This is a genomic window from Capnocytophaga sp. oral taxon 878, from assembly GCF_002999135.1.
Taxonomy (GTDB): Bacteria; Bacteroidota; Bacteroidia; order Flavobacteriales; family Flavobacteriaceae; genus Capnocytophaga.
This window is the reverse complement of the sequence record NZ_CP027229.1, coordinates 1,548,358-1,605,243: the sequence shown is the minus strand read 5'-3', so window position 1 is coordinate 1,605,243 and position 56,886 is coordinate 1,548,358. Positions and strand designations below refer to the sequence as shown.

Here is a 56,886-nt window from a genome sequence, read left to right as displayed (position 1 = left end):
ATTTTTTTTAATTTGGCGGCAAATTTACGAATAATTAGCAAATTGGCAAATTTGCTAATTATTAAATTTGCTGATGAGCATTTTCTTGGCTCGTAGCAGTGTGATTTTGACGTTGTTCATTGTGCTTTTCATCTCATCGGCTATTTCTTTATAGCTTTTTTCTTGTAAGTAGCGCAACTGTATTGCTGTTCGGTAGGGTTCTTTTAGCTGCTTGATACTTTTTAGCAAGTAATCAAACTGTTGTTCCATAATGAGGCTATCCTCAATGGTAGGGGTATCGTCGGCAATGCGCTTAGATTCCTTTTCTTCTGAGTCTAAATGTAGTATTGGCTCTGCTTGTCGCCTTAGTGAGTCAATATGGATGTTTTTTGAGATAGTGAATAGCCAAGTTCTGAATGAATATTGTTCATCAAAGCTTCCTATTTTATCAAAAGCACGTGCAAATGTTTGTACTGTAATATCTTCAGCTTCGGCCTCGTCATTCACTCTTTTTAGCTGAAAGGCGTACACTTCAGCCCAAAACTCATCTAGCAACCAGCTAAAAGCTCGCTGGTTGCCTTTTTTTGCTTCTGCTATTTTCTCGGAAAGGTTACCAAGCATAGCCTTTTTTTATTTGTTACGGCATTCTTGTTCATCGGGGGTGCGCCCGCAAAAGCTACAAGCCTCACCTTCTGGGTTTAGGTGTGGGTTTTGGCTGGCGCAGGTACCAGAAAATTTGCCGCCTTTTTTGCCCCATATTTTAATTGCCATTCCGGCTACACATAGCAGCAGTATGCCAATGGTTAAAAATGCTAATTTCATTCTTTTTATTTAATTTTGTATGTGATTTTAAATATGCAGTAGGATATTTAGGAGGCTGTGTGGATTAGATGTTTTTTTGCTTATTAAATGCAAATGCGAAACTGCACAGCTGGCCAACTATCCTTCGTTTATAGTTCGTTTATCCTTCGTTATTCGTTCGTTCAACCTATAAGATGGATTTAATGTTATTTGGATATGGATGGGGGTGGATTGTATGTTTGTTATCTTGTGATTTGTTTTTTACTTTAATTGGAAAAGGCTTTCTACGGCAGGGACTCTCTCGGTTGTAAAACCTTCCGCAAAATCTGTACCAATAAGTCTGCCCAAATCTCGAGCGCGGTATGTAACGCTGTCCAAGAAGTTTCTATCAGAGATAGGGGTAGTGGGTTCATTACTGTTGCTATCGTAAAATTGTGAGCTATAGGCTAATACAGCTGCTACCTTTGCTTCCATAAAGCCTTTGATATCTACAACAAAATCAGGCTCTATATTTTTCCATTGAATGTAATGGTATACTACTTTAGGGCGCCAAGCAGTTTGCTTTACGCCATCTAGTTCGGTTTCTATACGTCGTAACCCACTAAGGAAGCAGGCGTCACTTACCAGCTTACTGCCTTTTCCGTGGTCAATATGTCGGTCATCAATTGCATTGCATAGTACAATTTCGGGTTGGTATTTTCGTATTCTTTTAATAATCTCCAGTTGGTGTATTTCATCATTTACAAAAAAGCCATCTCGAAACTTTAGGTTTTCACGTACTTTCACGCCTAGTAGTTCTTGGGCTTTTGTTGCTTCCTGATGGCGTATTTCGGCGCTCCCACGTGTGCCCAACTCCCCTTGAGTGAGGTCAATAATACCTACACTTTTGCCTGTACTAATCTCTTTTGCTATGGTACCAGCAGCACCTAGTTCTACATCGTCAGGATGCGCGCCAAAAGCTAATATATCTAATTTCATTTTGTTAATTGTTAATTACTACTTTAGGTAAAAACTCCTCTTTCTTATTCATATTATTATAAGCCGTAGGGAAATCTTTTATCTCATATATTTCAGGCTTATAAAATGATTTTAAAATGATATCTTTTATTTCTGTGGTTAGTATCAGTCCCTCGTCATAAGCACATTTATCATAATAGAAAAAACCTTCTTTCTCACTTTTTACTGAAATATTAGGGTATAAATATTCAAAACTATTACCTGCTATACGTTTCTTTCCTTCTTCATCAATAGTAAAAAGCGTATTGTCAGTTTCTAAAACAAAAAGGACAAAGTATTTCTTGTTAGAACAACTCTCTCCTTTTGAGTTTTGCACAATACAATCAGACAATGTATAACGGTTTTCACTCCAATATTTTCTAATAAAAGATAGAAACTCTTCTGAGATAACCATTATTCTATTTCTATAGATAACCCAATCAAACTTAACAGTCCCTTTACTTTTATATTTAAGAAGCATTTTAGGAGGGATGTTCTTCATGTATTTCCAGTCAGAATTATTAGGATTTGTGAAATCTAAAAGTTCAGAATTATAGAAAAACTGTGGTACTCCACTTTTCCACCTTGTAGTGGTCATAAACCAAATAAATAACTTTTCTGTCATATTGTTAATTATTACTTATTAGTAATTATTTGGTTGTAAGTTCCTGTCTTCCATCCTTGTTTTTTAATGTACTGCAATAATTGTTCAAATCGCGCTATCATCAGCTCACCACTATTACGCATTACATAACTAGGGAAATTATACTCTTTTTGATGTAAATCTGTAAATTCCCAAGGATGAAAATACAAAGCAGCATATCCTACCGAAGCCACACACCTTTTTAGCAAAAATTTGTACAACCACAGTGGAAAGTTATGAAATGAAAGCCAGAACAGCGGAATCCTAAACCAACTCACAGCTGCGGGTATCTGCCAAAGATCTCCCTCCTTAAAATAACGCTTAGGGCTACTCAATTTGTTATACCTCCCAGGTAAATAGGTAGGGTTGATAGATGAGTTGTATTCAAATCCCGCTCTTTTCACATCCTCAGCATTTACTTCTTTCATTCGTGGCATCCGCAAGCCCGTAATAGGTACTTTAAAAAGCCCTTCTAGCGTTTCGCGTGAGTTTTCCAAATCATCTATTTTAAACTCCGAATGATAATATGAATGTGATGCTAGTTCATGTCCTTCATCTATCAGCCTATGAATAAGATCCGCCACTTGTTCAGCAAAAATAACTGTCGAAAAGAAGGTAGCCCGTATATCGTACTTTTTTAAAAGGTCTAATATTGCTATTAACCCCTCCCTCGAAACACTTATTTGTTGCCCAAACGGGATATCATACCCATATTCCTTAGGCATATCAAATTCCTCAATATCAAAACTTAAATATATCATTTTCTATTTCTTATCTCTTACTTGTTATGTTTGCTCACAATATAGCTCGGTCTTTCTTTTGTCTGCTTAAAAATCTTACCAATATACACCCCTATAATCCCCAAAATAATCAACTGCAATCCTCCAAAGAACACAATAGTCATAATGAGCGAAGCCCAGCCTGATATCTCCGAACCATTTAGAAAAGAGTAAATTACATACGGAATATATAGCAGTGAGAGCAATGAAAACCCAAAACCTAAAAATACCGCAAAGTACAAAGGCTTCACACTAAAAGCAGTAACCCCTGTGATAGCCAGTTGCAGCATCTTCTTTACTGTATACTTACTTTCACCAGCAAAGCGTTGTTCAGCCATATAAGGTATATACACCTGCTTGAACCCTACCCAAGGCACCATACCTCGCAAGAAAGGTTCCTTCTCATCCATCTCCTTAATCACTTCTACCACCTTCTTACTCAGTAATCTAAAGTCTGCACTACCTTCTTTTATCTCCACATCCGATAGCAAATTCAATAGTTTATAAAAATGTTCAGAGCTCTTCCTCTTCTTCTTAGGCGTCTCCTTAGGATAAGTGCGCAGGGTAGCTACCACCTCATAACCTTGTTCCCACTTAGCTACCATATCTGGTATAAGTGCTGGCGGATGTTGCAAATCACAGTCCATTGATATTACCGCATCCCCTTCCGAGTAGTCCAAACCTGCTTTCACAGCCAATTGATGCCCAAAATTACGCGAAAACGACAAATAACTCACCCTATCATCACTCTCCGATAAGTTTTTAAGTAGTTCCAACGTCCCATCACGGCTCCCATCATCTACAAACAACATTTTCAGGGCATATCCCGATAGTTTTTCCTTAAAAACACTACTCACTCCCTCATACAGCGCCCTAATATTACCACTTTCATTGTAACAAGGCACTACAATTTCTATTGTTTTCATATATTTTTCTCTAACTAAATTTAATTATAACTTTCCCCATATAAGTAGTCTTAGTCTCACTATCGTCCCTATAACCTCTGTTCTTGTCGCTTCTACCATAAATTTCCACACAAAAACACACAGCCTTCCCAACCCCTATAGCCATAAAACCTATTACCCCAAACCCAAAAAATGAGAAATTATCATCTTTTTTCCATTTTTATTGCCAATCTTTCAATTTTTTCTCACCTTAGTTTCCCTTTAAGTATAAAAAAGCAATCCCTTAATAATCAATCACCTTACAGCTAAGATAAGCAAAAAAAATATAGAGAATGAATGATGGATAAACGAACGAATAACGAACTATAAACGAACTATAAACGAAGGATAAGCCTTACTTTGCTGATAGTCAGCCGTTTTATACCTAAACCTTCTTTTTGCAAAAATCACAAAAAAAATAACAAAACGCTATATTTTTCTCATTTCCTTAGTATCTCCTACGCCCCAAAAACCTTCCCATATCACAGCCAGCCACACAAGCATCACAGGCACAGCCCGCAGTGAATATCTAATAATATACCCCTCTTTCAAAGGCTTAAAAATATCCGTTGGTGATAATGAGCCCAATATCGCCCCCACCAATAGCACAACTTTCAGCCATTGTGGCAGTCTACTCACCGCAAACCATATACCAATCCCCACATAAGCCACCACATAAGTACTATTTTCAGTTCCAGTACTGAACAAACACAAAAACATACTCACAGCCGATAACATTAGCAGCCTGAAATCCAAATCCTTATATTTTTTGAATTTCAAAAAGCACAAACCCAATAATAACAAGCCAATCAATATCACCACCCCATTATTATTGTAAATCCCCGTGCGCTGCAAAAAACCCAAAACCGATAAGTTCTGCAAGTTGTAAGTAGCTGTCCCTAAGTTCGATACATTCTTTTCCGAAAGTGAGGCATACCAATCGTAATACGCCTGAACCACATACTCCCCCGATGAATATAACATTGGTAAGCAAAACAGCGCCCCCAGCCATAGCAGTCCACTCCATACAAATCGCCACTTATCTTGGGCGAAAAAAAAGAAAGCCAACCCCACTATGCCATATAGCTTAGTAAGCGTACCTATCACAATGAGCAGCGTCGCCCAATGGCTCTGTTTGCGCTCCACAAATACAAAAGCACCCACCAGCAGCCCTATCACACTGATGTTAAACTGCTGCATCGATGCCGCCGTATATAAATCATGAGCAGCAATCAGCAGCACCACAATAATCCCCTTTTTTGATAAAGGTAACTGCCGCACAGCCCAGTATAAAAAGCCCGCATTGGCAATAATCCACAAGCTACAGCCCAACCACTTAGGCAAAATAGCAAACGGAGCAATCACCGCACTAAACAGTACCCCATAATGGTTCGTATCAAAATACTCATCAGGATAAGCCACATACAACGGTAACTGCCTAATAGTATGCCAAAAAACCCCATCAAAAATAAGATAATTATTGAAGCGCCCCGCAATCCAAACATTCAGCAGCACCGGCACAAAAGCCAGCGCAAACCACAAAATAGTAATGTAACGGTAATCCGCCAAAAACCTCTTCATCATTACACTACTCCTCTATCCATTGCACAATCTCTTCTGCAAAAGGAAGCGTTCTCGGGCCAATTACTTTCTCTAATTTGCCATCCCTGCCAATTAGGTACTTCTGAAAATTCCACTGCACCTTGCTATCCTCCAAGCCATTCTTAGCCTTCTGCGTCAAAAACTCATACACAGGGTGCATATTCTTTCCCTTAACCGAAATCTTTGCCATCATAGGGAATGTAACACCGTAATTCAAACTGCAAAACGTAGCAATCTGCTCATTACTACCAGGTTCCTGCCCCAAAAAGTTATTAGCAGGAAAGCCCACAATCACAAAATCCTTATCCTTGTACTTCTCATACAAGGCCTCCAAATCTTTATATTGCGGAGTAAGGCCACATTTCGAAGCCGTATTCACAATCATAATTTTCTTCCCTTTAAGGGCTGAAAAAGCAAAATCTTTACCGTTGATGTCCTCTACAGTAAATTGGTAAATTGTCTGATTATCAGAACTGTTCTGTGCTATAACACTCATATTACAAAAACTAAAAAAGCTAATAAAAAAAACTAAAAATCTCATACTATAACAATAATTTTTGGCAAAGTTACACAAAAACATTGATTTATTAAAGAAAATGATATATATTTGCAAAAAAATTACAACTTATGTTCAGCGAAAAAGCATTTAAAGTATTTGAAGAAAGCATCGCACAATACCACATTGCCGATGATGTATACCAACCCTTCACCAACCCCTATCCCTCTACCGATCTCCTCAATCACTTGCTTTATCGAAAGAATTGGATTGATACCGTACAGTGGCATTATGAGGATATCATTCGCGACCCTCACATCGATCCTGTCGCTGCTCTCGACCTCAAACGCAAAATCGATTCATCCAACCAAGATCGCACCGATATGGTCGAATACATCGATAGCTATTTTCTAGATTTCTATAAAGATGTCAAGCCTCTTCCTACAGCCACCATCAATACCGAGAGTCCCGCGTGGGCAGTCGATAGGCTTTCTATCTTAGCCCTCAAAATATACCACATGCAGGAAGAAGTAAACCGCCCCGATGCCACACCCGAGCATCGCGCCAAATGCCAAGAAAAGCTCAACGTACTCCTCGAACAGAAAAAAGACCTTTCAACGGCTCTCAACCAGCTTTTAGACGATATCGCCGCAGGTCGCAAGTATATGAAAGTCTATAAACAAATGAAGATGTACAATGATGAGGAGTTAAACCCCATCTTAAGAAAAAAATAACCAATTTTTGAAGTAAAAAAAGAGCCTGCTTAAAAAGTTTTAGAACGGTTTTGGTTAAGTTAAAAAAATAATGAGGTTATTTTTTCGAATAGCCTCATTTTTATCCATTATATCACAATTTTTGTATTTCTGTTGCTCCCAAAACACTATGACAAAAGTATCATTTAAAACTGAAATAGGCAAAATTTTCAATACCCCTTCCGAAAATATGTTTGATAGGATAGATAATAACCATTCTACTAAATTAGTAGAAATGGTTCTTGTTAATCAATTAGATATAACTGATATTCTCAAAAAATATAAGGGAGGAGCTGTTCTGCCTACCACCCTTGTACAATGACAAAAATACTCTTCTATGGCTATTTTTCTAATATTTATTCTTTCATTAAAATAGCCCAAGTCTTAAATGAAAACATCTGTTTTTATGTAACTTTTGGGTTATACTACCGTTGATTTCAGAACAATAAATAATTTACTCAAAGAGTTTCTAAAAACTCTTTTGACCCAAATAATTAAACTCTTTATAGACAATTCTAAGTCTTGACATATAATAGATAGGACATATATTTTAGAACTTCTTAAATGCATATAGCCTATGCTATAATATAACTCCGCCTTCTTATTTTTTTGATGACTAAATAAAATGGTGTTTGTGCAGCCAAAATAGAACAATATTAGTTTTCTTGTCAATAAGACTTTTAAGCTTTAAATATTTCTTTTCTATATTTGAAGGCTCATAACATCTAATTTTTTGATGTATAATACCTCTTTCATCCATATAAGCATATCCCCCATTCTGAGTACGATTAGCATACCCCATCTTTTTTGAACGAATCATTCTCTCTGTTAATATAGGCCAAAACATTACCTTCCCATTAGCATTGAGATAATTGAGAAGATAGTCCTTACGAACTAATAATGCACTATGACCACTTGAGAACATATAGTTATCCAATACAACAATCTCATTTTTATCATTCACCCATACTCCAACATCATTAGAAAATTTCAATTGGAGCCCATTGAATAACCACTCATTAGGCAGAAGCAGATTGACAAAATCATCGGATGACACATCATCGTCATATGAGAGGGTGTACTGCAAATAAGCAGGTTCCATGATAATTTCATCGAAAATCTTATGTCCTACAGAGAATGGTATTCTTTTGTGGTTCTCAATACTTACAGCATTCTTATAAGCTGTCGACCAATAAAATTCACGAGTAAATACATTGTAAATCTCGTTATTCTCATGAAAGAAACGTCCTTCAATTCCTATATGGTATAAGTTGTCACACACAGTACTCAAGGCCTCCTTATTGACAACATATGCCTGTATGAAAGTCCATAAATCTCTTATAAGAGCTTTATCGTCATCTGGTTCATGCACAAACTTGCTGTATGAAAATAAATTTACCCATTCAATTCCATCTTCATCAGTAATAAGAACATACTCCCTAATTCTTGGCATATTTTTCCACGTCTTCAACCATTTGAGATCATTTTTCGGTACCGATATATCAAAATCAGGAAGTTTATATTTGCTCTGATGATGTAATGACTTACGCCCAGGATATATTGTAGGGTCAATAGTTCTGGCTCTTCGTACAGGATCAGACCATTCATTACTCCAATCTTTATCAGGGTATTTGTCTAACATCCGAGCCATAATGCGATACATGGCTATCCACTGATATTTCTTTCCTATACGTTCAATTTTGCCATGAGACCGATTATGGCTATCGTTGTTCTTATCGAAGTGAACAAAAACATTAGGATCATATCCATACTCTTCAAATATCATATGTATGGCCCAATTCGACAACATCTCTACATTCTCCCCAAAGCCACCAAGATTAGATTGGAATACATATCTTCCAAAATCTCCATAACTTCTTACTCCATACTCTGGAGCCATAGACGATAATATTGAGTGCTGAACCATATATACATCTCGTTCATTTTCTGGAACTGTTTTCCAATCTCTATCATACTTTGCAGTAATTTCATCGTTTGAAGGAATGGGAGGTAAGGTCCCGTCTGTAAAGGGAACTTTTATGTGTCCCTGTTCTATCCTTATATCCAAACCTCTACTAATACCAAACTCTACAATATTACAAGCATAGTCACGCACCAAAATGTGTTCAGGTACATGTTTCTTGACGAAGACGTTACTATATACCCACTGTGCAACTGTACAGCTATTTTTATCATCTTGCATTAGGAGTAACGCTCCATAGACAGCACACCACAAACGTTCTTGAATGTAAGGATCATTAACAAAATAGTATTTCTCTAGTAATGGTAGAAGAAGTTTTTTATGCTGAACTAAAATATTTACAATGGCATGTGTAGCACAATCTCTCAGTTCTCGCCAAGTAGTGGATAGTGTCCATACCAAAGTCTCAAGACATGCCTTAGCTATCTGATTATCTATCGAATTTAGAGTATTTTCCGAAGCTTCGCACCCCCATCGTGCCAAATCCATAAGTTGACTACTTTGATGTGAAGAAGGAGAGGAAATTAAAATAGTCCATATAGCGTCTCGTTGCACCATACTTAAATTCCATAACATATCATACAAAGCAAATCCGTTTGAAGCTACATCTGTTCTGTAAGGGCAAGATAATATAATTTCAAACATCAAACCATATTCTTTTACCTCTATTATTTTAGATATCAATTCATCTCCTTTCACAGTGAAACTATCTCTCCACATTGCACTATCAATAAATGCTTGAAGCGCTTTTTCCTTATCATTTTTCTCAACTAGTTCTATTAGTTCTTTATCTTTAATTGAGGGAACAAGAATTGCTAAAGCTTCAGAAAGATTTCCCAAATTATATTTGAACCATTCCTTCGCTGGAGCATTTGAAATCAGATGTTCTGCGATAAAATAATCGCCTATCCTTTCAAAACCAAAATTTACATATGTGACACCATTATGGATATCCGTTCTTAATAATCCCTCATCTATCAGCAATTCAAAGAATTCATTAGGAGCCTTAGTGTATTGAGCATCCTGAGCCAACCGTTTCATTATAACTTGATATTCAATATTATAACGACTACGAGCTGTAACCATTAACTCTGCTACCGAACGTAGTGCTTTAGTTACAAGATTTTGAGCTTCGTTATACTTAAAACTTATCGCTATTTCATGATTGGTATCATCACAATATTCTAGAATAGTTGTCCAGAAATTTGTAAACACCAGTGGGCGTTGACTTCTTTCATGATTGCGACAATATTTGATTAAGAAAAGAGGATTTGAGAATTCTTCTCCATATACAGGCCAAGTTGGCTGCTCTATACCAAAAGACGAAAACATGTACTCACATGCTTCTCTCTCATGTCCTTTAAATCCATGATGTTGATATACTGCGTATTCAAAATTATGAGCAATATCATAAAACCAATTTTTGCGATCAGATATACGAAAACTTATAACGAGCCGCAGATACTCATATGACTCTATACTTTGCAGAAGGTTCAACAGAAATTTGCTCCATAAGTCATCACCAGCTCCTTCGTTAATAGCATCAATAAATATGACTACCGGTTTCCCTATTCGTTTACCATAATTGTCAAGCTGTCCAAGTAACCTTTCCTTTCTACATTTTACATCCAACAACTCTCGAATTTGGGAGAGCGGATCAGATGACGATGTAAAATGTTGTCCTAAAAGTAATATAGATGGTTCATTAGCACGTTTACGTTGAGTAACCATGTCACCTATAAGATGAGACTTTCCTGCACCGGCAACACCTGTAATTATAATTGTATGATGCTTCCTGAACCCAATCCAACTATTGGAAAGCACTTTCTGTAAGATATATCCATCTTCACGAATAAAATTCCCTTTTGTTAGAATGTCATTTCTATTGTTATTTTGAGAATCGTAGTAGAAATTGTTAAATATAGAGAGGAATCCATTTACTGATTCTCTTAATTCAATATAAGAAGTTGCTGTTCCACTTAAGCTATCTATCTTTTCAGCAAGGAATTTACACTGAGTAGATAAGTCAGAATAATAAGGTTCTTTATCTATACTTTCAATAAATGTCCGAAGTGTATTTTTGAATTTGCTTATATCTTTTTTAAGCAAGGGCTTGAATCTATCAGCAATATGCAATGAAGCTAACGCAAAATCCATATCCTCAAATGGAAAATTTCTTTCTTCTGAGTAACGCTTATCTAGATTTCTAATCTGTTTGGCATTTTGATCCTCAAACCACTTCTGTGTAGGGATAAAGTTAAATTCTTCATCTATCAAACTACATGCCTCAACTATTCTTTGCCACTCTTCAGGTTTCTTTTTATTAGACAGCCAAAGATAGATAAAATAACCAAAAGCAATTAGCACTGCTACCCCAAAACTCAACCATTCAGAGTTTTGAGATAATTCAAGCCATAAGTTTACTTCTGTATCAGCATGTCTAAACTTAAGTACAATTTTAGGTATTTCCGGTATTACTCCTCCTGCAAGAATAAGTTCTGCTGCCATAAATCTATAAAAAACTTTACGTTCAGTTCTTGTCTTTAGAAATGCTATAATTATATTAATCCATTCTTTCCAATTAGCTTTTCGCACCTTTTTTATAACAAGAATGAGCGAAGCTGTTTGTATGATACTCCATAAGAGTAGTAAGAGTAGTAAAGCTAAAAATATATTAAGTATGATTATCATTTTGTTGTTTTATTTGTATTTAAAGTAGTATTCTTTACTCTATGATAGTATGTTTGTTGCTTATAGATTTAGTATTTTTAAATATTACGTCTTAAAAATGGGTTATGTCAGTCTTACTGATATTTTTTTATTTTTAAAATTAAACTTTATAAAAGCAGTTATCTTTGTGACTTGTTACGTTCTAAAATCCGAGAGAGTTTTATCGGTTGTTTCCATTGGTGTTATAAGTTTAAGGCACAAATATACAACAAAAAAACTACCCCAAATTATTTTAGGGCAGTTTTTTTATTACTACATTGCCAAATCAGCAAATCAGCAAATCGACAAATTATCTAATGCTTGCTTTTAAGTACTCACGGTTGAGGCGTGCGATATTTTCAAGCGAAATACCTTTAGGGCATTCTACTTCGCAGGCACCTGTATTGGTACAGTTACCAAAACCTTCGTGTTCCATTTGGTTTACCATATTCAGTACGCGTTCAGTAGCCTCTACACGACCTTGAGGAAGGAGAGCAAATTGCGACACTTTAGCAGCCACAAACAGCATAGCTGAAGAGTTTTTACAAGTAGCCACACAAGCACCACAACCTATACAAGCTGCAGCATCCATAGAGCGGTCAGCATCGCGTTTAGGAATAGGAATAGCGTTAGCATCTTGTGTATTACCCGAAGTATTTACAGAGATATATCCTCCTGCTTGTTGAATACGTTCAAAAGCAGTTCTATCTACCATCAAGTCTTTAATAACAGGGAAAGCAGTAGCGCGCCAAGGTTCGATAGTGATAGTATCACCATCTTTAAACATACGCATATGCAACTGACAAGTAGTTACCCCACGGTCAGGTCCGTGGGCTTCACCGTTGATGAAGAGAGAGCACATACCACAAATACCTTCGCGGCAATCGTGGTCAAAAGCCACAGGTTCTTCACCTTGTTCGATGAGTTGCTCATTGAGTACATCCAACATTTCCAAAAAAGACATATGGTCTGAAATGTTGGTTACTTTATAATCTACCATACGACCTTTCTCTTGCGAGTTTTTTTGTCGCCACACTTTTAGTGTTAGGTTCATTGTTGCCATATCTTTCTATTTATAACTACGTTGTTTTAGTTCAATATCTTTAAATTCAAGCGCTTCCTTATGCATTATCTCCTCACTTGGGTTGTAAGTATTCACCACCTCTTTAGGGTTACCTGTGTACTGCCAAGCGGCTACATAAGCATAGTTTACGTCATCACGAAGAGCTTCCCCATCAGGCGTTTGATACTCTTCACGGAAGTGACCTCCACAAGACTCGTTACGCTCTAAAGCGTCTTTAGCAAATAGCTCACCAAGTTCAAGGAAGTCAGCCACACGTCCTGCTTTTTCAAGCTCTACGTTCATTCCGGTTAGCTCTCCTGGTACTTTTACGTTCTTCCAGAAGTCTTCACGTATTTCACGTATTTCCTTGATAGCCTCTTTCAAGCCCTCAGCATTACGCGCCATACCTACTTTATCCCACATCACTTTACCGAGTTTTTTGTGGAAGTAATCTACAGAGTGCGTACCTTTATTGTTGATGAAGTAAGCCAAACGCTCTTTTACTATGCGCTCAGCTTCGTCAAACTCAGGAGTATCAGTAGGTATTTTACCAGTACGAATATCAGCAGCCAAGTAGTCACCAATAGTATAAGGCAATACAAAGTAACCATCAGCCAAACCTTGCATCAAAGCAGAAGCCCCTAAACGGTTAGCGCCGTGGTCTGAGAAGTTAGCCTCACCGATAGCATAACAACCAGGGATAGTAGTCATCAAGTTGTAATCTACCCAAATACCCCCCATAGTATAGTGGGTTGCAGGATAAATCATCATTGGCGTTTTATATGGGTTTTCAGCTACGATTTTTTCGTACATTTGGAAAAGGTTACCATACTTAGCTTCTACTATCTTCTCACCGCGTTTGATAATTTCCTCTTTAGTAGGATTTTCAACACCGTGTATCTTACATTGTTCTTTACCATAACGCTCAATAGCTGAAGCAAAGTCAAGGTATACTGCCTCACCAGTCTCGTTTACTCCATAACCTGCATCGCAACGCTCTTTAGCGGCACGCGAAGCCACGTCACGAGGCACAAGGTTACCAAACGCAGGATAACGACGCTCTAAGTAGTAATCGCGGTCTTCTTCAGGTATATCAGTAGGTTTCTTGCGTTTTTCACGAATAGCCACTGCATCCTCCATATGCTTAGGTACCCAAATACGTCCATCATTACGTAATGATTCCGACATCAAGGTCAATTTAGACTGATAGTCACCTGAACGAGGAATACAAGTAGGGTGGATTTGAGTGAAGCAAGGGTTAGCAAAGTAAGCACCTTTTTTATGTATCTTCCATGCAGCAGTAGCGTTAGAGCCCATTGCATTGGTTGAAAGGAAGTATACGTTACCATAACCACCCGAAGCGATAACCACCGCGTGAGCCGAGTGACGCTCAATCTCTCCTGTTACCAAGTTACGAGCAATGATACCACGCGCTTTGCCGTCTACTATTACCACATCAAGCATTTCGTGGCGGTTGTACATATCAATCTTACCACGAGCAATTTGGCGGTTCATAGCCGAGTAACAACCAAGTAAAAGCTGTTGCCCTGTTTGTCCTTTAGCATAAAAAGTACGCGATACCAACACCCCACCAAAAGAACGGTTATCAAGTAGCCCGCCGTAGTCACGAGCAAAAGGTACCCCTTGAGCCACACACTGGTCAATGATGTTGCCTGACACTTCAGCAAGACGATATACGTTAGCCTCACGAGCGCGATAGTCACCACCCTTTACAGTATCGTAAAATAAGCGATAGTTTGAGTCACCATCACCCATATAGTTCTTAGCAGCATTAATACCTCCCTGCGCAGCAATTGAGTGCGCACGGCGTGGCGAATCTTGGTAAGCAAAAGCCTTTACATTATAACCCAATTCTGCCAAAGTAGCAGCTGCCGAGCCACCAGCCAAACCAGTACCCACCACAATCACATCAATATTACGTTTGTTAGCAGGGTTTACAAGGTTAATATGGTCTTTATATTTTGTCCATTTGTCCGCTATAGGACCTTCAGGAATTTTAGAATCTAATGTACTCATAAAATTAAGCTGTTAATAAGTGATTAAAATAATGGAAAAGAGCAATGAAAATAAAGCCCCCACAAATAATAAAGGTATACCAATTACCTATTTGGCTAATAACTTTCTTCCTCGCATCATCTTTCCACCCCATCGATTGAAAAGCCGATTGGAAACCATGTAACAAGTGCAATGCTAAAAACACAAAGCACAATACATAAAATCCAACATGGATAGGGTCATGAAACTTCTCAACCAATTCGTGATAATAACGATCAGGGTTCGGAGCCAATTGCTCAATGTACTTGTAATTCATCTCTCCTACCCAAAAATCATAAAGGTGAAGACCCAAAAACAAAAGAATCATCACCCCCGAAATGATCATATTACGCGACATCCAAGTAGAGTTTGCCCCACCATTGTATCTGTAATACGCCTCACCTCCACGAGCCTTCCTATTTTGAAGCTCCAAAACAAATCCCATAATAAAGTGGAACAAAACCCCAATAAGCAATACAGGTTGCAAAGCAAACTGAATCAAAGGGTTAGTCCCCATAAAATGGGACAACTCATTAAAGATGTTCTCACTAATCACCGAGGTAATATTCACCGCAAAGTGAATAATTAAGAAGAGAACGAGGAAAAGTGCTGAGAGTGCCATCATCACTTTCCGTGCAACAGATGTTTTAAATAATCCTGCCATTCGTTTTATAGTTTTTATATAATGTAATACGTTAAAATTTTCGGTACAAAAGTACATAGTTTTTCAAAACTGTGCAATAAAATATCATAAAAACTTCTTAATTTATATTTGATTTAAAGAAGAAAAAACTCAGATACTTAACAGTCAGTACATTCCCCCCACACCCCTTATCCACATCCCAAAAACTCTTATCTATGTCCAAATAATTAATAAACTTCCACCTATCCATTATTCAAAAAATACCAATATAAAAGCCATCCAATGTGCCAACCAAACAAAGTACAACCACTCCTCACAACCAAACACACCCCAAATACCAGCCCAACCACCTTCCAACTATTCCCTATAATGAACGAACGAATAACGAAGGATAAACGAACTATAAACGAAGGATAGCACCCACCCCAACAATAATTAACCTTATTTTTGGCAGACTAATCTCTTGTTTTTTAGTTTCGGCAAAAAAGAAAAATTTTCTGCTGAAGCCATCTCGCTTCTAAGTCCGATCAATATCGGATAATAAGTATACAATCACCAAATCCCAAATTTCTACCAAAAAATATAAAAAAATAGTACTTTTTTCTATTTTTCGCCCGAAAAACAGAAAAAGCATCTTCCTTCTATCACCACTTTTCATCCTATTTTAACCACCAAACAGCCACCCCCAATCCTACCACCCACACATCCCCCAATTACAATTTTTCAAATTATTATTTGTTAATTGTTAATTGTTTCGTACCTTTGCCCCCTCAAAAAAATATAAAACACAATGGTCTTACCAATAATAGCCTATGGCAACCCAGTACTCAGAGAAGTAGCAAAGGATATCACTCCAGATTATCCACAACTCAAAGCACTGATAGCCAATATGTACGACACTATGAACTACGCCAACGGCGTAGGGCTAGCAGCCCCACAAATAGGGTTGCCTATACGCCTCTTCGTAGTCGATACCGCACCCTTTGCCGATGATGATGACCTTACCGAAGACGAGCGTAACTTCTTGAAAAACTTCAAGAAAACTTTCATCAACGCCAAAATAACCGAAGAAACAGGCAAAAACTGGAACTTTAATGAAGGATGCCTCAGCATACCAGGAATACGCGAAGATGTAAGCCGCCCAGAACAAATCACCATCACCTTTCTCGATGAAGATTTCAATCCACAAACCCTTACCCTCAACGGATTGGCAGCCCGCGTAGTACAACACGAGTATGACCATATCGAAGGAATCCTATTTACCGATAAGCTATCCACATTCAAAAAGCAAATCATCAAAAACAAGCTTATCAGTATCAGCAAAGGAAAAGTAAAAGTAGATTACCGAATGAAATTCTATCAAAAATAACTTAATTAAAAATAAAATGAATTTAACGAAAATACTAGCCATATCAGGCAAGCCAGGTTTATACCATCTCGAAACTCAAACACGTTCAGGATTCTTAGCTACATCTTTAGCCGATGACAAACGCATATCAGTAGGCATACGCAATAACGTAAGCCTATTATCCGAAATCGCTATCTACACCGATACCGAAGAAATACCTTTATCAGTAGTATTTGAAAATATGAAGAAATTAGAAGAAGGTAAGGAAGCACGCATATCACCCAAATCCGACGGAGCTACTCTTGAAGAATATTTTGCACAAGTACTCCCCGCTTATGACCGTGATCGCGTTTACGCAAGTGATATTAAAAAAGTAATACAATGGTATAACCTTCTGCTTAAAAAAGGTTTTTTAGAAGAAGAAACAACAACAACAGAAACAACTCCTGCTGAAGTATAAAATCAGTTTTTGTAGAAGTTAAAAAAAATAAAAGCTGCCTTAATTAGGCAGCTTTTATTATTCACTTTTTTCAGTATTATCAATAAGAACTTGACCGCGGTAGTATAATTTACCTTCATGCCAGTGAGCACGATGATATAAGTGATTCTCACCTGTTACAGGGTCTTTAGCAATTTGAGGAACTACTGCTACGTCGTGAGTTCTTCTCTTATCTCTTCTTGTTTTTGATTGTCTTCGTTTAGGATGTGCCATTACTCAATTCTTTTTATTTATCAGTTATTAAATTCTTTAAATTATCCCATCGTGGGTCTATAGTTTCAGCAGGACTATACACTGTTTCTTTAGGTGTAAGAGCCTCTAATCTGTCCAATACTTCAGAGTGCATAGTACCATTTAATACATCAGGATGTACTCGCTTAGCAGGAATACTTAGTACTATTAGTTCATATATGTACTGAGCCACATTCATCTGGTGTTCCCCATGAGGCAATATTAGCAGTTCATCTTCGTCATCATTATATTCTTCGCCAAAATTCACTACCAAAAAAAGCTCTCCAGTTACTTCCAAGTCAAAAGGCTCAGCTGAAACATCACAAATTACATTTACCGTACCCTTATTACGAAAGTGCAACTCCATAAGGGTGCTCTTTTTGTTAAGTTCTACTGTAACTGTTTGATGTATATCATTTACTTCATCAAAACTGAACAGCTCTAAAAAATGCTTATCAATTTGATAATCAAATTGATGTGTCCCTTGTTTTAATCCTGCAAACGAAATCTCGTAGTCCTTTAATTTTCTCATTTTAGTAAGGTTCGTTACCTAACTTTCAGTTTCAGGGCGCAAAAGTACAAAACTTTTCTCAATTAACAATGAATATTGAATATTTTTTTAAATAAATCCTTCAGCTTCCTTGTCAGCTACCAATCTGAAACCTTCTCCGTGTATGTTTAAGATTTCTACTTTGTCATCTTTTTTAAGTAGTTTTCTTAGTTTAGCAATATACACATCCATACTGCGTGAAGTAAAGTAATTATCATCTTTCCAGATTTTAGAAAGAGCCAACTCGCGTGACATAAAGTCGTCAGTATGCAAGGCTAATAAACGCAATAACTCATTTTCTTTAGGTGAAAGTTTTACAGGTTCTTCATTAGCGTATTTTAAAATGCGCAATTTAGTGTTCAAGAAAAATTTACCTATTTCAAATTCAAACTTATTGCTGTCTACTATTGTCTCAATGTTTTTGCGTTGTAACATCGAGCGTATTTTCATTAATAAGATTTCTGAATCAAAAGGTTTGTTCAAGTAGTCATCACCACCCGATCTATATCCTTTTATTACATCTTCGCGCATAGTGCGCGCAGTTAAGAAAATGATTGGAATTTTTTCATTCTTCTCACGTATTTCCTTTGCCAATGTAAATCCGTCTTTATAAGGCATCATTACATCAAGAATACACATATCGTAAGGCTCTTTTTTGAATCGTTCAAATCCTTCCATACCATTCTTGGCTAAGGTTACATCAAAGCCACTCATAACCAAGTAATCTTTCAGTACAGTCCCAAAGTTAGGATCATCTTCCACAAGCAATATACGCTTGTTTTCTGAGGGTGCTTTACCACCGTAATAGTTTCCGTTCATATTTCATTAATGTTTAAAAGTTAAATGTATAAGCTGTGTTATTAGTTCCTTTTTTAAATTATAGGTAGTTTGATAAAAAAAGTAGTGCCTTTATCTTTATCACTTTGTACTGTTATGGTTCCTTGGTGATACTCCACAATACTTTTTACGTAAGCAAGTCCTAAACCGTGTCCTTTTACATTATGCAAGTCACCAGTATGTTCACGGTAAAACTTGTCAAAAATATGACGTACAGCCTGTTTATTCATACCTTGCCCTCTGTCTTTCACACGTATCAGTATCCTATTTTTTATATTCTCAGTATAAATATCTATTTCAGGCGAATTAGGTGAATATTTAATAGCATTTTCAATTACATTCACAAAAACATTAGTTAAATGTGATTCATTAGCTGATATATCACTATTACTTGCTAAAAAATGCTGCCTAATGATCCCATTACGTTCATTTAGTATAGGTTGCAAATGCATAATAGCAGTAATAATCACTTCATGTACATCTAAAGGATCACGTTCCAACTGTAAATTATCTTTTTCTAAGCGTGAAATTTGTAAAATATTCTCTACTTGCGATAACATTCGCTTATTCTCCTGCTTTAATATTTGTACGTAATGTAACACTTTGTTAGGATCTTCTCTTGCAGCAGGAGATTTTAAGCTGTCTAGCACCAAGTTCATTGTCGCAATAGGTGTTTTGAACTCATGCGTCATATTATTTATGAAATCCGTTTTAATCTCAGAAATCCGCCGTTGCGTAAGTAATTGGTGAATAGTAAAAATGAATACCCCAATAATTGTCAGTACAAAAATAGTTGATAAGGTTGCTATTTCAATGATTGACGATAGTACAAACCGTTCTCTTTGTGGGAAAACTACCGTCAGTTCATAAAGTGAATCACTAGGACTATTACTGCCGAATAGTAATGTACTATACTCCTTAGTTTCATTAGGCTCAAAGTATTTACTATGTACTTTTGAAAGTACGCCCTTATTGTACACGGCAAACTCAAAAGGCAAATTCAGTCCCCTTTCCTTTAGCAATTTTGTTATCAATCCCCGTAATTGTTCATTGCTTACGCGCTCACTAATTGTCTGCTGGCTAATAATACTTTTGAACAACTCCTCAATCATTACCCGCTCTATTTCTGGTAGTTCACTTAGTTTTTTATAAGCTACAGATTCTGATTCTGAAACATCAAGATCATTACCATTCAGCACCTTTTGAACACTTTTTTGCAGAATATAATTCTTTAAAGTAATACTATCTTCAGTATTGCCAATACCGAACTGATCAGTCAACTGTTGGCTAGCAGGAATTATATAATCTTCCTCCAAGATTCCGTGTTTATAGATAAAAGTTTCCTTATTATTTTTGTTTTCTTGCACATAGATAAATTCTCGCAAGTGGTTCTCTTTCAAGCTTATTGCATGATCACTCTCACGTAAGCTGATAAACTTAGCCACATACTTATCCACTTCATCTTGTTCAATTTGTTTAGCTACACTATTGAGTATCTGCTGAATAGAGTAAGTAAAAGCCTCCTCCTTATCATCTATTGCCGACTTGATCCAATAGCCTTGAATAATGATAATACCAATCAGCGAAAGACTCGTAAGAGCAATCACGAGTATGTATAACTTCTTGTTCACACGGCAAAGTTACAACAAAAAAATTAAAAAAACACAATGTTTCTTAAATTTTTTTTTCAACTAAATAATTAACAAAGGGGGAGTAAACACAAAAATAAGGCTAAAAACTCCAAAAATTCAATTCTATTGCAAACAGAAAAATTTTCTGTTGGAGCTATCTTGGAGCTACCTTATAGGAATCTTGGAGCTTAGTTGGAGGATAAACATACTGTTGTCAAACTCCGATTTTCTGTCAAACAATATAAAAAAGTGATTTTTTTCTATTTTTATCTTGAAAAATAGAAAAACCACAAATTTGTAAATTATACTAATCCTAACCAAATTTATTCATTTATACAACGCTTTTAATTACCTGATAGTATTGTTAACTATTTTCTTAAAACCTAAATAAAATAAAAAAAGCTGAAAGAATTATAAAAATCCTTTCAGCATTAATTATTTTGTTGTTTCTTATTTAAATATTTTCAGCAGTCCAATGCGATATAAAAGCAGGTTTTACACCACCTACTTTCTGAGCATAATGATAAGTTTCTACCAAAGTATGAGCTTCGTTTAAATACCTACCTTTACTTTTAAAACCTTGCATTTGGTCACCCATAAAAGTCTCTGATAAAAAGTTAATAGCATACTCCTTAATTACCCACTCTCTATGAGCGCGCTCATTCATCATATCTAATGCCCATTGGCTGTATTTCACATTATTTACATGTGAATTCATATCAAGGTCACTTACCCTTACAGGAAATTCATTTACCTGATACATATCTTCGGGTAGTGTGATACGTTGGGTTTTGAAATTGAGTCCTCCTTCAGTACGCGGGAAGAAAATCTCTTGCTGTTCACTCAGTTCAATAGGTTTTCTACTTTGTATATCTATTGTAATCCAAGTACTAGTACATTCACCTATCTTTTTATCCTTCCAATAAAGTTCAAATTCACGAAAGGCATAGACCCCTTGCACAGGTAACGACCATGTTTTTATTGTGATTTGCTCATTCCATTGAGGCCAGTAATCCATTTTGAGGTGCTGTTGAATTAAAGCCCAAAAAAAGCCTTTTTTCACTAATTGTTTATACCCGAAACCTAAGTAAGAGGCGTGCTCAGCTGCTATATCTTGTAGCATACCTAATACCCCATATAACCCAAGTTGGTTATTAAGATTCACTTGTGTACTGCGTACTTTATAAGTTTCTGTAAAGATTGTTTTATTCATTGTGTTCATCTAAATAAGCTTTTCGTACTTTTTTAAAGAGTTCAGACGAATATACAAAATCAGTAACCGCCTCATTATCGGTGTGGAAAATAGTGTTTTTAGAACCTTCCCACTCTTTATAACCATTTTTTAAGAAGACTATCTTAGCCCCAATCTCCATTACTGAGTTCATATCGTGAGTGTTGATAACAGTAGTAATGTTAAATTCTTCCGTTATCTCCTGAATGAGATTATCAATAACAATAGAAGTTTTAGGGTCAAGTCCCGAGTTGGGTTCATCGCAAAAAAGGTAATTAGGCTGGTTTACAATGGCGCGTGCTATAGCTACTCGTTTTTGCATTCCTCCTGATATTTCTGAAGGCAGCTTATTTTCTGCATTTATGAGGTTTACGCGGCTTAATACAGTATTCGCACGTTCACGGATTTCATCGGCTGATTTTTGCGAGAACATTTTTAAAGGAAACATCACATTTTCCAACACTGTCATAGAATCGAATAAGGCACTTCCTTGGAATACCATTCCCATTTTTTGGCGGAGGGCTACTTGTTCTTTGCGTTTCATATCGGCATATTTTACCCCATCGTAGATGATATCGCCTGAGTCGGGGGTGAAGAGTCCTAAGAGTGATTTGAGAAATACTGTTTTTCCTGAACCACTTTGCCCAATGATAAGATTTGTTTTGCCTTTTTCAAATACGGTAGAAATGCCTTTCAATACCTCAGTACCATTAAAAGATTTATGTAAATTTTCTACTTGTATCATAGTTCAGCCGAGGCTACCACTGCCTCTTTATTTATCTTTTTCACCAAACCTTGCAACACCTTACCAGGGCCTACTTCTACAAATTCGGTAGCACCATCGGCTATCATTTGTTGTACGCTTTGTGTCCATTTCACAGGGGCAGTAAGTTGCTTGATAAGGTTGGTTTTGATAGCGTTTTCATCGTTTACGGCTGTAGTGGTTACATTTTGATATACAGGGCATAATGGTTTGTGGAATGCTGTTTGTTCAATTGCTGCAGCTAATTCTTCTTCAGCAGGTTTCATCAATACAGAATGGAAAGCCCCACTCACAGATAAGATAAGTGCTTTCTTAGCGCCTGCTTCTTTCATTTTTTCGCAAGCCGCTTCTACTGCTTTGAGTTCACCTGAAATCACTAACTGACCTGGACAATTATAGTTGGCAGGAGTTACAATTCCGCTGACAGCTGCACAAAGTTCTTCCACTTTAGCATCCTCCAAACCTAACACGGCAGCCATTGTACCAGGTTGTAATTCGCAAGCCTTTTGCATAGCAGCAGCACGTTTAGCTACTAATTGCAACCCATCGGCAAATGAAAGAACACCATTAGCAACTAAAGCCGAGAATTCACCTAAAGAATGTCCTGCTACCATTTGTGGAGTAAAGTCTTTACCTAATACTTTGCTTAGTATTACAGAGTGTAGGAAGATAGCTGGTTGAGTTACTTTGGTTTGTTTTAGGTCTTCATCAGTACCACTGAACATAATATCAGTAATGCTAAAGCCTAAAATGCCATTAGCTTCTTCAAAAAGAGATTTGGCTTCAGCCGATTTTTCGTATAAGTCAAGACCCATACCTACAAACTGGGCACCTTGGCCAGGGAAGATGTATGCTTTCATTTATTTCTATTTTTTTATTGTTAGAAGTACAAAATTATAAATTTATTCTGAAATAGCAATGATTTGTGCTAAAATATCAAAAGCTACTTCTTGTTTATTCTTTAACGGGAAGGCTATTTGCTTAGCAGGAGTGATAAAAGTTATCTTATTGGTATCAGTGCCAAATCCTGCTCCGGCATCACGTAATGAGTTTAGTACAATAGCATCTAAGTTCTTTCTGTTAAGTTTGTTTTGTGCGTTTTCTATCTCATTTTCGGTTTCTAAAGCAAAACCAATAAGGGTTTGGGTAGTTTTTATTTTGCCTAAAGAAGCTAATATATCAACAGTAGGAACTAAAGTTATATGTAGCTGGTCACCTTTCTTTTTAATTTTTTCAGGGGCTACTACTTCGGGAGTAAAATCGGCTACGGCAGCAGCTAAAATAGCAATGTTACAAGTAGAAAACTGTGCAATGGTAGCTTCATACATCTGCTGTGCACTTACTACTTTGTGAAGGTGGATATGAGGATTGATATTTTTTTCAGAAGAAGGTCCCAATACCAAGTGCACCTCTGCACCTTGAGTTATGGCCTCGTTGGCAAGAGCAATTCCCATTTTTCCTGATGAGAAGTTACCTATAAAGCGTACAGGATCAATAGCCTCATAAGTAGGGCCAGCAGTAATAAGTATTTTTTTACCTTTTAAAGGAAGATTAGGGGTGAGGGTATTCTCTAGAAAAGTTACGATATCTTCAGGTTCAGCCATACGTCCTTGTCCTATGAGTCCGCTTGCCAATTCACCATAGGCTGCAGGGATTATATGATTACCAAAGGATTGTAATTGTTTTAAATTCTCGGTAACAGTAGGATGAGCATACATATCCAAATCCATAGCAGGAGCTACAAATACAGGTGCTTTGGCTGAAAAGTAAGTAGCAAGCAATAAATTATCACAAATGCCGTGTGCCATTTTGGCTATGGTATTAGCAGTAGCGGGTGCTATTAGCATTACATCAGCCCATAAGGCTAGCTCTACGTGACTATGCCAATCATTTTCAACAGAGGTAAAGGCAGAAAACACTGTATTTTTAGATACTGTGCTTAGGGTAAGAGGGGTAACAAACTCTTTAGCATTTTCAGTAAGAATAACCTTTACTGTGTGTCCGTTTTTGGTTAGTAACCGTACTAATTGAGGGGTTTTGTAGGCTGCAATACCTGCCGTAATACCAAGAACAATATTCATAATTAAATAATATATAAAAAGGCTTTAAACGGCAAGCTAGTGCTTACAGCTTAAAGCCAAATAACATTCAAATTTATGTGTTAAATTAAAAACTACTCAGTTTCGCGAAAATATACTTTCCCTTCCAACCATTCTTTTACAGCAATAGCCTGAGGTTTAGGTAAGCGCTCGTAAAAGCGAGACACCTCTATCTGCTCTTTGTTTTCAAATATCTCTTCTAAGGTATCATTATTAGTAGCAAAAGCCTCTAATTTTTCAACAAGTTCCTTCTTAATTTCAGCATTAATTTGGTTAGCTCTTTTAGCAATGATAGAGATAGCCTCATAGATATTGCCTGTAGGAGCTTCTATAGCCGATTTGTTGTAAGTAACAGTGGTTGTGGGAGCGTCGATTCGTTTAAAATCCATAATGAATACTTATTTTTGTGATGTTGTAATACTTTTCAGTGCGTTATTAACTTTGCCAAGCATATAGTCGGCGTTTTTTCTATACTTAGTTTCGGGGAAAGCTATTAGTAAGTTATCATAAGCTTCTTTAGCGGTTTTTAAGCGCTCTTCTTGTTTGCTTTCAATACTATTAATAGCCCACTCATAGGCTGAGTGCAAGCGTGTGTAAAGAGCTTCCTCTCTAAATATACTACCGGGGTTATTAGATAAAAAATTATCGAGAGTTTTCATAGCAGCCTGATAGTCGCGAATAAGGTCGTACTGTTTGGCTATTTCAAACTCTTTTTTCTCTAATTGGGTTACCAGTTCCAATATCATTTCATTAGCCTCTTTGGCATAATCTGAATTGGGATATCTATCTATAAAGTACTGTAATTTTTCCAGTGCTTGGTTTGTATAGGTTTGGTCTACACTGTAAACAGGTACTTGGAGGTAGTAGCACTTAGCCTCCAAAAAAGCCGATTCCATAGCTTTATCACTACGGGGGTAGAGGCGTTGTAGGCGTTCAAACTGGTAAGAAGCCAATCCGTATTGTCCTGTTTGATAATAAGCATCGCCAAAGAGAAAAAACAAGCGTTCACCCTGTGGGCGACCTGCATATTCACTTTGTATATTATCAAAAAGGCGAATGGCTTTTTTGTATTTTTTGTTTTTGTATTGCTTTTCAGCTTCGGCGTATTTGACGCTGCTATCGGTTGATTTTAAAGCCTTTTGGTACTCTCCACACGAAGTGAAAAGCACCGCTAAGCAACCGATAATGATAAGTTTTTTCATTAACATTCGGCAAAAGTAAATAGTTTTTTTGAAATAACAAAATTATGTAAGCATTCCGCCATCGACATTTAGCACTTGGCCAGTGATGTAAGCCGACATATCGGAGGCTAAAAACACACAAGCATTGGCTACATCTTCGGGTTGCCCACCGCGTTTTAAAGGAATAGCATCACGCCAGCCTTGTATTACTTTTTCATCAAGAACAGCGGTCATTTCTGTTTCAATAAAACCAGGAGCAATTGCATTACAACGTATGTTACGAGAGCCTAATTCCAGTGCTATTGATTTGGTAAAACCAATAATACCAGCCTTGGAGGCAGCGTAGTTAGATTGTCCTGCATTTCCTTTAACACCTACTACACTACTCATATTAATAATAGAGCCTTTGCGCTGTTTTAGCATTACACGTTGTACAGCTTTGGTCATATTGAATACTGATTTGAGATTCACTTCGATTACTTTATCAAAGTCTTCTTCGGTGATGCGCATCAGTAGGTTATCTTTTGTGATACCAGCATTGTTTACCAATATATCGATACTGCCAAACTCGGCTGCTACAGCATCAGCAAACTCTTGTGATTGGGTAAAGCTTGAAGCATCACTTTGGTAGCCTTTTACTTTGACCCCTAAAGAGCTTAGTTGCTCTTCTAAACGTTTAGCAGCCTCAACTGATGAGCTATATGAAAAGGCAATATTAGCCCCTTGAGCTGCAAATACTTCGGCTATACCACGCCCTATACCACGACTGGCACCTGTGATAATAGCTGTTTTTCCTTCTAATAATTTCATATATAATTACTAATTATTAATTGTTTAATTATTGTTATCCTCCTACTCTTTTTACCTTAAAACCTTTTTCGGTTAAAAGTTTCATAATGGTATCTCGATAATCACCTTGTATGATAATACTATCATCTTTGACAGTACCACCTACGCCTAAATGAGTTTTTAGCTCTTTAGCTAATACTTTAAAATCATTATCGGCACCATTGTACCCTTCAATAATAGTTATGGGTTTGCCTTTGCGTTTTTCGTATTTGCACAGCAAAGGGTCGTCTTGCAACCATACATTAGAGGTGGGTAGGGTAGGAGTTTCTTCCTCTTGGTGTTCAGGGAAAAGTGCTTTTAGTTGCTCACGCAAATCCATAATTACTATTTAGCTTTAGTGTAGTTAATTATTAATTTCACATCTTTAATAACAGTACCTAAAGGTGTTACAGCAGTTTGTACGGCAACTTTTTTCTTATTGGAACCCTTTTGGTAATTTACACTATTTGTATTTTTCACATTGGAACCTATGCTTATAGCCAAAGGTACATTGGCAGTATTACTGCTTATAAGGTTTAGTATGTGATTGGTAATGCGCAGGCGGTAATAAGTACCTTTGCCATTTTCTTTGTGTAACTTTCCTAAATGTATTAACTCTGCCGATGCTGATGCCTGATTGCTAGTAGGGTCATATTGGTAATCGGCGAGTGATGCACCTGTATTGGCATTGTAGATATACAAGCGTTCAGGTTCTTTTAGGTAAGAGACATCAGTATCAATATATAGTAATAGGCTAGCATCACTTACCATTAGTTTTTCTGATTTCATACGTGCAATATCAGTATCGGCTATAGTAAGGTTAGCTATTTGCCCTAAAGCCCCGCTAAGGTATATTTTGCTGCTATCGGTAAGGGTTTCGCCACTGTTGTTAAACAGATTGATAGCAATACCATTTACAGGCATTTCAAATCGGTTTTTCTGTACTTTTGTTTCTCCTTTTACAGTTGCATTATAAGTGTATACAATTTCAATCTTGGCACTTGCCATATTTAAAAGCATCATTACTTCTGCCGATAAGTTATTGGCTGAAATGGCTATACCGCGAAAATATTTCTGAAAATCGGTTAGGTTTTGTAAAGCGGCACTACCTTCTTTGCTAATAATTTTTGATTGAAAGAAGTTGGCATCTAGAGGAATACGCAAGCCTGGAGCAAGCACATCGTGTTGTTTTTTGCTTTCATCATCAGTGGTTTGAGGATTATCAAACTCATAGCGTACTATCCCTTTATTACTAATGCTAAAAGTAGCTGTGCTGGTAGCTGCTATTGAGTTACCTAACTGAGTTCTAAGAGCGCTATCATTGCTGTAATATTCTTTTGATTTTAGATCGGCACCTATATTACTTAAAAAGTAATTTAACTCTTTGATATCTATACCAAAAGTAGCAGCTTTGTTACCATATATTGAATCCAATTGATATTCGGTATCTTTTGTATAGGTAAAATTATTACTGCTAGTATAGGGGGTATAAAAAGGTATATAGAGATAAGCCTCGGTAACAGTTTCATTTTCTTGCTTGTTATTTTTATCCTCATTGGCTTGTGAGTAGCTACCGAAGGTAGGATTTACACTTGTAAGTCCTACTTGAGCAATAATAGTAGCTGATTTGGTGCCAAAAGGCGCTTGGGTGTATTGACCTAATAAGTAGCCTCCTAAACCATTGGTTTGGATAGCATCTTCTTTAATGTTAGCAACTGAAATGGTAGCAGTGAAGGTACCAGTGTTAAAGTTAGGGTCTTTAAGAAGAGCCCCATCAATTTCATTGAATGAATCATTAGTACAAGCAGAAGCAAGTACTCCAAATACTGTTAAAAATAGGTACAGATGTATTTTTCTCATTTATTTTTTATTTAGAATTTTGGTATAAAAATCACGATAAGAGTTTTGGAAAGTCTCCTTATCGGGATTGTATAGAACCGGTTTGCGCAAATTTTTAAGGTAGGTAACAAAGTCTGCAGGCATATTTTCAGGATTGCTGACTACAATCACACCATCGGAATGCTTGATAGACATTCGCATTAGGTTGTAATATGTGGGGTTTTTGAGTGGTTCAATTGTTTTTTTGCTCATACCATCAAAAGCTACTTTGTTAATAAGTGCACTATTTAGAGTTCCTTCATAATCAGTATCGGTTACTGATGTGATAATTTTACTTTCTGAAAAAATAGGTTCGTCCTTGTAATAAGTGCGTAGGTACAAAGGCAAAAGGGTTGATACCCAACCGTGTATATGAATGATATCGGGTAACCAATTCAGTTTTTTTACTGTTTCGACAATTCCTTTAGCGAAAAATATGCAACGTTCGTCATTATCGGCATACATATTATTTTCCTCATCAAATAGTGTGCCGGTGCGATCAAAATATTCATCATTATCAATAAAATATACCTGAATTCGTTCTTTAGGAATAGAAGCTACCTTGATAATCAGTGGGACATCAATATCGTTAATAACAATATTGATACCTGAAAGCCTAATGACTTCGTGTAGCTGATGCCGACGTTCATTAATGTTGCCAAATTTAGGCATAAAAATTCGTATTTGCCCTCCGTTGGCATTCACCATCCTTGGCGCTTCAAACGACATACTCGCTAACTCGCTATAAGGCGAGTAAGGCAACACTTCTGACGATACATAGAGTACTTTTTTATCCTTCATAAAAAGTATTTTATTTTTAATATAGCTCCTTAGAAGGGACAAAAGTACAAAAAAATATGCACATATCCACAAATTATTTATAAGTTTGCACCCAAAAAGATTTTAAAACAATGATTTATACTGAACAAAATGTGCTCCATAACACACTGCAATCACTTAAAAATCAGGGAAAAACAATAGGTTTAGTACCTACTATGGGCGCCTTGCACAACGGGCATTTATCTCTTGTAAAAAAAGCGAAAGAAGAGAATGATATTACTGTTGTAAGTATTTTTGTGAACCCTACTCAGTTCAATAATCCGACTGACTTGGAGCGATACCCTAGGACCCTTGAAGCTGATGCAGCGCTACTGGCTACTGTAGCTCCTGACCTGCTTATATTTGCTCCTACAGTGGCTGATATTTATGGCTCTGATGTATCTTCGGAATCTTTTGATTTTGGGCAATTGGATAAGGAGATGGAAGGTTCTTCTCGTCCTGGTCATTTTGATGGTGTGGGTACTATAGTGAACAAGCTTTTTGAAATAGTACTTCCTGACCGTGCTTATTTTGGTGAAAAAGACTACCAACAGCTGCTTATAATAAAGAAAATGGTAGAGCAAAAAGGTTTGCCAGTAACTATAGTTCCGTGTGCAATAGTACGCAATGAAGAGGGCTTAGCCCTAAGCTCACGCAATGCCTTGCTTAGTGAGGAAATGAAAAAGCGTGCTACTTTTATCTATCGTACGCTTATGGCTGCTAAAGAGCGCTTTGCGACTCATACTCCTACTGAGGTTGAAGCGTGGGTAAAAGAGGTTTTTGCCAAAGAAAGTGATTTTAGTTTGGAATATTTTACGATTACTGATGCTGATACCTTACAGCATATTACTAAGAAAGAAGGTGGGAAGAACTATCGTGCTTTTATTGTGGTACACGCTGAAGGGGTGAGACTTATAGACAATATGAGTATGTAACGAAGATAAAGCAAAATTTCAACTACTTTTATAAAAAATAGAATTTAAAATGCAAAACTACAAAAAAATAATATAATTAGCTCATACAAAGAGGATTATTTTTTTGATAGGAAGATAAGAGAAGACAGAGTCTTAGATGATTTGGACAGGCTTTTTCAAAATTAGGTTTCTAAATCGTTACCTAATACCTTGAAAAATAATTTTTATTAATAGGTTATATTTCAGTGTTTTACACCTTTTTTCATATTGTACAGTAACTTGATAAAAAGTACTTTCGCAAATTAAAAAATTAGAGTATGAAAAAAGTAAAACGCTCAACCTTTAAGGTATTGTTTTACCTTAAAAAGAATGCCCCAAAGAAGAACGGTAAGGTTGCTATTATGGGGCGTATTACCATTGACAATCAGGTAGCTCAGTTTAGTACCAAACTTGAAATCCTTCCGCAGAAATGGGATTTGAAGTACGGAAGGGTAACAGGTAAAACAGAAGAAGCTACCCAACTTAATCGCAAGCTGGAAGAGATTCGCTCACGTATGGTTACTCATTATGAGGAACTGATGAAGTACGAGGGAGTGGTTACTGCTCAGAAGCTAAAAGCTGCTTTCCTAGGCATAGGAGTAATGGAAGATTCCTTGCTAAAAGTCTATGAGAAGTTCAAAGAGGACTTTGTTTTGATGGTAGAAAAAGGTGTTAGAAGTTATAGTACGCTCAACAAATATGAGAATGTATATACTCATTTGAGCGAATTTATCCAGTACAAATACCGCAGAAGTGATATTTCTTTCAAAGAGCTTACAGAAGTCTTTATCAATGAGTTCGACTTCTATCTTAGAGTTAATAAAAGTCTTACTCACAACACAATATGGGTTTATATGATGCCCCTTTGTAAAATGGTAGAAATAGCGATAGACAAAGGAATTATCTATCGCAATCCTTTTAAGAATTATATAAGTTCTATGGAGGAGAAAGACAGAGGTTATTTGCTTAGAGAGGAAGTAGAAGCTCTTCTGCAATATCACCCTAAGAGTGCTTCTGCTGAATTAGTACGAGACCTATTTGTTTTTAGTTGCTTTACAGGTTTTTCGTATATTGACATCAAGCAGCTCAAAAAAAGTCACTTACAATCGTTCTTTGACGGCAACAAATGGCTTATCAAACGCCGTCAGAAATCTGATGTACCCTGTAATGTACGCCTATTGGATATAGCCGAGAAAATTATTGAAAAATATGAGGGTACGACTCGTACAGAGGCACTGTTTCCTACGCCCTCCAATGCTAATTGCAACCTCCTGATCAAAAAGATGATGAAAGATTGTAACATCATTCGTGAAAAACCCATTTCATTTCACTGGGCACGCCATACCTTTGGTACTCTGTTCTTAACAGAAGGGGTTCCCTTGGAAAGCGTTAGCAAGATGATGGGACATAAGAATATCAAAACCACCCAGATTTATGCTAAAATCACCAATGAGAAAATTAGCAAGGATATGGAAATTGCTGCCGAACGATTAAAAAACTTAAAGATAGGATAACTTCTCAGTGTCTTTTAAAAATTAGAAATCCATTGATAACATTTCAAAAAGAGATGTGTCGATGGATTTTTTTGTTGCCTTACAGAAAGCCATTAGAAGAGAAAAAGACTTCAACAAATAAGGAAAAGGGTATTCGTTTGTCACAAATAGAAATACGTCATTAAGACTTACCTATTTTCCCTGTTTTAAACACTTAAGGCACGTAATGGCGGTTCGTTGTTCGAGTGCAAAGGTATTTCTGTGTTATTAACGCTTCTTGCAAGGTCAAGCCCGATGGGTTTTCAAAAAAATCTCCAGCCCTTGTCCGTTGTCCTGCGGGTAGTATTTTTTTGAAAAACCTTGCAGAAGCTAAACACAGACCTTTTATGGCACTCGAAACGAAACCAGCTCATTCCGACCTTTAAGCGAATAAAAAAAATGTCAAATATGAGAAAAATGCCGCTTCTTACAGATTGTTTTTTGAAACGAATACCGCTTTTCCTCCCATTGTCGAATAAAAAATTTCAAAAAGACAACCTAAAAGCCGAAAATCGTGCGTATCGTGTCCAAACAAGCCGTAAAGCCGTATAAAACTCCTAAAATGCAACAAGATGAAAAAAGAACCCTGTATCGCAACTAAATTCGTGTCTCACGAAATAAGCCCCTTAGAACATCTGAAAGACTGCCAAGTCTATCAGCTCCGTGTAAAACTCAATAGCGGTGAGAAACTCACCCGAACAGAGAAAAATTGGATTACTCAAGCGGTCAATAGTAACTGCTTTTTTAGGAATGCTATCCCCTTATTGGGCTACCGATTTGATTTTTCCGATATACTGAAAAAGTTCATTGTAAAGCAGTATAATACTTGGTATGAATACTATGCTATCGACCGCACCAGCCTCCGTGCCTATCTTTATGGGCGCATAGACCAAATAGTAGAAATTTAGTAACCTAATAACAAATAGAACGTTTATGAATATCGTAGGAAGACTTACCGAAAATGCACAAGTGCAAACCCTATCAAATGGCAAACAAGTAGTTAATTTCTCTGTAGCAGTGAACGACAACTACCGAAACAAAGCAGGTGAAAACGTACAACAGACCTCCTTTTTTGACTGTTCTTATTGGCTCAGTACGGGAGTTGCTCCGTACCTTACCAAAGGCACATTGGTTGAATTGGAAGGACGAGTATCGGCAAGAGCGTGGCTCAATCGTGAGGGAGAGCCTCAAGCAGGCTTGAACTTTCACACCTCCAAAATCAAATTCCACTTTAGCAAGAAAGCAGAAGTAACACCTAATACCTCTGCAAGTGAGACAAATAACACAAATGCCATAAGACCTTTGCCAAAGCCCCAAGTCACAGCAGGGCAAGTCGCAGAGGAAGACGAGGACGATTTGCCTTTCTAAATGTATAACCCTTTAAAATTGAACAGAAAATGAATATCAGCAAAACACCTACAACACACCTATTGGTGCGTGCCTATACCAATAGCGATTGGGATAGTTGCGACTTTGCCCTTATCAGCCTTACCAAGCAATGGCTTGAGAAAGTGAAAAATGTAGCCCAACAAGTATCTACCCTAAAGAGCGACCCCGATTTTGTAAACCTTAGTTTCTATGAGGCAAGAACCGACTTTTATACCCTCAGCGATGAGGAACAGCCCGATTTATCCTTTTTGGAAGAACGTACTTGGGCTTTTGTGGAACTCACTGAGGAGGAATTAGCCTCTTTCAATACGCCTGAAAGCCGTTTGGATATTTACCGAAGCGTATTTACCCGATACGATGATTTCTATATAAAAGCCTATGGAAAATACTCCTCCGATGAGTATTGGACGGACGACATTCGTTTTGATGAACTTTTTAAAACCTTTGAAAAATGATAATAACAGACCTCAATGGCGTACCTATAGAGGTAACCGACCTTGATAAAGCCTTAGCGCAAGCCGATAGCTTTAGAGGGTATAAGCATACTGACAACACCCACAAGGCGTTAGACAAGAGGCTAAAAGCCTATTGGCAGGACTTATATATTAAACTAAAGCAACTCAAAGAAGCCCAAAACTCAACCCTTAATAAAACCTAACAGCCTATGGAAAGCGTTTACTTAGTCTATAAAACCGATAGCTGGCACTATATGAGTAGCCGTGTCCTTATGCAAGTATGCACAAGCAAGTACAAAGCAATCGAAGTGATAAAAGCCTATTGCAAGCGGTACAAGCTACCCTTTACCCAAGACGACCTAACCAACTTGCAATGGTACGACCAAACCCAATGTAGCAAAAGAAGCATTGAGTTTGAGATAGAACCCCAAGAAGTAGTTTAACCTAAAAAAGAGTATCTCAATGAAACCACTCAAACAACCCCTAACAACCGACACCCAAGCCCTGTCCTATATAGGGATAATCATCCGAACTTTTGAGCCACTGCACTTTATGAACCTTAGCGACCAAGACCGAGAGGCAACCCTCAAAGCCCGACAAACCTTAGAAGCTATCGTAAAGGCAAACGGCTACACAGTGAGTTATCGCACTGAAAACACTATTAAAAAAGCCCCTTAAAAGATAAGAATATAAAAACAGAAGTATCAATTTAAAAACGAAGTATCCAATGGAAACCCATTTTTTCAATCAAATTGCTCAGTTAGCCATACAAGGCAAACTGCATTTAGTCATAACCCAAGAAGCAAATAGCCAGCTTGTTGTATCGGTATTGCTTGAGAATGAACAATGTTCAGACCCTGCCAAGCACCTTTTGCCTCCCTTAGTACTTAGAGGCACTGCCGAAGAATTAGATGCAGGCTTTTTTCAAAGCATCACCCAACCCTTAGAAGAAACCTCCTCTCTGTTTGTGAATATGGAGCAGTACATCGAGGCGCAAAAGCAAGCCCAAAGGCAATCAGCTATGGAGAAAGAAAAAGCCGAGAAACAACAAAAGAAATACGATGAGGCTATGAAAAAAGTAGCTGATTTAGAAGCGCAGGGCAAGTACCGAGAAGCGTGGTCAAAACTACCTCCTCCCGATGAGTTCCCTAACTATGCCGATAAAATCCGCAAAAAAAGGTCAGAACTATCCACACACTTTGCCCCTACCTTGTTTGAAGAATAAGTATTAACCCCTAAAAAAAGTATTGTTATGCTCATAGCTACCCAACTGAAAAGAATGTTTGTCTTTGAAGAAAACCGACAAACTATTCACCTTGCCGACCCTAATCCATCGTGGTCAGTAGAGCAAGTCAAGAATTTTTACAGCACCCATTACCCCCTGCTCACCAATGCCAAAGCAGGCACACCTTATGTAGAGGGAGACAGCGTTGTCTATCCCCTACAAATCACAATGGGTACAAAAGGCTAAATCTCTACTAATTCTAAAGCTATGAGCCTTGTAAAACAGCTTAAAACAAGGCTTATAGCTAAAATTACAAACATTATCAAAAACTAAAAACAAACTAAAAATGTATGCAACAGCAATCCCAACAAAACCTCGCACCTATACAAAGCGAAGCACAGAGAGAACTCTACCGCAGGTTAAGAGAGTTTTCCAAAGCAGTCCAACGCCCCAAAGACTGCTCACAGATACGTCAAGAACAGCAACAAGTAGCCCCGAAAACTCTTTTGCCAATGGTTTTCTAAAAACGACCTTTCCTCCTAAAGTGTATCATTCAAGCAAGCACATCATTTTTAGTGGAGAGGAGCAAGCTCAGCTAAAAACCACTCTCAAGTGTTCCCTTACTCAAATGGCAGACTATTACGGCTTTACTCCCTTTCCCATAGAGCAGTACGACCTTTCTTGCGGGATTGCCTTAGCCCTTTCTTACAGCCAAGAGCAAATCAAAAAGAGAGATACCAAAGGTACTTTCTGTGAACTAAAAGTATTGAAAGCCCCCAATAGCGATGCTTTTTTCTCTTGCGAAGAACGTTTTTATTTGCCCAACGAAGTGTTTTTTGTCCCTCTGCAACCACTTTATAGACTTCTGAAAGTACATAAAAACAAACCACTTTATGAACTATTTTTATCGGTATATGCCTACCTAAACCAACGTGCTTTTATAGCAAACTATGTACAAGAAGATTGTTTTGTGGCTTATGCCTATGAAATGTTGCAGGATTGTATTAGCCAAGACTATGAAGAAATAGCGGAAAGAGACCACCTCCTACACCTTTTAAAGCAGGCACAACAAATAGGTACTATTCTTTCCAAAAAGATACGCAACCCTTGCCATTTAGACTTTTTTCAAAGGCGTATAGCCCGATTTATTCCTAAGAATGATTTAGAAGCCGAATGCCTTGCCCTCTTTCAAGCCTTTTATACCTTGTGGCAGGATTTTCCTAACCACTCTATCTATACCCATTTGCACAGAGCAGAGGACTATTATGAGCAAGGTGAAGAAGAACTTTTTGAAGTAGAGAAATACCTATCTTTTGTCTATGAAGACCAAAGCGACCTATTCCATACCTATCTTTTAGATTGGCTCAATGGAGAATATTCCCAATGTAGTGAGATAGAACTCCCTACCATTCACAAGCATTTTAACGGCACAACACCCCTTGCTAACTTTGATTTTGAACAGCGTTTCTTTCCTCTCTTAACTGAACTTATAACCCTTTTAAACCGCATTTAAAATGAAATACACAGACCTCACCCCAGAAGTAGGGGAAGTATATCGCCCTACATCAGCACTTGTTTTTTACGAAGACAGTAACCGCTACAACCCACAGAGTTATGTAGAGTACTTACACCTTGATAACAATGGTAACCCTACAAGCGCACAACCGCTTACCCTCGACCAAGCGCAAGCACTTGCCAAAACGCTCACCTGCCAAAAAGAGCAAGCAAAAGCCTTTCTAATCCCTAAAGGTATTATCCCCCGCAGGGTGCTCCATCTATCCCATAAAGGCGAGGGGCAGGCTGTTTGGTACTCTAAAGCACAAAAAAAGCAGTTATTTTTTGCCTCCTCCCTCGCTATAGAAAGCAAAGAAGTAAATCTACCTCCTCTGTTGTGGAAAGTTACCCCCAAGAGCCTTTGGATATATGCCTTAGCGAAAAACCAAAAGCCACACCTTAATACACCTCTGTGCTATGCGCCTTTTTTTAACGTCTATGAAAATGGCAATGTGTGTATGGGGTCAGTGCAGGTAAATGAGCGTAAAGCCTCTTGCTTAGAAGACTTTATCACCCAATGGGAAGATTATTTTTTCAACAGCTATTTTTCTCATCAATTAGGCTCATATCCTATAACCAAAATACCCTTAATAACCCTTTGGCAGGAACTCACTCAAAGTAATAAGCCTTTCCCTTGCGAACTGCTCAATCCCAATCATCTCACCTTACAACAAATCCTATAACAATGAAACAGACCCTAAACACCTCAAACACCCTCAACCCTTTCAATACCTCTGTCCAAACACACAAAGAGCAGGTACATTTTACTGATACAGCTTTGCTCAACGCTACCAATCCTATTAAAGTACATCTAATAGGAGCAGGAGGCACAGGCTCGCAAGTAGCCACTGCTTTAGCACGTATCAACCACGCTTTGGTTGCTTTAGGACACGCAGGGTTATCGGTAACCCTTTGGGACAACGACCTTGTAAGTCCTGCCAATCTTGGTAGACAGCTTTTTTCGGCTTGTGAGTTAGGAATGTATAAATCTTCTGCCCTGATAAGCCGTATCAATCGCTTTTTTGGTACAGATTGGAGAGCGCAAACACAGCTATTCAGCACTGAGACCTTTCCCTCTGAAGAAGAAACAATGAGAGGAAGCATTTACCTTTCGTGTGTAGATAGCGTAAAGGCACGCTTTGACATTGGGGAAGTACTCACTCATTTAGAGCGAGCCCATCACTACCACAACAACCCTAAGTATTGGTTAGATTTTGGCAACAGCACTCATTCAGGACAAGTGATTTTAGGTACTTTACAAGCCATTGAGCAACCTCATAGCGATACTTTTACTCCCATAGACACCCTGCCTACTATTACCCAAGCCTTTGGAGAACTATTAACGCAAGCCGAGCAGAATGACAATACCCCAAGTTGCTCCCTTGCCAAAGCCTTAACCAAGCAAGATTTGTTCATCAATGCCACCCTTTCACAAATGGGAAGCACTCTACTTTGGAACTTGTTCAGAGAAGGGCTCACTCCTTACAGAGGCTTTTTCCTCAACCTTAAAGACTTTCGTACACAACCCTTAGCTGTATAAACAACAACACTGACAAGCATTTTTTATGACTGCTTGTCAGTGCTATTAATTGCCTATCGTGGCTCACGACCTTCTTTTCTTTGAGAAAGAAAAGAAGCAAAAGAAAAACCTTACAGATAGATTTTTTGTTGGTTTAGGATAGAGAGAAGCCTTATAAGAAAGCCATTAAAGATAAAAAAAGGAGCTATTTCTTATAGTTAGCCTCCAAAATCTTTAGAATATCACTTTGTTTAAAGAGAATTTTACCACCAATTTGGATATAAGGAAAGAGCCCATCATCACGGTATTGCTGTAGGGTTCTTTTGGTGATATGCAGCAGCTCACAGACCTCCTTTCCTGATAGAAATACCTCGCCGTCAAATACAGGGCGGAAGTTTTTAAGGATAAAGTCCATTTGCTGTTTAAGGTTTTCAAGCTGACTAAGGTAAGAGCTTAGTTCCTGGTGTGTTTCTGTGAGTAAGTTCATCGGGTTTGATGGTTAGAGGTTAAAAGCTGTTCTACATCACTACGCTTAAAATAGTTCTTGCGGTGGATGCACGAGAAAGGCAAGAGTTTTTGGTCTTTATAATACTGCAAGGTACGCTTACTAATACCCAGAAGCAGACAAACCTCCTGAGAGTCTAACCACTTTTCTTTTTGCCAAATCCCCCTATAAGTATCCATTATCACTTGCAGAGAATTGTTGAGTTGCTGTACGTCTTTTTGTATCTGTTCAAAAACAGATTTTTCTATAACTACTACTTCCATTTGCATTATTTTGCGCAAAGGTAAAACAAAACAAGCCCACTTTTAAAAGTAGGCTTGTTTTGGAAGAGAAAGGAGAATTTTGGCTTTATATCTTTACTCTTTCTTCACATTAAACTCAAAGTCAAGTTTTTGTTCATTGCCGAAGGAGTCGCTTATCCAAACGGAGAGAGACTGGTTAGCTTCTGAAGCAGAAGTGTAGTAAAGCCTAAACGCTCCTTTGGAGGCAAGTGGATAGACATCATTGGCAAACAGAGCTTCCCCTTGCAGAGAGGTACGCAAACTGCCTTTTCCCTCATACTGAAAGTAACGAATAAAATAGCGGTTCTCATCGTACTGGTAGGGAGAGCGCAACTCACAGCGTATTTCTACCGTATCGGTTTTACCTATACTTTTAGGCACAGGTAGTACCTTTACCTCAAAAGGAAAGTTTTGTTGTACGTCCAACTCTTTTTTACAAGAGGTGAATAGGCTCACACATAGCATTGCAATGAGTCCTATTACAATTTTCTGATTTATTTTCTTCATCGTATTGTCTTTTTAAAGGTTAAAACATATAACGCAGTCCTACAGTAGCACAAGGACGCAGTAGCTCAAAGGAACTTCCCCATAGAGCTGCTACCTTGCCAGAGCAAAGCACTAAAAAATGATCACTTAGGTAAGTCTCTACCTGCAAACCTACTTGTGCACCATAGAGAAAATTATTTTCATTCTTTAGCAAAGCCCCATCAGGAAGGAGGCTTTTGCTGTGATTGACTACCTCATAGCCCAAAAGAGCTTCTGCTCCTAAGTTCAAAGCTACCGTTTTACTGCTGTCACTGACTAAGGCAAAGCTATAACCTCCTGCACCTATATACCTCTCAACGGGTATATTCAGACTCTTGTAAGGGTATAATCGCCTTTGATATTCAAGAGCAAAATGCTTGTAGTTACCCCTTTTAGCATTGATACTATAGCCTAACTGTACCCCAAAATCATCAGAAAAGGAGGAAGTAAAAGCCTCTGCAGGCACAACCCAAGAGAGCGAGATACCTTTTTGCTTGGGTAACAATCGCTGTGCCTGGGCAATGGAGCCTCCTAAAAAGCACAGACAAATACAAGTGATAATTCTTACCATTGGCATTAAAATTTAAGGTTAAACTGTTCGATAGGGCGAGCGGCTATAATCTCCTCGTTGGTGATGAGGAACGATTGGTAACGAGAGCCGTTCTTTTCAAAGATTTCTACCCGCAAAACCTTGTCATCAGAGAGGGTGAGTTGGTCTAACATATACACCGAGCGGGCTTCTTTATGCGCCTTTAGTAGCGATATAGGTTGGTATACGCGCAAGGGCTCAACAGGCACTTCCTGTACAATGCTCTTTTTGGTGGTCTTCTTATCAATGATTTTAAAAGTGATAAAATCTACTTCAAAAGGCAGATTAGAGCGATTGGACAATTGCACATCTACATAGAGTTTGCTATTGTGTACATAGATGCCTTTTAGTAGCCATTGTATACCTGCATTCTCTGAACCTATATGCTTGATATAATTCTTCTTCTGATGGTAGATAGACGACATAATAATCTGTGCCACCGCAGGTGATTCCCAGCCTGTATCAGAGAAGAGAATATCCGATTTCACATTGTTGCCTTGGGGCATTCCTCTGCCAAAATCAATGGTAAGAGGTTGTGGCGTGGTGTGATAACTCACCTCAAAGCTATAAAAGCCTCCGTCTTGAGTGATGACCGATAGGTTGGTGCTATCGGTAAAGTCTGTTTTAGCTGCTTTTACCCTTAGTACATTCTCGGCATCTTTCACCTTGTCGGCTACTAAGTTTTCGCTTCCCAAATCCACATAGCGGATAGAAGCAGGAAAGATAAGATGGGTTGTTTGATCATAAGCCACCTGCAAAGGATAAGGCACTACTTTTCCTGATTGTGCTAAAAGTTCCTTTTTCTCAGTACTGAGGGCTGTGTTTTCCTTTGCCTCATTCTGGGCTTGCACGGTAACGGTAAGCATTGTTACCGATAATAATAAGTGTAATTTACGCATAAATAAAATGATATTAAGTGTGTTTAATAGGTTGAAAAATAAACAATTGTGTTGTTTTGTGCTTTGTTTTGTGTTTATGGGTTTGTCTGAAAGGCTATTTCTTAGAGATGAGTAGGAGCTGATAACCTGCTTTAACCCTTATGGAAGGCTGTGCAATCTTTTTAGAAAGAAAGGAGGTACCTCCTTGCACGACCCCTTTGCTCAGCTCCGAGACAATTTGGTCTTTGGCTGAAGAGCTAAAGGTAAAGCTACTTCCTGAACTTTTGCTCATTCCCGCTGCTATTTCTCTAAAGGCATTGGCATCGGAAGAAGCGGGCAGGTATAACCCTTGTTGCCCATCGATATCGTAGGCAGCTATAGAAACAGGAATTACCTTGCCCTTGTATTCTAAGGATTTTACGGTGAGTAACAATCTATCACCACTCACTTTAGCAGAGGCTGTAAGCAGTTCTCCTTTGGGAATGAGTATGCCTGCTACTCGTATAGGCTCTAAAAGTCTTAGCTGCACCCTTGAGTTTTCTCCTAATAGCTGTTCTATATGTGTACAAGCGCGAATGCTATTCTTTAGAATACTACCTTGTGGCTTAAAGCTCTCGCCATTGAAAAAAGCGGTCTGTTGCTCCTTCACCCATTCTTGCAGAGCCTCCTTCTCGGACTGCTTGCGGGGCAAACGACTGACGACCTTTTCCTCTGGGGTATAGACAGGAGCGATATTTTTGCTCTGTTCTGCATTGTCAGCTTCGCTACTATTGTTTCCCTCGCCCTCTTGTGAGCCTGCGCCCCCCATCATTGAAGGGTTTTGTTGTCCTTTAGGCAAATATCTTGAAGCCATCTCATAAGACTTTTCCATCAATGCCATTTGAGCATCTACAGAGGTAGGATCTTGCTTGTTGGAGAGTTGAGACTTGAGCGAGGCTATCTCTTCTTTGAGTTTTTGTTGCTCCTCGTAAGCACTATTGTCTTGGTAGAAACTGCCTAAAGTCTGGTGAATATCGCGATAAGACTGAGCGGAACGCTCAAAGGCATTAGGGGTAGCCTTGCGATAACGCGGAGTAGGTTCTTCTTCCTCCTCGATAGCTTCGGGATATTCCTCGCCTTCGTCTTCTTGCCAATAGTCTGACAGCGCATTGAGAGAGGCTTTTTTATCAGCTTCTTTTTCTTCTAAGAGGGCTTCTTCGTAGGCTTTTTCTTTATCAGAAGGCAAGAGTGTCTCGGTAGCTTGTGGTATTGCCTCATTGATACCTACTTGTGTTTGCTCTTGCTCACTTCCGCCACCAAAAAGCAGATACATACAAGCGAGGAAGATTATCCCCATTAGGGCATAGATGACAATTTTTTTGAGTTGTTGTTTTTTAGCAAGGGCTTTTTCCTCATTGCGCTCTTGGAGGGCTTTTTCCTCTTCTTCACTGACCAAGAAACTCGGTGTAGAAGAAGCGTTAGCCTTATCTGAGGCAGGGGTATTACCGTTTTGCTCTGGAAGGGGTGTGTTCTTTTCCATTATTAAGTTGTTTAAAAATTAACGAATCCTTTTTTGGGGTATTTCCCTCTGTAGGTACAATAGCCTTGTTGTCAATATGCTGTATGGCAGGGGCTTCGCCTTGGTGGTACTCTTGGTAAGCGTGCCATAGTATAAAAAGAGTAAGTAGTGAGTAGACTGCAAAGGCTAAGAGTACCAAGCGTTTTCTTTGTGAGGGTGAAAGTCCCTGGCAATAACTTCGGGTTTGCTTTTTTAGAGAATGTATCTCTCTTTGGATTTTGGCTATCATCTCTCTACGGTTCTAAGGTCTTTGTTTTCTATTACATTGAACTGTTCGATGATAAACCCTTGAGGGTTGTTATCAGAACGCACGGAGTTAATCAACCTGCAAGAGGTAATAAGACTCCTTTCGGTGATGTTGCTGGCGCGGGTGATGAACTGCTTGGCAAAGGTTTCTACCTGATAAGGATAGCTATTAAAGTTACAGCGCACGCTATCGATGACTACCCGTTGGAGGATATTGCCAGAGATGATGCGGTTGTAATAGCCTTTTTCAGCCAAATCTTTATAGTAGTTAAAGGCAGATTTATCTGCCATAAAAAAGGCACGTTTGGTATTATCTTCAATTGCTTTTTTATCGGGGGCTAAGTTGAAGAAGAGTTCGTGAAACCTGCGCACGTGTTCTTTAGCTTCGACAGGGCGATTGATTTTCTCATCTTGAGAGAGTGCCAGCATTAATGATTTGCCATTGTCTAACACATAGATTTTCTCGCGCTGTTTCTCGGCAAAGTAATAGGCATAGCCTACAGCGAAGATACTCACGCCTGAGCAAAGCACAGCAAAGGCTATGGCATACATACGGATTTGCTTGAATCCGTTTTCGATGTTTCTAAAGATTTTAAATTCCATTAATTTTAGTATTCAATTAGACTTGTTTTTACTTCATTAACCTACCTGTAATATTACCTGAAAGAGAGCCAGCTCCTGCACCTGCTATATTACCCGCATTAGAGGTAGCTTGGTTTACATTTCTACCATAATTGCCCATACCTCCTGCTTGTATAATCCAACCTGCCACAGTAGGAATGGTAAAATAGCCTATGATACCAATGACCATAAAGATAATGTAGGCTGTGTTGGTAGTATCAGGAATGAAACTCGGGTCGGAGAGTTGTTCGATGTCTCGTTGTAAGATAAGGGATTGGATACGTGCTAAAATAGCACTGAACAAATCGGATACAGGAAGCCATAGATAGACACTTACATAGCGGGTAACCCATTGTAGTAAGGTAGATTGAAATCCATCCCATACCGAAATGGCAAAGGCTATAGGTCCTAAAATAGACATCACCACAAGAAAGAAAGTGCGTATGGTGTCAATCACTAAAGCGGCTGCTTGAAAGAGCATTTCGAGTAGTTCACGAAACCACGATCGGATGCTTTGCTTGAGGTCATACATCCCTCTTTCAATATACATTCCTGCCATTACAGCCATATCTTCGGGCATCCAACCCAATTCATCAATCTTTTTGTCAAACTCTTCATCTGAGACGAGGTAGGCAGTTTCGGGGTTGCGCAATTGTGCCTCTCGCTCTAATCGGTCCTTTTGCTCTTGTAGTTTGTGCAAATCGAGTGTTTGTCCTTCTAAGATGCTATGGGTACCCGTTACCACAGGACTTAGCACTGTATTCATTGTTCCTAACACCAGAGTAGGGAAAAATATCACACACAGCCCTATGGCAAAGGGACGGAGCAAGGGATATACATCCACAGGTTCGGCTCGGGCTAAGGCTTGCCATATACGCATTGCCACATAAAACAGTGCCCCTAAGCCTGCCAAGCCTTTGGCTATGGCAGACATCTGAGCTGTTAGGGGCATCATCTCATCGTATAAAGTACGGAGTATTTGGTGTAGATTTTCCATTTATCAGTTTTTTTTACCAGTATTTGAGTTCTGTTCCATAGAGTGAAAGTACCTTTTGCGCATCGTTTTGCTTCTTAGCACGTAGATAGCTTACCGAGATGTTTTTCTGGGTGTAGTAGCGTACTAAGTTATAGTACTCTTTCACTTCCTTATGCACCTTATCGATAATATCCATACGCTCTTTGTCGTTCATAGAGAGTGAGGAGCTATTAACAATTTGTTGCAGGTCTTTGAGCAGCTTAGAACTTTCACCCAAGAGCTTGGAGTAGCCATTGGCAATAGCCGACAACTCTTGAGAGGAGAAGTTAGGGTCTTGACTCATTTTCTTGAAGTTGGTTACATACATCTTGGAGATGTCGCCCACCAGTAGCACCGTTTCCTGTACTTTGCGGGCATCTTTTACCAAGTTATTTACCTTTTTCAGAGCATCGTAATACTCCTTACCTTGGTTGTAGAGCTTTTCCACCTCTCGGAAGTTGTTGAGCATATTCTTAGCCGTTGAGGAGGTTTGCACTATCTGCTGGGTAGTGTTGATGATGCTCTGAGCAAAATTAGTTGGGTCAGTTACTACCCATTGTGCACTTAATTTGGGGCTTGCCAGCATAGCTATAGCAAAAAACCCCGTTAATAACATTTTCTTCATTGACTTTAATTATTATGATTTACGTATGATTATTAGTTTATTACAGTCCATTAGCCATTTGTACGATGGCTTTTTCCAAATTGCCGTCTAACTTCTCGGAGAGTTCCATCACTTGGTGTTTTTCGCTCTCTTCAGTGGTGTAGGCAAAGTATTCTTCTCGGCTTACCTCTGTAGCATACACCGCAGAGTGTGTGCCTCCTAAGCCTATCCACACTTCTTTGTATTTGCGACGAGAGTCGTTGGAGAGATTGATAGATAGGATTTGCGACTTCTCTTTCTCAGTAAGTCCTAACATCGCTTGGATAGCATCAAACTTGTTCATATACTTGCGCTGGTCGAGCAATATCTTGCAATCGGAGTTGTTGATGATAGATTCCTTTACAATAGGTGAATGGATAATATCATCTACCTCTTGGGTTACAATCACTGCCTCACCAAAGAACTTACGCACGGTTTTGAATAGGTACTTGATGTACTCCGCCATTCCCTCTTTGGCAATCGCTTTCCACGCTTCTTCGATGAGAATCATCTTGCGAATACCCTTCAGGCGCCTCATCTTGTTGATAAACACCTCCATAATGATGATCGTAACCACAGGAAAGAGTATCGGGTGGTCTTTAATCGCATCAATTTCAAATACGATAAAGCGTTTGGAAAGCAGGTCTAATTCCTTATCGGAATTGAGCAGATAGTCGTATTCACCTCCTTTGTAATAAGGCTCTAACACGTTGAGGAAGTTAGCCAAGTCAAAGTCCTTTTCTCTTACCTGCTTCTCTTGTAGTATAGCTCGGTAGTCATTCTTGATATACTCATAAAAGCCATTGAAAGAAGGTGTGTGCGAGGGATTGTCTTTTACCAATTGTAGGTAAAGGTTCACTGCATTGGAAAGGGCTACCTCTTCCGCACGTGTAGGAGGCTCATTGTCTCGCTTCCAAAGGGTGAGTATCAGTGTTTTGATACTCTCTCGCTTTTCAATGTCAAACACCCCATCATCAGTGTAGAAAGGGTTAAAAGCAATGGGATTGTCTTCGGTATAAGTAAAGTAAATCCCATCCTTGCCTTTGGTCTTGTGGTGAATAAGCTCACAGACCCCTTGGTAGGAGTTCCCTGTATCTACTAAAACGATATGTGTACCTTGTTCGTAATACTGCCTTACTAAGTGGTTCGTGAAAAAGGATTTACCACTACCCGAAGGTCCTAAGACGAACTTATTACGGTTGGTGATAATCCCTTTTTTCATAGGCTCATCGGAGATATCCAAGTGGATAGGCTTGCCTGTGAGCCTGTCGGCCATCTTAATGCCGAAAGGACTGGAAGAACTTTGATAGTTGGTCTCCTGAGTGAAAAAGCACAAAGCGGGCTCTATAAAAGTATAGAAAGTCTCTTCACTGGGGAAGTCGGCTGCATTGCCAGCTATACCTGCCCAATAGAGAGTTGCCGTATCTATGGTGTTATGGCGCGGCTTGCACTCCATTGACGCCAAAGCGCTACCCACATCGTTTTTAATACTCCTAAGCTCTTGTGGGTTGTCCGACCACGCCATCACATTAAAGTGTGCTCTGATAGAGGAAAGTCCATAAGAGTGAGCCTCATTGAGGTATTGCTCTATCCATTCTTTGTTGATTTGGTTGCTACGGCTGTATCTTGAAAGCGAATGCATATTGCGTGCTGACTTCTCAAACTGTCTGAGATTTTCTTCAGAATTGTCCAAGAATAGGTATTGGTTGTAGATATGGTTACAACTCAGTAGCAAGCCCACAGGGGCTGCAAAGGACAAACGGCAATCGCTCTTATCGGTAGAGAGTCGCTCGTAACGGCTATCGGCTTGTACCTTAGAGGGCAAGTCTTCTGTATCTGATAAGGTATGCACACAGAGTCTTTGGTTACCAATGCGCATTTGCTCGGCAGAGAGGCATATATCTTGCAGGCTCTCTTTCTCATCAGTGGAAAGACTAAGATATTGCTCAAAGAGTCCCTTTTTGTGAGGAGTACCTATATAGTCCTCTGTTTTGAGCTGACGGAGCTTTATCAGGTTAGAGTCATTTAAAATACGCTCTAACTGCGCTACCGCTTCCAAGAACTGGGTGGCGTGTTCTCGGTTAGTGAGCTCCTTAGGCAAGAAGTTTCCTTTGCAAAGGGAGGAAAAGTTGCTTTGGGCTCTCATTCGGTTTTTGGTGGTTTGGGTGATGAACAGGTAGCATCTGTGATTTAAGAACGGACGCTCGTTAAAATGCTTTTCGTACGAATGAGAGAGAAAACTCAGATTCTCACCTTGTAGTTCAGGTTCGTATTGTTCCTTGATAAACCAGTCCTGTTTGTGGATAACGGTATACTGTGGCAATACTTTGATAGCCTTATGCCAAAGTGAGTGGAGTATCTCATAGTCCTCACCCGAAATGGTAAAGAGCTCTGGAAGCTGCACCTCGAAGCCGACGCTGATGTCGGCTTCTTTGGTGAGCAAGCAGTCTTGTTCTATGGCAAGAATAGGGAACTTACTCTCTAAGGTGTTGATTTTAGAACTATTTCTCATTGAGGGTTGTTTTAGGTTTAGGGTAACGAATAAATTGGCGTGGGGATCTTTGGTGGCGTAGGTATTTGGGGTGGCGTTTGCGAGCTGCTTGTTTCATCAGGCCGTGTTCACCGTATTTCTGGTTTAGTGAAAAAGTCTGCCAAACCACAAGGCTGACCATACTAACGCCTACCCCCAAGCATACAAAAGAATTGACTCCTACCGTGTAGAGGATCATCACCAAGATAAGCACCGAGAGCAGTCCTCCTGCAAAGATGAAGAGGTACTGCGCTTTGAGTCCTTTGAACTCTACACTTCTGCCGATGCCTTTGTTGATAGAATAGCTGTTTTTTGTCTCCATAAGTTTATAAGAAGAACGAACGTAAGATCGTAGCCGCTACAATTAGGAAAATACAAGCCCCAAACCAACTGGCAGCCGTTTTGCTGGTATCGGGGTCGCCACTACTAAACTTGTTATATACCTTCACCCCACCGATGAGTCCCACCACAGCCCCTATGGCATAGATGAGCTTGGTAGCTGGGTCAAAATACGAGGTAACCATACGGGTAGCTTCGTTGATACCTCCTACACCATTGCCCTGAGCAATGGAAAATTGTGTAACTCCTATCATCGTCAATAGAAGGAGCCGTTTTAGAATTGATTTTCGCTTCATTGATAATCTGTTATTTTAAAATTCGGGGCAAAGGTAGGGGAATAGGAGATGAGGAGAATGAAAGTGGTAGGGTTTGGCTTAATATGGTTGTATATGGAAAAGTTTTTGTAATTTTGCAGGGTGGAATTTTAACAATTAAAGACTTTATGAAAATAACAATATTCTATTCATGGCAATCAACAACAGATCCAAAATACAATCATAATTTTATTTTGGAATGTATTAACGAAACTAAAGATAAGATTAAAGAAGAAGAATTTTATCAAACTATTGAGTTTGATATAAAAGATGGGATAAATGGGGAACCAGGATCACCATCTGTAGCTGATACTATTGTTGAAAAAAGAATTCCAAATTCAGATATATTTATTGCGGATCTATCTATAGTAAATAAAAAAGAACAGAAAAAACTTTTTTCTAATAATAATGTCATGTTTGAATATGGAGTTGCACGTAATGCATTAGGAAAAGAAAGAATTATAGGAGTAATTAATACTTTTTATGGAGAACCTGAAGAATTACCTTTTGATATACAACATATAAGATATCCTATTAAATATAAATATTCAAATAACAATGAAGAAGAAATTGAAAGCATCAAAGAAAGATTAATTAGTAATTTAAAAAATGCATTGATAACTATTATACAACATATTCTTGAAGAACAAAAAAATAAATATAGACCTTTTAAAACTTGGGAACAATGGAGAGAATGGAGAGATGAAATAAGTATAGAAAGTGAGTTTATAGAGAATAAGAAGACAAAAGAAATTAGAGATATTATAATGACGGAAATTAATAATCCTAATAAACTACCAATTAGGATTACAGGTCTTCCTGGAATGGGAAAAACTCGAATTTTATTTGAGATATTCAAGAAAGTAGAAAATAATCAAGAATCCATATTACTTTCAAATAGAATATTATATTTAGACTATAACTATCTCACAAGTGAGATTGATTTTTCTTATTTTATGTCTCAAGTAAACCAAAATAAATCAGATGCTATTTTAGTTATTGACAACTGTAATATTGATAAACATAAAATAATTGCAAAACATTTAACAAGAGGACTTACACTAATTACCATTGATTCAAACCCTGAAGAATATAGCTTAAATAAGATTGGAAATACCCAATATTTTGTCATAGAAAAAAAAGATTTTTCTGATATTACAGAGTGTATTATCTCATCAATGTTTAAGGGATTAGATAAGAATAAAATTGAACAGATAAAAGAGTTTTCAGATGGCATCCCCTTTATGGCCATTCTATTAGGAAGAAGTATTAAAAATGGTGAACTTATAGATGACATAGATAATAAGGAATTATTGGATAAGATTTTAGGAGAGAAAGCAAGTGTTAAGAACTGTAGAGCTATATTAAGGTCTTGTTCTTTATTTAGCAAATTTGGATATGAAGAAGATTTATCTAAACAGTATCAATTTATCATTAACAATAAAAAATTGACAATATCTAATGACACCGATGAAGTTAGGAACAGTACATTCAAGGAATTAGTTAAACATTATCAAAAAAGAGAGATATTTGAAAAAAAAGGACGTTATCTATCACTGCGTCCTTTTCCTTTAGCAATCCTATTGGCACAAGAATGGTTTGAGAATACTGACAAAGAAAAGTTTTATGAGATAATTAAAGAAATACAAGAACTTGACTCTCCTCATGATACGATTTTAATTGATTCATTATCAGAACAGCTTAAGTATTTAAAATATAGTGATAATGCTAAACAGATAATTGAAACAATAGTAGGAGAAAACTCCCCTTTTGATAGTACGGAAGTTTTAAATACTGAATTGGGTTCACGCCTCTTCCGTTCATTTGTAGAAGTGAATCCAGTAGCAATATCTGATAACCTTTATAGACAATTCAACAATAAAAAAACAGAAGAGCTATTAGAATTTAAAGAAGGAAGACGAAATATAATATGGACATTAGAAAAGCTATGCTTTGGTAAGGAAACGTTCGCTAATAGTACTAAAATATTGTATAGACTTGCGGTTGCAGAGAATGAGTCGTGGGCTAATAATGCAACTGGGCAATTTCTACAATTATTTCATATTTTCTTAGCTGGGACAGAAGTTTCTCTAAAGGAGAGATTAAAGATTATCAAATGGGGGTTAGGTATGAAAGACGAAAAGTTTACCCAATTAGCTATTAAAGCAATGGCTTCTGGTTTAACAACTAACCATTTTGTAAGAATGAAAGGTGCAGAAAGGCAAGGAATAGATGAATTAAAAGATTATGCCCCTATATATGATGTAGAAATATCAGAATACTATAACAGTATATTAGATGAACTTATCAATCTTATTAGAAGTGAAGGTATATATATAGATGAAGTAAGTAAAATTATTGCTGATTCCATTAGAGGTTTGACTAACATAGGTTTGATAGCTATAGTACTACCATATATAGATGATGTTATCGCTATAAAAAATGGAATTTGGCAAGAAGGATTAGATAGCATTAGAATGACCTTAGCTTTTGAAGGTAATAAAATATTAGAAGAACATAGAACGCACTTACAAAAGATTATAGAAGAATTATCAAAAGATTTTATGACTCGTTTTAGAAGTTATGATAAGTTCTATGATAAAAACTACTCTCTTGAAAAGTTTGAAGAGAAAGAAAAGGAACGAATGTATTCTTTAGCCAAGGTTTTTATGGAGTTTAAAGAAGTAGAGCAAAGAGAACTTCTATCTAAACTCTACAAAAGAGAGCGAGGGATCTATGTAATATATCAATCATATTTTGGCAAATCAATAAGTGATTTTTTTAATGATAATATAGATAAAAGTGAAAAATTTATTAATATATCATTATCAATAGCAGAAGAATTAGGCGAAGAATTGTTTGATTATTCAATTCTATTAGGCTTTATTGAGCAATCAGAAAGAGAAATTAAGAAATATTTTTATCAAAAAGTAGGAGAAAAATCGTATTTAAATTATCTTCTGTTTATTTTTGTTGCTAATGATGAGAAAGGAGTTGAGCACTTTGATCAATTATTTAAATTAATAGATAATCACCCTCAATTGTTTAGTTATTTAGGGCATTTAAAGTATAGGATGGCTTTACAAAAACTCAGTATACAAGAGATTGAATCTTTACAAAATAAGCTATTAAATTATGAGATACAGGGGTATATAATGATTTTTGAGCTATTAAGTTCTATTCGTACTCAAGATGCTGAAAAACAAATTGTCATAGATGGTTTTTTGAAAGAGTGTATATATAAAATAGGAGTACAATGGAATAATAACATTGATAACTTTCAATACTTTAATCATATAAGAAATATTCTTAAAAACGAAGAAAAAGATGAGAAATTATGTTCATTTGTGGTAAACGATATTATCAATTATATAAACTGGGATACTGCACTTAGTTTGGAACCATATAGAAGCATATTTGAAATTGCATTGAGTGATTATTTTGATAGCACTTGGGCAATTATATCTTCTGCTATAATCAATGAGCATGATGGATATATGAAATTCTGGGGGATAAAGCAGCTATTAGGAGAGCATATTAATAATATATATACAAAAAAGGATATATTATTTAATAATAATATTGAGAAAATTATAGACTGGTGTAATAAGAATCAACCTATTGCACCTACTCTTATTGCTGAATTAGTTCCTATATATAATGAAGACCGAACTGAATGGAATCCTATTGCAAAAAGATTAATAGATGAATTTGGAAGTATAAAAGAGGTTCTTCACGGATTAGAGGCCAATATGAATAGCTTCTCGTGGTCAGGTTCTATTGTACCCTTACTTGAATCTAATAAAAAATTACTTGAAAGCATTGTGGACAATAGTAATCCTATAGTTTCAGAATGGGCACAGCAGAATATAAACGAGTTAAGCAAACGAATTATTCAGGAAAAAAAGAAAGATGAAGAGTATTTTATAACATAAAATATTACACAAACTCCCTAATATCAAACTCCGTTTTACTCTCTATAGCTTTAGGCAACGCCTTCTCCAAGAGCGTACTTACTTTAAGAGTCGCTTGGGGCAAGGCTTTTTCTATGGCTTCTAATAGGCTGGTGCCCTCTACTTTTTGCAGTAACTCTATGTTCTCCGTGGTAACCTCTTCTTTGTCCTCAGAGAGGAAAGTAGCTACCTTTTCCAAGTCCTCAAATGAAAGCCCTGTGGCAAAATCATTGTCCTCTGCCTCTGTGCGATAGCTGCGCAAATCCTCTTCTTCATCTTCAAGGTTTATGATAGGTTCCTCTTCCCATTCTGTCAGAATATCCTGTTGCTCTTTTTCTGTTAAGGGGATAGCTGTAGGGACTATCTTTGCAGGAGGCACAAACCTGCTTTCCCCCATTACCGAACTTGGAGGAGCTGTTTTGGGTATAGGAGTAGCTTTAGGTTTGGGAGCTCTCTTTTTAGAATGTGTTATAGGCATTTTGTCCGATAGCAACAACAAAATCACCACGATAAGTAGTAAAATAATTATCTTTTCCATTGTTAAAATATAGGCTTGTATTTCTGTTCAAAACTCTGTGTAATTTCCTCTTGGTACTGCTCAAAATGCGCTTTGAGCACATTATCTAAATAGTTGTACAGACTGATCTTGTCTTCTCCTATCACCTGTACAATGCGGGCTATTCGCTGGTGAAACTCAGGACGTATATACACCGATTTTCCTTCCCTTGCTGAAGTCTCTCCCTGCTCAAAAAAATAACTTTCATACTCATAGAGTTCTGCCTTTTTCTTCTTGGTGGGAGCTGGTTTCTGAGGTGCTTTCTCTGTCTCTATCGGAGCCGTAGCAATGGCAGGGGCAGGCGTGGGTTGCTTGCCTGCCATTAGCTCCATTAGTTCGTTTTCGTCTATAGGTTTTACTGTCTTCATATCTTTAGGGTTTATTGAATAATCTGTACCAACTCATCAATAAAGTCGTCCAAATGGCAACCGCTCATCAACTTCTCATCAGCAGGCATTAAGGTAGAACGGAATACCAATCGTTGGTTTTCTGTGCCATCTTTTCGGAAACGCTTGCTATCAGATATGTAGGCTTGCATTAGGTTCAAACCTAAATCAGCGATCACCTGCTCGTATATCTTATACAAAGGCGATTTTTCTCTTCCATCTACCTGATTCCAAAACAAATGCACGCTTTTAATAGCACTTTCGGTATTCTTAGCAATGATATTGGAAAGTACCTCAGTAAAACTCAAAGTACTTTCAATCACCACTCTATCGGCAGTGATAGGTGAGAAAATGTGATGCATTTGTGCCAACAGGGTCAATATTCCTGCGGTATTTACTGTCCCTGGCATATCAAAAAGGATAACCTCTATAGGGAAAGGTGTCTCTGCAATGAGCTGTTGTGCCTTTTCAAGGGCTTCATTAGGCTTACATTGTATTATGGGATATGCCTTTTTGTTTAGCTCACTAAACTGTCTATGAGCAGCTTTCTTAAAATGCTCATTGTTCATCACTGTTTTGAGGTCTTGTTCTCGCATTCGGTGTAGGCTGTATTGTGGATAATCACAATCCATCACTGCTACATTGTAGCCCATTCGATAATGTAGCAAGCTGGCTACTAAGGTGGTAAAGGTACTTTTTCCTACCCCTCCTTTCTGGGTAGAAAAGCTAATGAATTTTGTCATAGATGTCATATATATGTGTTTAAATATGTTTGTAATTCAATAAGTATATAAGTGCATAGCTATTCAAATACAACTATCTGTAATTAGCCAATTATCTAACTACCTCTATAAGTAAGTATTTACTCACATAAGTAATTGACTAATTATCTAATTACTTGCGTATGTACATACTTCTGTAGCTTTATAGCTTTGTAGCTACATAGCTACCTAATTACATTTTTACTTTCGTACATACTTGCTTTGGTATGCGGGTGCAAAGGAACATATAAATATACATATAGCCTTATGTAGGGTTGTAAATGGCTTTGTAAGGAAGTGATTGGCTTTGTGTTATATACAAATCCTTTGCTAAGAAATCACTTGTTTTGCACCCTGAAATCACTTTACCCGCTCGTAGTGTTAATTTCTCTTTTTATGGCTAATTAAAATTCGACCGTTAGGGAGAATTTTCTGTTCACCCGAACAGAGCAAGTTGTGTTTTGAGGCACGCAGTAGCCGTATAGGCACCTCAAAACCACTTGCCCTTGCAGGGAGCTTAAAACACACTCCAAAGTCGTGGTTTTTTAATAATACTGAATTTATATGACCTTACAGAAAACAACTCACAAACACTCCACAGGTAGAAATAAAAAGATAAATCCTGCTTCTTTTAGATATGTTTTTCGATTGAATGAAAAAGAAAACAATCAGTTTCTCTCGCTTTTCGAGCAATCAGGAATGAAAGTCAAAGCACATTTTATCACTTCCTTGCTTTTTAACCGAGAGATAAAAGTGGTGAAAATTGATAAATCTGCTTTAGATTATTACACCAAACTTACTGAACTCTATGCGCAATTTCGTTCGGTAGGGGTCAATTACAATCAGATTGTAAAGATACTCTACCGTAATTTTTCGGAGAAGAAAGCGGCTGCTTACCTCTATAAATTGGAAAAAGAAACTACCCAAATGATTGCTATCTGCAAACAAATATTAGAGCTTTCGCAACAAATAGAGCAAAAACTAAAGTAGTTTTTAAGAAGAAAACAGCAAGTTATGATAGCAAAGATACATCGAGGAGCGCAGCTGTTAGGGGTACTTTTGTACAATCACAACAAGGTGGATAAAGGACAAGGAGAGGTATTATACTCTCAAAAAGTAATACAACCTCTGCAAGGAAATGTAGGCATTTCGGAAGTATCTCGTTCCTTTGCCCCTTATCTCTATGCCAACATAAGGACAGAAAAACCTATCCTACACATCTCCCTCAATCCCGATCCTAACGATAAGGTTAGTGATGAGAGCTTTGTAAAGTTGGCTACTGACTATATGCAACAAATGGGCTTTGGCGACCAACCTTTTGTGGTTTACAAACATTCGGATATCGAGCGCAAACATATTCACATTGTATCGCTGGGGATAGATGAGTATGGCAAGAAAATCTCTGATACTTTTGAAAAAATACGCTCAATGAAAGTATGCCGAGAGTTGGAAACGAAATACCAACTTATCCCTGCTATCACCAATGATTCACTGCTAACAGATGATGAGCTCTTGCCTTTGTCTAAATTAGTCCCCTTAGATTACCGACAAAACGACCTTAAAAAGCAACTGATTCATACTGTAAAACAATTGCTAAAACACTATCATTTTACCTCGTTAGGAACGTTCAACGCCTTGCTCAATCAGTTTAACATAGCGGTAGAAAAGGTAGAAGGCGAACTGCAAGGCGTTCCTAAAAAGGGCTTGGTGTATGTGGTATTGGATGAGAATGGTAACAAAGCAAGCCATCCTTTTAAAGCCTCCAAGCTCGGCAAAACACTGAGCTTACCTTATATCGAAAAACATTTACAAAAGGGACACGAATACCTAAAAGGACAAGACACCACTTCCTTAAAGGCACATATCACCTTTGCCAAAGAGACGGCTTATAGCAAACGTGAATTTGTTCAAGAACTAAAAGCAAAAGGGATAGAGGTTGTCTTTCGTGAAAACAAAGAAGGGAGAACCTACGGGGTAACCTTTATCGACCACAATAGTCGATGTGTGTATAATGGCTCTCAGCTGGGGAAGGAGTTTTCTGCCAATGTTTTTCATCAGTGGCTAAAATCGTTAGAAGAGCCTGCTACGGCTTTAACCTCTGAGGTAAATATGCCGTCTGTAACTCATTATGCAAGTAAAAATCACAACAATACTAATACTGTTGAAGAGGATACTTTCTCTGACACTTCTTGGACACATTACCAAGAGGATTTTGGTAAGGACTCAGCCTTAAATGCTTTTTTTACTCTTTTCTCTTTGGATGATCAGGGGGTAGATTACGAAGAAGAGGATTTTACCAGAAGAATGAAACGTGCTACTGCCAAACGGCGAAAAATGAAAAACAAATCTTAGGTGTGGCTAGTGAGCTGATATAGCTAAGTATAAAATATTGACAAACACTAAAAACAGAAACAAATATGCAAAATGATGATGATTTAAGAGCATTAGCCAAGATTATGGCTTTTATGCGTGCAGTAAGTATTCTCATAGTACTGATGCACCTCTATTGGTATTGTTATGGCTTTTTCCAAGGCGAAAAGTGGATATTAGCCGTAGTAGATAGAATCCTGACCAACTTCCAACGAACAGCAGGACTGTTCTCTCACCCGCTATACACCAAATGCTTTGCCCTCCTGCTCTTAGCTCTGAGCTGTTTGGGCACAACAGGCGTAAAGAACGACAAAATTACTTGGCGAAAGATTTACATCGCTCTGGGAATAGGAGCTACTCTTTACTTTGGTAACTTTTGGATTTTGTACTTGCGACTTCCTGCTTCAGTGGTTGCCTTTTTCTATATCCTTACCCTATCTTTGGGCTACATAGCGCTCCTTATGGCAGGTTCGTGGATGAGTCGCTTGCTAAAAGACAATCTTTTAGACGATGTTTTTAACAATGAAAACGAGTCGTTTATGCAGGAAACTCGACTGATGAAAAACGAGTATTCTGTGAATTTGCCTACTTTGTTCTACTACCGCAAGAAGTGGAACAAAGGCTGGATCAATGTGGTAAATCCTTTTCGGGCGACCATAGTGCTGGGGACTCCTGGTTCTGGTAAATCTTATGCTATTGTGAACAACTATATCAAACAGCAGATAGAAAAAGGCTTTGCAATGTATATCTACGACTTCAAGTTCGACGACCTCTCTACCATTGCCTATAATCATCTGCTAAAAAACTTAGACAAGTACAAGGTAAAACCCAAGTTCTATGTGATAAACTTT

The 56,886-nt window shown here is 37.9% G+C and carries 64 protein-coding genes (1 of these 64 only partly in view); 22 read left to right on the top strand and 42 right to left on the bottom strand.

Annotation, left to right across the window (positions count from 1 at the left end; genetic code table 11):
* Positions 1–54: 54 nt before the first annotated feature.
* The 8 genes from C4H12_RS07295 to C4H12_RS07260 form a co-directional block, all read right to left on the bottom strand.
* Entirely contained in the window at positions 55–600 is a 546-nt protein-coding gene (locus C4H12_RS07295) for an RNA polymerase sigma factor (protein WP_106098326.1), read from the bottom strand.
* A gap of 9 nt (positions 601–609) precedes the next feature.
* The gene (locus C4H12_RS07290; RefSeq protein ID WP_106098325.1) at positions 610–801 is read right to left on the bottom strand and encodes a membrane or secreted protein; all 192 of its coding nucleotides are present in this window, start codon (positions 799–801) and stop codon (positions 610–612) included.
* 240 nt (positions 802–1,041) lie between these two features.
* On the bottom strand, positions 1,042–1,758 hold the full coding sequence (bshB1, locus tag C4H12_RS07285) for a bacillithiol biosynthesis deacetylase BshB1 (RefSeq protein ID WP_106098324.1): 717 nt from the start codon (positions 1,756–1,758) through the stop codon (positions 1,042–1,044).
* Positions 1,759–1,762: 4 nt separating this feature from the next.
* The gene (locus tag C4H12_RS07280) at positions 1,763–2,401 is read right to left on the bottom strand and encodes an Imm43 family immunity protein (RefSeq protein WP_106098323.1); all 639 of its coding nucleotides are present in this window, start codon (positions 2,399–2,401) and stop codon (positions 1,763–1,765) included.
* Between the two features lie 11 nt (positions 2,402–2,412).
* Positions 2,413–3,180: a polysaccharide deacetylase family protein gene (locus C4H12_RS07275; RefSeq protein ID WP_106098322.1), complete on the bottom strand. Its 768-nt coding sequence runs from the start codon at positions 3,178–3,180 to the stop codon at positions 2,413–2,415.
* Positions 3,181–3,197: 17 nt separating this feature from the next.
* Positions 3,198–4,124 carry a glycosyltransferase family 2 protein gene (locus tag C4H12_RS07270; protein ID WP_106098321.1) on the bottom strand — a complete coding sequence of 309 codons (927 nt, stop codon included), beginning with the start codon at positions 4,122–4,124 and terminating at the stop codon, positions 3,198–3,200.
* A gap of 447 nt (positions 4,125–4,571) precedes the next feature.
* Positions 4,572–5,726: a glycosyltransferase family 87 protein gene (locus tag C4H12_RS07265; protein WP_106098320.1), complete on the bottom strand. Its 1,155-nt coding sequence runs from the start codon at positions 5,724–5,726 to the stop codon at positions 4,572–4,574.
* Between the two features lie 4 nt (positions 5,727–5,730).
* Complete coding sequence (locus C4H12_RS07260; protein ID WP_254424729.1) at positions 5,731–6,240, bottom strand: glutathione peroxidase; 510 nt, start codon at positions 6,238–6,240, stop codon at positions 5,731–5,733.
* A gap of 131 nt (positions 6,241–6,371) precedes the next feature.
* On the opposite strand from C4H12_RS07260, the gene C4H12_RS07255 reads away from it, so the two are divergent.
* The 3 genes from C4H12_RS07255 (at position 6,372) to C4H12_RS13635 (ending at position 7,427) form a co-directional block, all read left to right on the top strand.
* Entirely contained in the window at positions 6,372–6,974 is a 603-nt protein-coding gene (locus C4H12_RS07255) for a DUF4254 domain-containing protein (protein WP_106098319.1), read from the top strand.
* 148 nt (positions 6,975–7,122) lie between these two features.
* The gene (locus C4H12_RS07250; protein ID WP_106098318.1) at positions 7,123–7,314 is read left to right on the top strand and encodes a hypothetical protein; all 192 of its coding nucleotides are present in this window, start codon (positions 7,123–7,125) and stop codon (positions 7,312–7,314) included.
* A complete protein-coding gene (locus C4H12_RS13635; RefSeq protein WP_129588216.1) occupies positions 7,311–7,427 on the top strand; it encodes a hypothetical protein in 117 nt (38 codons plus the stop codon). The genes C4H12_RS07250 and C4H12_RS13635 overlap by 4 nt, the downstream gene beginning before the upstream one ends.
* Before the next feature lie 181 nt (positions 7,428–7,608).
* On the opposite strand, the gene C4H12_RS07245 is transcribed toward C4H12_RS13635, so the two are convergent.
* The 4 genes from C4H12_RS07245 to C4H12_RS07225 form a co-directional block, all read right to left on the bottom strand.
* Entirely contained in the window at positions 7,609–11,481 is a 3,873-nt protein-coding gene (locus C4H12_RS07245; protein ID WP_129588215.1) for an ATP-binding protein, read from the bottom strand.
* A gap of 511 nt (positions 11,482–11,992) precedes the next feature.
* A complete protein-coding gene (locus tag C4H12_RS07235; protein WP_009388732.1) occupies positions 11,993–12,745 on the bottom strand; it encodes a succinate dehydrogenase/fumarate reductase iron-sulfur subunit in 753 nt (250 codons plus the stop codon).
* 6 nt (positions 12,746–12,751) lie between these two features.
* Entirely contained in the window at positions 12,752–14,782 is a 2,031-nt protein-coding gene (locus C4H12_RS07230) for a fumarate reductase/succinate dehydrogenase flavoprotein subunit (protein WP_106098315.1), read from the bottom strand.
* A gap of 4 nt (positions 14,783–14,786) precedes the next feature.
* Positions 14,787–15,464, bottom strand: coding sequence for a succinate dehydrogenase cytochrome b subunit (locus C4H12_RS07225; protein WP_106099447.1), 678 nt, complete (start codon positions 15,462–15,464; stop codon positions 14,787–14,789).
* A 769-nt stretch (positions 15,465–16,233) separates the two neighbouring features.
* On the opposite strand from C4H12_RS07225, the gene def reads away from it, so the two are divergent.
* Together def and C4H12_RS07215 are read left to right on the top strand one after the other, a co-directional pair.
* Positions 16,234–16,812, top strand: a complete 579-nt coding sequence (gene def / locus C4H12_RS07220) for a peptide deformylase (RefSeq protein ID WP_106098314.1) — start codon at positions 16,234–16,236, stop codon at positions 16,810–16,812.
* Between the two features lie 16 nt (positions 16,813–16,828).
* Entirely contained in the window at positions 16,829–17,251 is a 423-nt protein-coding gene (locus C4H12_RS07215; RefSeq protein ID WP_106098313.1) for a DUF5606 domain-containing protein, read from the top strand.
* A 57-nt stretch (positions 17,252–17,308) separates the two neighbouring features.
* Here the strand turns inward: C4H12_RS07215 and rpmF are convergent, their stop codons facing one another.
* The 14 genes from rpmF to C4H12_RS07145 form a co-directional block, all read right to left on the bottom strand.
* Complete coding sequence (gene rpmF / locus C4H12_RS07210; RefSeq protein ID WP_106098312.1) at positions 17,309–17,503, bottom strand: 50S ribosomal protein L32; 195 nt, start codon at positions 17,501–17,503, stop codon at positions 17,309–17,311.
* 13 nt (positions 17,504–17,516) lie between these two features.
* The gene (locus C4H12_RS07205) at positions 17,517–18,053 is read right to left on the bottom strand and encodes a DUF177 domain-containing protein (RefSeq protein WP_106098311.1); all 537 of its coding nucleotides are present in this window, start codon (positions 18,051–18,053) and stop codon (positions 17,517–17,519) included.
* Between the two features lie 87 nt (positions 18,054–18,140).
* Positions 18,141–18,890 carry a response regulator transcription factor gene (locus C4H12_RS07200; RefSeq protein WP_106098310.1) on the bottom strand — a complete coding sequence of 250 codons (750 nt, stop codon included), beginning with the start codon at positions 18,888–18,890 and terminating at the stop codon, positions 18,141–18,143.
* A 53-nt stretch (positions 18,891–18,943) separates the two neighbouring features.
* Complete coding sequence (locus C4H12_RS07195) at positions 18,944–20,539, bottom strand: sensor histidine kinase KdpD (protein ID WP_106098309.1); 1,596 nt, start codon at positions 20,537–20,539, stop codon at positions 18,944–18,946.
* A gap of 454 nt (positions 20,540–20,993) precedes the next feature.
* Positions 20,994–21,752 (bottom strand): acyl-[acyl-carrier-protein] thioesterase, encoded by a 759-nt coding sequence (locus C4H12_RS07190; protein ID WP_106098308.1) that lies wholly within the window; start codon positions 21,750–21,752, stop codon positions 20,994–20,996.
* Positions 21,745–22,515 (bottom strand): ABC transporter ATP-binding protein, encoded by a 771-nt coding sequence (locus C4H12_RS07185; RefSeq protein WP_106098307.1) that lies wholly within the window; start codon positions 22,513–22,515, stop codon positions 21,745–21,747. The genes C4H12_RS07190 and C4H12_RS07185 overlap by 8 nt, the downstream gene beginning before the upstream one ends.
* Complete coding sequence (gene fabD, locus C4H12_RS07180; protein ID WP_106098306.1) at positions 22,512–23,393, bottom strand: ACP S-malonyltransferase; 882 nt, start codon at positions 23,391–23,393, stop codon at positions 22,512–22,514. Before fabD ends, C4H12_RS07185 begins: the two co-directional genes overlap by 4 nt.
* Positions 23,394–23,435: 42 nt before the next feature.
* Positions 23,436–24,614 carry a bifunctional phosphopantothenoylcysteine decarboxylase/phosphopantothenate--cysteine ligase CoaBC gene (gene coaBC / locus C4H12_RS07175; protein WP_106098305.1) on the bottom strand — a complete coding sequence of 393 codons (1,179 nt, stop codon included), beginning with the start codon at positions 24,612–24,614 and terminating at the stop codon, positions 23,436–23,438.
* A 92-nt stretch (positions 24,615–24,706) separates the two neighbouring features.
* The gene (locus C4H12_RS07170) at positions 24,707–25,021 is read right to left on the bottom strand and encodes a DNA-directed RNA polymerase subunit omega (RefSeq protein WP_106098304.1); all 315 of its coding nucleotides are present in this window, start codon (positions 25,019–25,021) and stop codon (positions 24,707–24,709) included.
* Between the two features lie 9 nt (positions 25,022–25,030).
* Positions 25,031–25,840, bottom strand: coding sequence for an outer membrane protein assembly factor BamD (locus tag C4H12_RS07165; protein ID WP_106098303.1), 810 nt, complete (start codon positions 25,838–25,840; stop codon positions 25,031–25,033).
* Between the two features lie 36 nt (positions 25,841–25,876).
* Positions 25,877–26,623 carry a 3-oxoacyl-[acyl-carrier-protein] reductase gene (gene fabG / locus C4H12_RS07160; RefSeq protein ID WP_106098302.1) on the bottom strand — a complete coding sequence of 249 codons (747 nt, stop codon included), beginning with the start codon at positions 26,621–26,623 and terminating at the stop codon, positions 25,877–25,879.
* A gap of 34 nt (positions 26,624–26,657) precedes the next feature.
* Complete coding sequence (locus C4H12_RS07155) at positions 26,658–26,981, bottom strand: translation initiation factor (protein WP_106098301.1); 324 nt, start codon at positions 26,979–26,981, stop codon at positions 26,658–26,660.
* Positions 26,982–26,986: 5 nt separating this feature from the next.
* Positions 26,987–28,501 carry a DUF4270 domain-containing protein gene (locus C4H12_RS07150; protein ID WP_106098300.1) on the bottom strand — a complete coding sequence of 505 codons (1,515 nt, stop codon included), beginning with the start codon at positions 28,499–28,501 and terminating at the stop codon, positions 26,987–26,989.
* Positions 28,502–29,320, bottom strand: coding sequence for a glycogen/starch synthase (locus tag C4H12_RS07145; protein ID WP_106098299.1), 819 nt, complete (start codon positions 29,318–29,320; stop codon positions 28,502–28,504).
* A 110-nt stretch (positions 29,321–29,430) separates the two neighbouring features.
* Here C4H12_RS07145 and panC point away from each other — a divergent pair, with 110 nt between their 5' ends.
* The 13 genes from panC (at position 29,431) to C4H12_RS07075 (ending at position 37,986) form a co-directional block, all read left to right on the top strand.
* Complete coding sequence (gene panC, locus C4H12_RS07140; RefSeq protein ID WP_106098298.1) at positions 29,431–30,273, top strand: pantoate--beta-alanine ligase; 843 nt, start codon at positions 29,431–29,433, stop codon at positions 30,271–30,273.
* A 296-nt stretch (positions 30,274–30,569) separates the two neighbouring features.
* Entirely contained in the window at positions 30,570–31,805 is a 1,236-nt protein-coding gene (locus tag C4H12_RS07135) for a site-specific integrase (protein WP_106098297.1), read from the top strand.
* A gap of 590 nt (positions 31,806–32,395) precedes the next feature.
* Entirely contained in the window at positions 32,396–32,731 is a 336-nt protein-coding gene (locus tag C4H12_RS07125; protein ID WP_106098296.1) for a molybdenum ABC transporter ATP-binding protein, read from the top strand.
* Between the two features lie 25 nt (positions 32,732–32,756).
* Positions 32,757–33,191 (top strand): single-stranded DNA-binding protein, encoded by a 435-nt coding sequence (locus C4H12_RS07120; protein WP_106098295.1) that lies wholly within the window; start codon positions 32,757–32,759, stop codon positions 33,189–33,191.
* Positions 33,192–33,220: 29 nt separating this feature from the next.
* Positions 33,221–33,667, top strand: a complete 447-nt coding sequence (locus tag C4H12_RS07115) for a hypothetical protein (RefSeq protein ID WP_106098294.1) — start codon at positions 33,221–33,223, stop codon at positions 33,665–33,667.
* Positions 33,664–33,870: a hypothetical protein gene (locus C4H12_RS07110; RefSeq protein ID WP_009744767.1), complete on the top strand. Its 207-nt coding sequence runs from the start codon at positions 33,664–33,666 to the stop codon at positions 33,868–33,870. Before C4H12_RS07115 ends, C4H12_RS07110 begins: the two co-directional genes overlap by 4 nt.
* A gap of 6 nt (positions 33,871–33,876) precedes the next feature.
* Entirely contained in the window at positions 33,877–34,110 is a 234-nt protein-coding gene (locus C4H12_RS07105) for a hypothetical protein (RefSeq protein WP_009389118.1), read from the top strand.
* A gap of 19 nt (positions 34,111–34,129) precedes the next feature.
* Positions 34,130–34,345, top strand: a complete 216-nt coding sequence (locus C4H12_RS07100; protein WP_106098293.1) for a hypothetical protein — start codon at positions 34,130–34,132, stop codon at positions 34,343–34,345.
* A 49-nt stretch (positions 34,346–34,394) separates the two neighbouring features.
* A complete protein-coding gene (locus C4H12_RS07095) occupies positions 34,395–34,892 on the top strand; it encodes a PRTRC system protein E (protein WP_002672163.1) in 498 nt (165 codons plus the stop codon).
* Positions 34,893–34,919: 27 nt separating this feature from the next.
* Positions 34,920–35,138, top strand: coding sequence for a PRTRC system protein C (locus tag C4H12_RS07090; protein ID WP_009744763.1), 219 nt, complete (start codon positions 34,920–34,922; stop codon positions 35,136–35,138).
* Between the two features lie 100 nt (positions 35,139–35,238).
* Complete coding sequence (locus C4H12_RS07085; protein WP_106098292.1) at positions 35,239–36,405, top strand: hypothetical protein; 1,167 nt, start codon at positions 35,239–35,241, stop codon at positions 36,403–36,405.
* A gap of 1 nt (position 36,406) precedes the next feature.
* Positions 36,407–37,129 (top strand): PRTRC system protein B, encoded by a 723-nt coding sequence (locus tag C4H12_RS07080; RefSeq protein ID WP_106098291.1) that lies wholly within the window; start codon positions 36,407–36,409, stop codon positions 37,127–37,129.
* Between the two features lie 2 nt (positions 37,130–37,131).
* Entirely contained in the window at positions 37,132–37,986 is an 855-nt protein-coding gene (locus C4H12_RS07075; RefSeq protein ID WP_106098290.1) for a PRTRC system ThiF family protein, read from the top strand.
* A gap of 184 nt (positions 37,987–38,170) precedes the next feature.
* Here C4H12_RS07075 and C4H12_RS07070 read toward each other — a convergent pair whose 3' ends face one another.
* The 13 genes from C4H12_RS07070 to C4H12_RS07010 form a co-directional block, all read right to left on the bottom strand.
* Positions 38,171–38,452, bottom strand: a complete 282-nt coding sequence (locus C4H12_RS07070) for a helix-turn-helix domain-containing protein (protein ID WP_009750747.1) — start codon at positions 38,450–38,452, stop codon at positions 38,171–38,173.
* Positions 38,449–38,733, bottom strand: coding sequence for a helix-turn-helix domain-containing protein (locus tag C4H12_RS07065; RefSeq protein WP_174688422.1), 285 nt, complete (start codon positions 38,731–38,733; stop codon positions 38,449–38,451). Before C4H12_RS07065 ends, C4H12_RS07070 begins: the two co-directional genes overlap by 4 nt.
* Positions 38,734–38,826: 93 nt before the next feature.
* Complete coding sequence (locus C4H12_RS07060) at positions 38,827–39,258, bottom strand: TraQ conjugal transfer family protein (RefSeq protein WP_106098288.1); 432 nt, start codon at positions 39,256–39,258, stop codon at positions 38,827–38,829.
* 19 nt (positions 39,259–39,277) lie between these two features.
* On the bottom strand, positions 39,278–39,847 hold the full coding sequence (locus C4H12_RS07055; protein ID WP_254424728.1) for a conjugal transfer protein TraO: 570 nt from the start codon (positions 39,845–39,847) through the stop codon (positions 39,278–39,280).
* A 5-nt stretch (positions 39,848–39,852) separates the two neighbouring features.
* Positions 39,853–40,764 carry a conjugative transposon protein TraN gene (traN, locus tag C4H12_RS07050; RefSeq protein ID WP_106098286.1) on the bottom strand — a complete coding sequence of 304 codons (912 nt, stop codon included), beginning with the start codon at positions 40,762–40,764 and terminating at the stop codon, positions 39,853–39,855.
* 94 nt (positions 40,765–40,858) lie between these two features.
* Entirely contained in the window at positions 40,859–42,262 is a 1,404-nt protein-coding gene (gene traM / locus C4H12_RS07045) for a conjugative transposon protein TraM (protein ID WP_106098285.1), read from the bottom strand.
* Positions 42,225–42,530: a TraL conjugative transposon family protein gene (locus tag C4H12_RS07040; protein WP_095900548.1), complete on the bottom strand. Its 306-nt coding sequence runs from the start codon at positions 42,528–42,530 to the stop codon at positions 42,225–42,227. The genes traM and C4H12_RS07040 overlap by 38 nt, the downstream gene beginning before the upstream one ends.
* On the bottom strand, positions 42,527–43,150 hold the full coding sequence (gene traK / locus C4H12_RS07035) for a conjugative transposon protein TraK (protein ID WP_009389087.1): 624 nt from the start codon (positions 43,148–43,150) through the stop codon (positions 42,527–42,529). Before traK ends, C4H12_RS07040 begins: the two co-directional genes overlap by 4 nt.
* Before the next feature lie 28 nt (positions 43,151–43,178).
* A complete protein-coding gene (gene traJ, locus C4H12_RS07030; protein ID WP_009389084.1) occupies positions 43,179–44,165 on the bottom strand; it encodes a conjugative transposon protein TraJ in 987 nt (328 codons plus the stop codon).
* 13 nt (positions 44,166–44,178) lie between these two features.
* Positions 44,179–44,808 carry a DUF4141 domain-containing protein gene (locus C4H12_RS07025; protein ID WP_106098284.1) on the bottom strand — a complete coding sequence of 210 codons (630 nt, stop codon included), beginning with the start codon at positions 44,806–44,808 and terminating at the stop codon, positions 44,179–44,181.
* Positions 44,809–44,848: 40 nt separating this feature from the next.
* Positions 44,849–47,338 carry a TraG family conjugative transposon ATPase gene (locus C4H12_RS07020; RefSeq protein ID WP_106098283.1) on the bottom strand — a complete coding sequence of 830 codons (2,490 nt, stop codon included), beginning with the start codon at positions 47,336–47,338 and terminating at the stop codon, positions 44,849–44,851.
* Positions 47,328–47,678: a DUF4133 domain-containing protein gene (locus tag C4H12_RS07015; protein WP_009750754.1), complete on the bottom strand. Its 351-nt coding sequence runs from the start codon at positions 47,676–47,678 to the stop codon at positions 47,328–47,330. Before C4H12_RS07015 ends, C4H12_RS07020 begins: the two co-directional genes overlap by 11 nt.
* Positions 47,679–47,682: 4 nt before the next feature.
* Positions 47,683–47,949, bottom strand: a complete 267-nt coding sequence (locus C4H12_RS07010) for a DUF4134 domain-containing protein (RefSeq protein ID WP_074698907.1) — start codon at positions 47,947–47,949, stop codon at positions 47,683–47,685.
* Positions 47,950–47,975: 26 nt separating this feature from the next.
* Between C4H12_RS07010 and C4H12_RS07005 the strand changes: the two genes are divergently transcribed.
* A complete protein-coding gene (locus C4H12_RS07005) occupies positions 47,976–51,944 on the top strand; it encodes a hypothetical protein (protein ID WP_129588214.1) in 3,969 nt (1,322 codons plus the stop codon).
* 4 nt (positions 51,945–51,948) lie between these two features.
* Here the strand turns inward: C4H12_RS07005 and C4H12_RS07000 are convergent, their stop codons facing one another.
* From C4H12_RS07000 to C4H12_RS06990, 3 genes are read right to left on the bottom strand one after another with little or no spacing between them, the layout of a single operon-like run.
* Positions 51,949–52,500, bottom strand: coding sequence for a hypothetical protein (locus C4H12_RS07000; protein ID WP_106098281.1), 552 nt, complete (start codon positions 52,498–52,500; stop codon positions 51,949–51,951).
* Between the two features lie 2 nt (positions 52,501–52,502).
* Complete coding sequence (locus tag C4H12_RS06995; protein WP_009389064.1) at positions 52,503–52,886, bottom strand: DUF3408 domain-containing protein; 384 nt, start codon at positions 52,884–52,886, stop codon at positions 52,503–52,505.
* Positions 52,887–52,897: 11 nt separating this feature from the next.
* The gene (locus tag C4H12_RS06990) at positions 52,898–53,656 is read right to left on the bottom strand and encodes a ParA family protein (RefSeq protein WP_016421267.1); all 759 of its coding nucleotides are present in this window, start codon (positions 53,654–53,656) and stop codon (positions 52,898–52,900) included.
* Positions 53,657–54,229: 573 nt separating this feature from the next.
* Here C4H12_RS06990 and mobA point away from each other — a divergent pair.
* The 3 genes from mobA to mobC all read left to right on the top strand — a co-directional run.
* Positions 54,230–54,655: a conjugal transfer protein MobA gene (gene mobA / locus C4H12_RS06985; protein WP_106098280.1), complete on the top strand. Its 426-nt coding sequence runs from the start codon at positions 54,230–54,232 to the stop codon at positions 54,653–54,655.
* Between the two features lie 24 nt (positions 54,656–54,679).
* Positions 54,680–56,017, top strand: coding sequence for a conjugal transfer protein MobB (gene mobB / locus C4H12_RS06980; RefSeq protein ID WP_106098279.1), 1,338 nt, complete (start codon positions 54,680–54,682; stop codon positions 56,015–56,017).
* A gap of 65 nt (positions 56,018–56,082) precedes the next feature.
* A protein-coding gene (mobC, locus tag C4H12_RS06975; protein WP_106098278.1) for a conjugal transfer protein MobC crosses the window boundary here: on the top strand, positions 56,083–56,886 show its 5' portion. It continues 1,209 nt past the right edge of the window; 804 of the gene's 2,013 nt are visible here — the first part of the coding sequence; the start codon lies at positions 56,083–56,085; the stop codon falls past the right edge of the window.

Coding starts and splice junctions, on each gene's coding strand:
- C4H12_RS06990 (WP_016421267.1), bottom strand. CDS start 53,656: ATGACATCTATGACAAAATTCATTAGCTTTTCTACCCAGAAAGGAGGG.
- C4H12_RS07115 (WP_106098294.1), top strand. CDS start 33,221: ATGAATATCAGCAAAACACCTACAACACACCTATTGGTGCGTGCCTAT.
- bshB1 (WP_106098324.1), bottom strand. CDS start 1,758: ATGAAATTAGATATATTAGCTTTTGGCGCGCATCCTGACGATGTAGAA.
- fabG (WP_106098302.1), bottom strand. CDS start 26,623: ATGAAATTATTAGAAGGAAAAACAGCTATTATCACAGGTGCCAGTCGT.
- traN (WP_106098286.1), bottom strand. CDS start 40,764: ATGCGTAAATTACACTTATTATTATCGGTAACAATGCTTACCGTTACC.
- C4H12_RS07145 (WP_106098299.1), bottom strand. CDS start 29,320: ATGAAGGATAAAAAAGTACTCTATGTATCGTCAGAAGTGTTGCCTTAC.
- C4H12_RS07065 (WP_174688422.1), bottom strand. CDS start 38,733: ATGGAAGTAGTAGTTATAGAAAAATCTGTTTTTGAACAGATACAAAAA.
- C4H12_RS07080 (WP_106098291.1), top strand. CDS start 36,407: ATGAAATACACAGACCTCACCCCAGAAGTAGGGGAAGTATATCGCCCT.
- C4H12_RS07150 (WP_106098300.1), bottom strand. CDS start 28,501: ATGAGAAAAATACATCTGTACCTATTTTTAACAGTATTTGGAGTACTT.
- C4H12_RS07170 (WP_106098304.1), bottom strand. CDS start 25,021: ATGGATTTTAAACGAATCGACGCTCCCACAACCACTGTTACTTACAAC.
- C4H12_RS07095 (WP_002672163.1), top strand. CDS start 34,395: ATGGAAACCCATTTTTTCAATCAAATTGCTCAGTTAGCCATACAAGGC.
- C4H12_RS07070 (WP_009750747.1), bottom strand. CDS start 38,452: ATGAACTTACTCACAGAAACACACCAGGAACTAAGCTCTTACCTTAGT.
- C4H12_RS07250 (WP_106098318.1), top strand. CDS start 7,123: ATGACAAAAGTATCATTTAAAACTGAAATAGGCAAAATTTTCAATACC.
- C4H12_RS07075 (WP_106098290.1), top strand. CDS start 37,132: ATGAAACAGACCCTAAACACCTCAAACACCCTCAACCCTTTCAATACC.
- C4H12_RS07100 (WP_106098293.1), top strand. CDS start 34,130: ATGAAACCACTCAAACAACCCCTAACAACCGACACCCAAGCCCTGTCC.
- C4H12_RS07090 (WP_009744763.1), top strand. CDS start 34,920: ATGCTCATAGCTACCCAACTGAAAAGAATGTTTGTCTTTGAAGAAAAC.
- fabD (WP_106098306.1), bottom strand. CDS start 23,393: ATGAAAGCATACATCTTCCCTGGCCAAGGTGCCCAGTTTGTAGGTATG.
- C4H12_RS07120 (WP_106098295.1), top strand. CDS start 32,757: ATGAATATCGTAGGAAGACTTACCGAAAATGCACAAGTGCAAACCCTA.
- C4H12_RS07290 (WP_106098325.1), bottom strand. CDS start 801: ATGAAATTAGCATTTTTAACCATTGGCATACTGCTGCTATGTGTAGCC.
- C4H12_RS07265 (WP_106098320.1), bottom strand. CDS start 5,726: ATGATGAAGAGGTTTTTGGCGGATTACCGTTACATTACTATTTTGTGG.
- C4H12_RS07275 (WP_106098322.1), bottom strand. CDS start 3,180: ATGATATATTTAAGTTTTGATATTGAGGAATTTGATATGCCTAAGGAA.
- C4H12_RS06995 (WP_009389064.1), bottom strand. CDS start 52,886: ATGAAGACAGTAAAACCTATAGACGAAAACGAACTAATGGAGCTAATG.
- C4H12_RS07270 (WP_106098321.1), bottom strand. CDS start 4,124: ATGAAAACAATAGAAATTGTAGTGCCTTGTTACAATGAAAGTGGTAAT.
- C4H12_RS07110 (WP_009744767.1), top strand. CDS start 33,664: ATGATAATAACAGACCTCAATGGCGTACCTATAGAGGTAACCGACCTT.
- C4H12_RS07260 (WP_254424729.1), bottom strand. CDS start 6,240: ATGAGTGTTATAGCACAGAACAGTTCTGATAATCAGACAATTTACCAA.
- mobA (WP_106098280.1), top strand. CDS start 54,230: ATGACCTTACAGAAAACAACTCACAAACACTCCACAGGTAGAAATAAA.
- C4H12_RS07165 (WP_106098303.1), bottom strand. CDS start 25,840: ATGTTAATGAAAAAACTTATCATTATCGGTTGCTTAGCGGTGCTTTTC.
- C4H12_RS07105 (WP_009389118.1), top strand. CDS start 33,877: ATGGAAAGCGTTTACTTAGTCTATAAAACCGATAGCTGGCACTATATG.
- C4H12_RS07190 (WP_106098308.1), bottom strand. CDS start 21,752: ATGAATAAAACAATCTTTACAGAAACTTATAAAGTACGCAGTACACAA.
- C4H12_RS07230 (WP_106098315.1), bottom strand. CDS start 14,782: ATGAGTACATTAGATTCTAAAATTCCTGAAGGTCCTATAGCGGACAAA.
- C4H12_RS07000 (WP_106098281.1), bottom strand. CDS start 52,500: ATGGAAAAGATAATTATTTTACTACTTATCGTGGTGATTTTGTTGTTG.
- C4H12_RS07235 (WP_009388732.1), bottom strand. CDS start 12,745: ATGGCAACAATGAACCTAACACTAAAAGTGTGGCGACAAAAAAACTCG.
- rpmF (WP_106098312.1), bottom strand. CDS start 17,503: ATGGCACATCCTAAACGAAGACAATCAAAAACAAGAAGAGATAAGAGA.
- traK (WP_009389087.1), bottom strand. CDS start 43,150: ATGGAATTTAAAATCTTTAGAAACATCGAAAACGGATTCAAGCAAATC.
- C4H12_RS07020 (WP_106098283.1), bottom strand. CDS start 47,338: ATGAGAAATAGTTCTAAAATCAACACCTTAGAGAGTAAGTTCCCTATT.
- def (WP_106098314.1), top strand. CDS start 16,234: ATGGTCTTACCAATAATAGCCTATGGCAACCCAGTACTCAGAGAAGTA.
- C4H12_RS07135 (WP_106098297.1), top strand. CDS start 30,570: ATGAAAAAAGTAAAACGCTCAACCTTTAAGGTATTGTTTTACCTTAAA.
- C4H12_RS07200 (WP_106098310.1), bottom strand. CDS start 18,890: ATGAACGGAAACTATTACGGTGGTAAAGCACCCTCAGAAAACAAGCGT.
- C4H12_RS07255 (WP_106098319.1), top strand. CDS start 6,372: ATGTTCAGCGAAAAAGCATTTAAAGTATTTGAAGAAAGCATCGCACAA.
- panC (WP_106098298.1), top strand. CDS start 29,431: ATGATTTATACTGAACAAAATGTGCTCCATAACACACTGCAATCACTT.
- C4H12_RS07295 (WP_106098326.1), bottom strand. CDS start 600: ATGCTTGGTAACCTTTCCGAGAAAATAGCAGAAGCAAAAAAAGGCAAC.
- C4H12_RS07280 (WP_106098323.1), bottom strand. CDS start 2,401: ATGACAGAAAAGTTATTTATTTGGTTTATGACCACTACAAGGTGGAAA.
- mobB (WP_106098279.1), top strand. CDS start 54,680: ATGATAGCAAAGATACATCGAGGAGCGCAGCTGTTAGGGGTACTTTTG.
- traM (WP_106098285.1), bottom strand. CDS start 42,262: ATGGAAAAGAACACACCCCTTCCAGAGCAAAACGGTAATACCCCTGCC.
- C4H12_RS13635 (WP_129588216.1), top strand. CDS start 7,311: ATGACAAAAATACTCTTCTATGGCTATTTTTCTAATATTTATTCTTTC.
- C4H12_RS07015 (WP_009750754.1), bottom strand. CDS start 47,678: ATGGAGACAAAAAACAGCTATTCTATCAACAAAGGCATCGGCAGAAGT.
- C4H12_RS07010 (WP_074698907.1), bottom strand. CDS start 47,949: ATGATAGGAGTTACACAATTTTCCATTGCTCAGGGCAATGGTGTAGGA.
- C4H12_RS07125 (WP_106098296.1), top strand. CDS start 32,396: ATGAAAAAAGAACCCTGTATCGCAACTAAATTCGTGTCTCACGAAATA.
- traJ (WP_009389084.1), bottom strand. CDS start 44,165: ATGGAAAATCTACACCAAATACTCCGTACTTTATACGATGAGATGATG.
- C4H12_RS07060 (WP_106098288.1), bottom strand. CDS start 39,258: ATGAAGAAAATAAATCAGAAAATTGTAATAGGACTCATTGCAATGCTA.
- C4H12_RS07225 (WP_106099447.1), bottom strand. CDS start 15,464: ATGGCAGGATTATTTAAAACATCTGTTGCACGGAAAGTGATGATGGCA.
- coaBC (WP_106098305.1), bottom strand. CDS start 24,614: ATGAATATTGTTCTTGGTATTACGGCAGGTATTGCAGCCTACAAAACC.
- C4H12_RS07155 (WP_106098301.1), bottom strand. CDS start 26,981: ATGGATTTGCGTGAGCAACTAAAAGCACTTTTCCCTGAACACCAAGAG.
- C4H12_RS07085 (WP_106098292.1), top strand. CDS start 35,239: ATGTATGCAACAGCAATCCCAACAAAACCTCGCACCTATACAAAGCGA.
- C4H12_RS07205 (WP_106098311.1), bottom strand. CDS start 18,053: ATGAGAAAATTAAAGGACTACGAGATTTCGTTTGCAGGATTAAAACAA.
- C4H12_RS07040 (WP_095900548.1), bottom strand. CDS start 42,530: ATGATAGCCAAAATCCAAAGAGAGATACATTCTCTAAAAAAGCAAACC.
- C4H12_RS07025 (WP_106098284.1), bottom strand. CDS start 44,808: ATGAAGAAAATGTTATTAACGGGGTTTTTTGCTATAGCTATGCTGGCA.
- C4H12_RS07185 (WP_106098307.1), bottom strand. CDS start 22,515: ATGATACAAGTAGAAAATTTACATAAATCTTTTAATGGTACTGAGGTA.
- C4H12_RS07215 (WP_106098313.1), top strand. CDS start 16,829: ATGAATTTAACGAAAATACTAGCCATATCAGGCAAGCCAGGTTTATAC.
- C4H12_RS07245 (WP_129588215.1), bottom strand. CDS start 11,481: ATGGCAGCAGAACTTATTCTTGCAGGAGGAGTAATACCGGAAATACCT.
- C4H12_RS07055 (WP_254424728.1), bottom strand. CDS start 39,847: ATGGTAAGAATTATCACTTGTATTTGTCTGTGCTTTTTAGGAGGCTCC.